Consider the following 55,142-nt stretch of genomic DNA (forward strand, 5'->3'; position numbering starts at 1 on the left):
GGCGGCCTTGCCCTGCTTGAGCAACTGGTCGGCGTACTCGGCGGACTGGATCGAGGCGAAGCTCATCGCCAGGTTCTGGATGAACGCGGCGTCCACTTCGTTGAGGGTGAACTTGACGGTGTGATCGTCGAGCTTCTCGAGCTTGGCGATGTTCTTGTCCATGCCCATGTCGGTGAAGTACGGGAATTCGGTGGGGTACGCCTTGCGGAACGGCATGTCCTTGTCGAGCATGCGGTTGAAGGTGAACAGCACGTCGTCGGCGTTGAATTCGCGAGTCGGCTTGAAGTAGTCGGTGGTATGGAACTTGACCCCTTCACGCAGGTGGAAGGTGTAGGTCTTGCCGTCTTCGGAAACGTCCCATTTGGTGGCCAGGCCGGGGATGACGGCGGTGCCGCCACGCTCGAACTGGGTCAGGCGGTTGAAGATCGTTTCGGCCGAGGCGTCGAAGTCGGTTCCGGTGGTGTATTGGCCCGGGTCGAAACCGGCGGGGCTGCCTTCGGAGCAGAACACCAGGTTGGACGCGGCGAGGGCTGCAGGGGCGCCAGCCAGCAGGCCTGCGCCTACCAGGAACGGAATGACTGCGTGTTTGAGCATGGTGGCCTCATTGTTGTCATTTTTGATTTGAGGTGGCCTCGTGAGCCGACCTGCGGATACTTATGCAGGGGGTGTACCCATTGCAACACTCAACAGGATAGTCGGCGCCAGAAATGTGGCACGGTCGTACATGGATGTCGCATTCATGTAAATTTTGCGCAGGTTGAACGTTTGCGCAAGAAAAAAGCTGGCATTTTGCGACATGTTTCGAAGCGATAAGGGATGTAGGTTGCACTGAAGCAGTGCGTAGGAAGATTCAGATGCAGGGTGGAGATGATCATTGCCCCCGCTGTCATTGCGACAGGTGCGGTGGCCAGGAGAGGGGCCACCTTGCAGGTGGCCCCGGTCGCTCAGTCGAGCGCAGCCGCGATCACGGCATCTGTACTTCGATCAGCCCATCGGCATTCATGCTGACTTCGCTGGTGCCGGCTTCGATGTCCGGCGAGGCGGCTTCATCTGCAGCCATGGCTTTCATCGCCATCGGTGCGCTGCGCATGTAAGGGCGCGGGTAGCCGCTGCTGTTGAGGTTCAGGCTGACCACTTTGTAGCCTTTGCCGCCGAGGGCTTCGGTGGCCAGTTGGGCGCGGGCCTTGAAGGCGTTGACCGCATCCTTGAGCAACTCGTCTTCACTGGCCTTGCGGGTGGCCGGGGCGATGGAGAAGTCCATGCCGCCCATCTTCAGTTCCTGCAGCAGCTCACCGGTGAGTTTGGACAGGGCCGGGAAGTCGGCGCTTTCCAGGCGCAGCTCGGCGCGCTCGCGCCAGCCGGTGATCTTCTGGCCCTTGGTGTCGTAGACCGGATAGCTGTTACGGCTGCCCTGGCTGATCTTCACGTCCTTGACTTCGCGGGCCTGCTGGACCGCCTTGTTCATGGTTTCGGTGATCTGCTTGGCGAGCTTGCCCGGGTCGGTGTTCTGCGCTTCGCTGTACAGGGTGACGACCATCAGGTCGCGGGCCACTTCCTTGCTGACCTCGGCGCGCAGCGATACCTGGTTGTAGCGCGGCTCGTCGGCGGCCAGGGCCGGCAGGCTGGCGAGCATGCCACAAGACAGGACTAACGCGGCGCTGCGACGGGAAATGTGCATGTATGACTCCTTCAAGTAGAAAGCGTGGGGATGACGTCCGTTCCACGCATGGCCCATCAGACCGGAAACAGTGTAGTGGGTTCAACAATGCCATCATGACTTTGTGACAGAGTGTGGCGCTTTGCCGCATTGCTGCAGCGGGGCGCCTGGCTTCGGTATACTCCAGCCGATTGTCCTGGAGCACTCATCAGGAGAGCTCATGCTCGCCCCCGCACACCCAATGTCCGCCACCCGTCAGAACCTCTGGCGCCTGACCATCATTCGCATCCTGGTCCTGGCCGCCCAGGCCGGCTCCGTGGGCGTGGCCTACTGGACCGAGCTGCTGCCGCTGCCGTGGCTGTCGCTGGCGGCAACGCTCGCGCTGTCGTCGCTGCTGTGTGCCTTTACCGCCTTGCGCCTGCGCCTGACCTTGCCGGTCACGGAGATGGAATACGCCCTGCAACTGGCCTGTGACCTGCTGATCCACAGCGCCCTGCTGTACTACTCGGGGGGCTCGACCAACCCGTTCGTGTCCTATTACCTGGTGCCGCTGGCGATTGCCGCCGTGACCCTGCCGTGGATCTATTCACTGGTGTTGTCGGGCATTGCGCTGGTTGCCTACAGCCTGCTGCTGGTGCAGTTCTACCCGCTGGAGACGCTGCCGTTGGCACGTGACACCATGCAGGTGTATGGCATGTGGCTGAGCATCGCCCTGGCCGCTGCTGTCATTACCTTCTTTGCCGCGCGCATGGCCGAGGAACTGCGCCGCCAGGAGCAGATGCGTGCCGAGCGGCGCGAGGATAGCCTGCGCGACGAACAGTTGCTGGCCGTGGCAACGCAGGCCGCCGGGGCCGCCCATGAGCTGGGCACGCCGCTGGCGACCATGAGCGTGCTGATCAACGAGATGCGCCAGGACCATACCGATCCGCAGTTGCAGGAAGACCTTGCGGTGCTGCAGGACCAGGTCAAGCTTTGCAAGGAGACGCTGCAGCAACTGGTGCGTGCCGCCGAAGCCAACCGACGCATGAATGTGCAGGAGCAGGATGTCACGGCATGGCTCGACGAGGCGCTTAATCGCTGGCACCTGATGCGTCCGGAAGCCAGTTACCGTTTCCAGCGCCTGCGCGATGGCGAGGTGCCGCGCCTGACTCCGCCACCAGACCTCACCCAGGCGCTGCTCAACCTGCTGAACAACGCCGCCGATGCCTGCCCGAACGACCTCGAAGTGCGTCTGGACTGGGATGCCCAGGATATCCTGATCAGTATCCGCGACCATGGTGCCGGCGTACCGGTAGCCATCGCCGAGGCGATCGGCAAACCCTTCTTTACCACCAAGGGCAAAGGCTTCGGCCTGGGCCTGTTCCTGAGCAAGGCCAGCGTGACCCGCGCGGGGGGCTCGGTGAAACTCTATAGTCATGAAGAGGGCGGCACCCTGACCGAGCTGCGCCTGCCCCATGGCAAGCGAGGAGATGAACGATGAGCGATGAGAACCAGATCGAAGGCGAAGAGCTGCCGCACCTGCTGCTGGTGGATGATGACGCCACCTTTACCCGGGTGATGGCCCGTGCCATGAGCCGCCGCGGTTTTCGGGTGAGCACCGCCTCGAGTGCCGAGGAGGGGTTGATCCTGGCTCAGCAGGACTTGCCGGACTACGCCACGCTTGACCTGAAGATGGAAGGTGATTCGGGCCTGGTCCTGTTGCCCAAGCTGCTGGAACTGGACCCGGAGATGCGCGTGCTGATCCTGACCGGCTATTCCAGCATCGCCACTGCGGTCGAGGCGATCAAGCGCGGCGCCTGCAACTACCTGTGCAAGCCGGCCGACGCCGACGATGTGCTGGCGGCGCTGCTGTCCGAACATGCCGACCTCGATACCCTGGTGCCGGAAAACCCGATGTCGGTGGACCGCCTGCAGTGGGAGCATATCCAGCGCGTGTTGACCGAGCACGAAGGCAATATCTCGGCGACGGCGCGGGCGCTGGGCATGCACCGGCGCACCTTGCAGCGCAAGCTGCAGAAGCGGCCGGTGCGGCGCTGATCGGACGACAGAGCGCGGCGCCTGCTTCGACTTGGCCGTGAAGCAGGCGCCGCGAAAATCAGCCCCCGATCACCGTCCGATCCATGCGCACCGCCAGCGCACCTGTGCCTGGCTCGACCGCGAACGACACCTCTCCCTCCCGCGCCACCTGCGCTCGCCCGATCACCTGCCCATCGCGCAGCAGCTCCAGCGGCATCCCTTGCAGCGACTGGCCCGAAGCCAGTTCCAGTTTGATCCTGATATTCATCGGTGACCTCCTTGTCACGCGTTACGGTCGATGTAAGTGGTGGCCTGCCCGTCTAGGCGCGCGATCAGCTCCGGTGCGCCATCGCGGAACTGGCGGAACAGGTTGCGCCCACGACGTTGGGCATCGAGCGGTACCTGCACGGTCGGGTGGAACTGCTCGCCCAGCTCGGTATAGGGGTTCCAGGGGCCGATGTAGGATTCGTTGACGCCATCGTCGACACTGAAGGCATAGCGCACGGCATTACCCTGGCGCCAGTTCAGACCATCCGGCTCGCGGCGCTGCCAGCCGCCGGCAACGATGGTCGGTGAAGTTGCCGGGGCATCGATGAAGCCCGTCGGGCGGTTGGGTTTGTAGTCCTTGAGCAGCAGGTAGGTGCTCCAACCCCACCAGTCACTGGTGTACTGGCGGTCGTTGAGGTCGGCCACATTCTTGCGCCGCAGTACCGTCGAGCCTTGCTGGCGGTAGAGCGCAGCGAAATTGCCGGGGACCAGGTCCTGCTCGGCTGCCTGCAGGTCTGGCGTCAGACGCAGGGCGGCGTACTGCTCCGGCGATGCGGCCCGCCCCTTGTCGAAGGCCTGGAACACTTCGTCGGCCGAACGCTGTACCGCGCGCCCGACCTGGCGCCGGTTGGCCACATCAACGCTGTCGAAATAACGCTTGTCACCATAGGCGCGCCATTGCTCGCCTTCGGCATTGCGCACGCGCAGGCCGTACTTGCTGTCCTCGTCGTGCATGAAGCGCGACACCAGCGAGCCGATATCGCTCGGCGTGACCGCGTCGGCCAGGGCCTTGCGCGGTACACGCAGGTGGCCGGCGGAGAACAGGTCGGTAAGGAAGTGGTCGGCGAAGGCGTTCATGGCATAGGCCAGTTGCAGGTCGCGTTCGTCGCCGCTGTCACGGGCGCGCAGCGCCTGTTGCAGTGCTGCGCCGTGACCGGCCTGGTAGGCCAGCAGGGCCGACCGGCCGAAATGGTCCCAGTTGCTGGCGGCCAGTTTCAGGTAGCGACCCAGTGGCAGGAGATCCGAAGCCACGCTACCGCCCCCGGTGATGCGATTCCAGCGCGCCGACAGGCTGTCGCCCAGTGCGTCATAGGCTTCATGGGGTTGACGGCCGTCCTTGATGGCGCGGTTGGCCGCCGAGATCTCTTCCTGCATGACCGCCAGAATTTCCTGGGCTTCGGCACGGGAGGCGGGCAGGCGGGCCAGCGAGTCGAAAGCCTGGACGAAGCGTTCGATGCGCTCGGAGGGTGTTGTTCCATCGGCGATGGGGCGTTCCGGCACGCCGTAGAAGTCACCTCCCAGCGCAACCACCTGACCGTAGGTCAGGCTCAGGCCGTTGGGCAACGGCAGCGGAGACTGGTGCGCCACGATCGGTGGTTGGTTGGCCGTGAAGCGCAGCAGGACGTTGTCGCCGATGGCGGTGTGCTCGCCGCCCTCGAAGCGCAACTCGGGCCCGGTGGGCTTCGGTGCTTCGAGTGGTGGCAGGCGGTGGTACTTGATGGTGTGATGGCCGTCCACCACCAGCACCAGGTGCGTGTGCTCCCCCTCCAAGGGGATGCCTTCGGGGTCGAACAAGCGGTCGAGGTCCGCGACTTGCAGATTGGCTTGGCCGGTTGCGGGCAGTGATTGCATTTCTGACATTGGTTGCTCCATGCGATGTCTGAAAAGTCCTAATTAACTGTATGCATATACAGTTTTTTTGATAATAGGGTGGAAATTTCGTACGTCAAGATCTGTTTGTGGGCAGATCCTTCATCCATGGCGGACGCAATCACCTGGCACTGACGTATGATTAGCTCCCTATCGGCAACCTTCTCAGGATCGCGCGCAATGCTCGCCCTTCTCATCCAGACGTTGAACATCACGGCCCCGGTTTTCGCCATGCTGTTCATGGGCGTGCTACTCAAACGCATCCGCTTGATCGACGACAATTTCATCAAGGTCGCGTCCTCGCTGGTGTTCAACACCTGCATGCCGGCGCTGCTGTTCCTGGGTATCTATCACGCCGACCTGTCGACGGCGGTCAAGCCCGGGGTCATCCTCTACTTCATCCTCGCGACCCTGGTGTGCTTTGCGCTGTCCTGGGGGCTGGCGATCTGGCGCAGCCCGCCAGAGGACCGCGGCATCTACACGCAAGGTGCGTTTCGTGGCAACAACGGGGTGATCGGCCTGGCGCTGGCGGCCAGCCTCTATGGCGACTACGGGATTTCCCTGGGTGCGGTACTCGCCGGGTTGGTGATCCTGCTCTACAACTCGCTGTCGACGGTGGTGCTGGCGGTGTACAGCCCGAGCCTGAAATCCGACCCGTGGAGCCTGTGCAAGAGCATCTTCAGCAACCCGCTGATCATCAGCGTGCTGGCGGCGACGCCCATGGCGTATGGGCAGGTGCCCCTGCCCAACTGGTTGCTGACTTCAGGCGACTACCTGGCGCAGATGACCCTGCCACTGGCGCTGATCTGCATTGGCGGCACCCTGTCGCTGGCGGCCCTGCGCGACAGCGGCAAGCTCGCGGTGGATGCCAGCCTGGTGAAGATGGTCTGGCTGCCGCTGGTGGGTACCCTGGGCGCCTGGCTGTGCGGGTTTCGCGGCGCGGAGCTGGGGATTCTGTTTCTCTACATCGGCAGCCCGACGGCGGCGGCCAGTTATGTCATGGCCCGCGCGGCCAATGGCAATCACGAGCTGGCTGCGTCTATCATCGTGATCACGACGCTAATGGCGGCGATCACCACCAATATCGGCATATTCATCTTGCAATGGGGCGGGTGGATCTAGATGCTGGCCGCACAACACAACAACACTGCCTCCTGAACTAAAGGACACTTCATGCAAGACCAGAGCACGCCCGCGGGGTTGCAACGCGGGCTGAAGAATCGCCATATCCAGTTGATCGCGCTGGGCGGCGCCATCGGCACCGGCCTGTTCCTGGGGATCGCTCAGACCATCCAGTTGGCCGGCCCTTCGGTACTGCTGGGCTATGCGATCGCTGGCCTGATGGCTTTCCTGATCATGCGCCAGCTTGGCGAGATGGTGGTCGAGGAACCGGTCGCAGGCAGCTTCAGCCACTTCGCCCATCAATACTGGAGTGAGTTCGCCGGCTTCGTCTCCGGCTGGAACTACTGGGTCGTCTACGTGCTGGTGGGCATGGCCGAACTGACGGCCGTGGGTATCTACGTGCAGTACTGGTGGCCGGACTTTCCGACCTGGGCCACAGCGGCGATCTTCTTCGTGGTGATCAATGCCATCAACCTGACCCAGGTGAAGGTCTACGGCGAGATGGAGTTCTGGTTCGCCCTGGTCAAGGTGGTGGCGATCGTCAGCATGATCGGCTTCGGCGCCTGGCTGCTGGGCAGCGGTCATGGTGGCCCGGATGCCAGCGTGGCCAACCTGTGGCAGTACGGTGGCTTCTTCCCCAATGGCGTCACCGGGCTGATCATGGCGCTGGCGGTGATCATGTTCTCCTTCGGCGGCCTGGAGCTGGTGGGTATTACCGCTGCCGAGGCGGACAATCCGCGCCAGAGCATCCCCAAGGCTACCAACCAGGTGGTCTACCGCATCCTGATCTTCTACATCGGCGCGCTCGCCGTGTTGCTGGCGTTGTACCCGTGGCAGAAGGTGGTGCAGGGCGGCAGCCCGTTCGTGATGATCTTCCATGAGCTGGACAGCGATGTGGTCGCCACCGTGCTCAACGTCGTGGTGCTGACCGCCGCGCTGTCGGTCTACAACAGCTGCGTCTACGCCAACAGCCGCATGCTGTTCGGCCTGGCCAGCCAGGGCGATGCGCCGCGCCAGTTGCTCAAGGTCAGCCGCAGCGGCGTACCGCTGGTGGCGCTGGGGGTTTCGGCTCTGGCCACCGGTCTTTGCGTGGTGATCAACTACCTGATGCCGGGGGAGGCGTTCGGTTTGCTGATGGCCCTGGCAGTGTCGGCGCTGGTGATCAACTGGGCGAGCATCAGCATCACCCACCTCAAGTTCCGCAAGGCCAAGCTGGCGGCGGGCGTCACGCCGTTCTACCGCAGTTGGGGGCATCCACTGACCAACTACCTGTGCCTGGCGTTCATCGTGCTGATCCTGGTGGTGATGTACCTCACCCCGCCAGTGCGCATCTCGGTGATGCTGATTCCGCTGTGGATCGCTGCGCTGTGGGTAGCGTTCCGGGTGAAGAAAGCGCGTCAGGCCAGGGGATGAATCTGCGCTGATGCGTCGTTCTTTTCGCGGGTAAACCCGCTCCCACAGGGGCCGCATAGTGGCGTGCCTGTGGGAGCGGGTTTAGCCGCGAAGAGTCCGGTGCGATCTCAGGCCTGGTAGCTGTCGATCACTTCCTGCGCCGCGCGGAATGCATCGATCGCTGCCGGCACCCCGGCGTACACTGCGCAATGCAGCAGTGCTTCGCGAATTTCCTCCACCGTGCAGCCGTTGTTCAACGCCCCGCGCACATGGCCCTTGAGTTCCTGTGGGCACTTCAGTGCGGTCAGCGCCGCCAGGGTGATCAGGCTGCGGGTCTTCAATGGCAGCCCCTCGCGGGACCAGACGCTGCCCCAGGCATGTTCGTTGACGAAGTCCTGCAGGGGCTGGGTGAACGCCGTGGCATTGCCCAGGGCACGATCGACGAAAGCGTCCCCCATCACCTGGCGACGAACCTGCTCGCCGGCCTTCTTGTTGTCGGTCATTGCGTAATCCTCAGTGTTGGCGGCGCCAGGCACGAACCGTGGTGTACAGCAACACCACCGCCAGCACCGGCATGACGTAGAACAGCATCAGACGCTCCAGTCGCCCGGCCAGTGGCATGCCGGTGGTGAAGGCCACCACATGCAGGCCGTAGGCCAGGTAGAGCGCCAGGAACACCAGCCCTTCGGCGCGGGTGATCCGGTAGCCGGAATAGAACACGGGCAGGCTCAGGGCGGCGACCCCGAGCATCACCGGCAGGTCGAATGCCAGTGCGTTGGGTGAGATGGTCAGTGGCTCGGGCGTGGTCAAGGCGGTCAGCCCCAGCACTGCCAGGAGGTTGAACAGGTTGCTGCCGATCACCGTGCCCACGGCGATCTCGCGTTCGCCCCGCAGGGCGGCGATCAGCGCGGCGGCCAGTTCCGGCAGCGAAGTGCAGACCGCGACCACGGTCAGGCCGATGATCCGCTCGGACAGGCCCAGATCCGTGGCGACCTCGACCGCCGCCTCCAGCAGCAAGTGCCCACCGAGGCTGAGCAGCACCAGCCCGAACAGGGTCTGCAGCACCACGGTGCTCCAGAAACGGCCCGGGCTGCGGCGTGCGGCGTCGGGCGCCGGATAGGTGCGAGCATAGTGGCGTGACTGGTGCCAGAGCATGCCCAGGTAGCCCAGCAGGCCCAGCAACAACAGCCCGCCCTCGAGCCTCCCCAGTTCGCCGTTGGCCGCCAGCAGGTAGACCACTGCACTGGCGGCGATCATCAAGGGGATGTCCAGGCGTACCAGTTGCCGCGAAACGCGTAGCGGGATGATCAGCGCGGCAAGCCCGAGGATCACCAGCACATTGAAGATGTTGCTGCCGATCACACTGCCCACCGCCACGTCCGGGGCACCCTGGTAGGCCGCCTGCAGGCTGACCGTCAGTTGTGGTGCGGTACTGCCGAAGGCCACCAGGCTCAGGCCGATGATCAGCGGCCGCACATGCAGGCGCGTGGCCAGGCGCAGGGCGGCGCGCACCAGCAGTTCGGCACCGATGACCAACAGCACCAGGCCCAGGCCCAGTTGCAGGAGGCTGAAGGTGGGGAGGGTAGCGAGGTCGAAAATGGCAGGGCTCCAGTCAGGTCAGTCGCTCAGACCTTGTACCCGGACTCGCGCCGTTCCGCTACGGAGCATGCCGATTTTTTCTGCGGCAGCGCGTGACAGGTCGATCAGTCGGCCACGGGTATGGGGGCCGCGGTCGTTGATGCGTACCACCACGCTGCGCTGGTTGGACAGGTTGGTCACCAGTACCTGGCTGCCGAACGGCAGGGTGCGATGGGCGGCGGTCAGGCCGTGCTGGTTGAAGGCTTCGCCGCTGGCGGTGCGTTTGCCGTGGTGGCGGGAGCCGTAATAGGAGGCGGTGCCGGTTTCGTCGTAGCCGCGCGGGTCGATGTCATGGCTGGCACAGCCGGCCAAGACAGAGAAAAGAGCCAGGGCGGTGAGGTTTTTTTTTAGCAAGGCAGGTGCTCTCCGGTGCTTCCATTCGCGGGCAAGTCGGCGCCCCGACTTGCCCGCGAACGAGGGCGTTCAGGTCACCCTTCGAGCTTGGCCTTGAGCAATTGGTTCACCTGCCCCGGGTTGGCCTTGCCTTTGGAGGCCTTCATCGCCTGGCCGACGAAGAAACCGAACATCTTGCCGCGCTTGGCCTCATCGGCGGCGCGGTACTGTTCGACCTGCTCGGCGTTGGCCGCCAGCACTTCATCGAGCATCTTGTCGATCGCGCCGGTGTCGGTCACCTGCTTGAGGCCCTTGCTCTCGATGATGCTGTCGGCATCGCCTTCACCGGCAGCCATGGCCTCGAACACGGTCTTGGCGATCTTGCCGCTGATGGTGTTGTCGCGGATGCGCTGTAGCATGCCACCGAGCAGCTCGGCACTGACTGGCGACTGGTCGATTTCGACACCCAGCTTGTTCAGCAGGCTGCCCAGCTCGACCATGACCCAGTTGGCCGCCAGCTTGGCGTCGCCGCCGATACTGGCCACCTGCTCGAAGTAGTCGGCCTGTTCGCGGCTGCTGGCCAGCACGTTGGCGTCGTAGGCCGACAGGCCGTACTGGCTCTGGAAGCGCTCGACCTTCTGTGTCGGCAGCTCGGGCAGCGAGGCGCGGACGGTCTCGAGGAAGCTTGGCTCGATGACCACCGGCAGCAGGTCCGGATCGGGGAAGTAACGGTAGTCGTTGGCTTCCTCCTTGCTGCGCATGGAGCGGGTCTCGTCCTTGTTCGGGTCGTACAGACGGGTTTCCTGGACTACCTTGCCGCCGTCCTCGATCAGGTCGATCTGGCGCTGGATCTCGCTGTTGATCGCCCGCTCGATGAAGCGGAACGAGTTGACGTTCTTGATCTCGCAGCGGGTGCCGAACTCGACCTGGCCTTTGGGGCGAACCGAGACGTTGCAGTCGCAACGCAGCGAGCCTTCGGCCATGTTGCCATCGCAGATACCCAGGTAGCGCACCAGGGCGTGGATGGCCTTGACGTAGGCCACGGCCTCTTTTGCGCTGCGCATGTCCGGCTCGGAAACGATTTCCAGCAGCGGTGTGCCGGCGCGGTTCAGGTCGATCCCGGTGGCGCCGTTGAAATCTTCGTGCAGGCTCTTGCCGGCATCTTCCTCAAGGTGTGCGCGGGTGACGCCGATGCGCTTGAGGGTGCCGTCTTCCAGGGCGATGTCCAGGTGGCCCTTGCCAACGATCGGCAGGTCCATCTGGCTGATCTGATAGCCCTTGGGCAGGTCGGGGTAGAAGTAGTTCTTGCGCGCGAACACGTTGCGCGGCCCGATCTCGGCATCGATGGCCAGGCCGAACATGCAGGCCATGCGTACGGCCTCCTGGTTCAGCACCGGCAGTACGCCGGGCATGCCCAGGTCGACCAGGCTGGCCTGGGTGTTCGGCTCGGAGCCGAAGGTGGTGGCGCTGCCGGAGAAGATCTTCGACTGGGTGGCGAGCTGGGTATGAATCTCCAGCCCGATCACAACTTCCCATTGCATGTGTGAATTCCTCAGAAGCCGTTGGGGGCGCGGGTGTGCCAGTCGGTGACTTGCTGGTAACGGTGCGCGACGTTGAGCAGGCGGCCTTCCTGGAAGTACGGGGCCAGCAGTTGCACGCCCACCGGCAGGCCATCGACGAAGCCGGCCGGCATCGACAGGCCGGGCAGGCCCGCGAGGTTGGCGGTGATGGTGTAGACGTCCTCGAGGTAGGCGGCGACCGGGTCGGCGTTCTTCGAGCCGAGTTTCCAGGCCGGGTTCGGCGTGGTCGGGCCGAGGATGACGTCGACCTGTTCGAAGGCGGCCATGAAGTCGTTCTTGATCAGGCGGCGGATCTGCTGGGCCTTGACGTAGTAGGCGTCGTAGTAGCCGGCCGACAGGGCATAGGTGCCGACCATGATCCGGCGCTGCACTTCAGCGCCGAAGCCTTCGCCACGCGAGCGCTTGTACAGGTCGGTGAGGTCTTTCGGGGCTTCGCAGCGGTAGCCGAAGCGCACGCCGTCGAAGCGCGAGAGGTTGGAGGAGGCTTCGGCCGGGGCGATCACGTAGTACGCCGGGATGGCGTGCTGCATGTTCGGCAGGCTGATTTCCTTGACCACCGCGCCGAGCTTCTCCAGTTCCTTGACGCTGGCCTGGACCAGTTCGGCGATGCGCGGATCGAGGCCGGCGCCGAAGTACTCCTTCGGCAGGCCGATGCGCAGGCCCTGCAGCGAGGCATTGAGGTTGGCGCTGTAGTCGGGTACCGATTCGTCGACGCTGGTCGAGTCCTTGGCGTCGAAACCGGCCATGCCTTGCAGCAGCAGGGCGCAGTCTTCGGCGGTGCGGGCCATCGGGCCGCCCTGGTCGAGGCTCGAGGCGTAGGCGATCATGCCCCAGCGCGAGACACGGCCGTAGGTAGGCTTGAGACCGGTGAGGTTGGTCAGCGCGGCTGGCTGGCGGATCGAGCCGCCGGTGTCGGTGCCGGTGGCGACCGGCAGCAGGCGCGCGGCCACGGCTGCGGCGGAGCCACCCGACGAGCCGCCTGGCACGTGTTCGAGGTTCCAGGGGTTCTTCACCGCGCCGTAGTGGCTGGATTCGTTGGCCGAACCCATGGCGAACTCGTCCATGTTGGTCTTGCCCAGGGTGACCATGCCGGCCTCGGCGAGCTTGGCGACCACCGTGGCGTCATAGGGGGCGGTGAAGCTGTCGAGCATCTTCGAGCCGCAGCTGGTGCGCACGCCCTGGGTGCAGAACAGGTCCTTGTGGGCAATCGGTGCGCCCAGCAGTGCGCCGGTTTCGCCATTGGCGCGACGGGCGTCGGCAGCGCGGGCCTGCTGCAGCGCCTGCGCTTCGGTGATGCTGATGAAGCTGTTGATCTGTGGGTCGAGCTGCTTGATGCGCGACAGCAGCGCGCCGGTCAGCTCTTCGGAAGAAAACGACTTGTCGGCGAGTCCGCGGGCGATCTCGGCCAGAGTGAGTTGATGCATGGCAGGCTCTATCCCTTACTCGATGACTTTCGGAACCAGGTACAGACCGTTTTCGGTCGAGGGTGCCACCGCTTGGTAGCGATCGCGCTGGTTGCTTTCGGTCACCTGGTCGGGACGCAGGCGCTGGGTGGCTTCGAGCGGGTGGGCGAGAGGCTCGATGCCAGTGGTGTCGACGGCTTGCATCTGGTCGACCAGCCCGAGAATACTGTTCAAGGCATCGGTAATGCGTGGCAGTTCGCCTTCATTAAGGCCCAGGCGGGCCAGATGGGCGATCTTTTCCACGTCACAGCGTTGAAGCGCCATGGGGATCTCCAGGAAAAACAGAAACAGAATGCTTCCGTAATGAGGAACATGCCGGGATTCTGGCGGTCATACGGCCGCGATCATCGGCTGGCGTGCTCGGAAAAACTGCCAATTTAACATATTGGCTCCTTGCCCAAAATCCCTGCCATTGTTAGAGTTTGCCGCACTTTTTTACCCACGCTTTCCCCAGGGTCACTTTCCCATGTTCAAGAAACTGCGTGGCATGTTTTCCAGCGATCTGTCCATCGACCTGGGTACTGCCAACACCCTTATTTACGTGCGTGAGCGCGGTATCGTCCTGAATGAGCCCTCGGTTGTTGCCATCCGTACCCACGGCAACCAGAAAAGCGTCGTGGCCGTCGGTACCGAAGCCAAGCGCATGCTCGGCCGCACTCCCGGCAACATCGCTGCCATTCGTCCGATGAAGGACGGCGTGATCGCCGACTTCAGCGTCTGCGAGAAGATGCTGCAGTACTTCATCAACAAAGTGCACGAAAACAGCTTCCTGCAGCCCAGCCCTCGCGTGCTGATCTGCGTGCCGTGCAAGTCCACTCAGGTCGAGCGCCGTGCCATCCGTGAATCGGCGCTGGGCGCCGGTGCCCGCGAAGTGTTCCTGATCGAAGAGCCCATGGCCGCCGCCATCGGTGCCGGCCTGCCGGTCGAGGAAGCCCGCGGTTCGATGGTCGTCGACATCGGTGGTGGTACCACCGAAATCGCCCTGATCTCGCTCAACGGTGTGGTGTACGCCGAATCCGTGCGTGTCGGCGGCGACCGTTTCGACGAAGCCATCGTCACCTACGTGCGCCGTAACTACGGCAGCCTGATCGGCGAATCCACCGCCGAGCGCATCAAGCAGGAAATCGGCACCGCCTACCCGGGCGGCGAAGTCCGCGAAGTCGACGTGCGTGGCCGCAACCTGGCCGAAGGTGTACCACGTGCCTTCACCCTGAACTCCAACGAAGTGCTCGAAGCGCTGCAGGAATCGCTGGCGACCATCGTCCAGGCGGTCAAGAGCGCCCTGGAGCAGTCGCCGCCGGAGCTGGCCTCCGACATCGCCGAGCGCGGCCTGGTGCTGACCGGTGGTGGCGCGCTGCTGCGTGACCTCGACAAGCTGCTGGCCCAGGAAACCGGCCTGCCGGTGATCGTTGCCGAAGACCCGCTGACCTGTGTCGCCCGTGGCGGTGGTCGTGCGCTGGAAATGATGGACAAGCACGCCATGGACCTGCTCTCCAGCGAGTGAGTCCTGGCGCTGTCCAGCCGTCGCTGAAGATCGTCTGGTTTACAGGTGGCACGCACAGTGCTACCTGTATGCGCTGTTGACGTCCGTCGGGCGTCGTTTCCGTCAATCCGCAGGCTGGTGGTTGCATTGACCTCGTGCAATGACCGCCTGAATCGTCGTCCACGAGGAACGGCCCATTAAACCGCTTTTCTCCAAGGGCCCTTCGCTGGGCGTTCGTCTGCTCGTGCTGGTGGTGATGTCGGTCGCGCTGATGGTGGTCGACTCGCGCTTTGACGTGCTCAAGCCGGTACGCAGCCAGATGGGGCTGGTGCTGATGGAATCCTATTGGGTCACCGATTTGCCGCAGCGTCTGTGGCAGGGCGTGGCCGGGCAGTTCGGCAGCCGCACCGAGCTGATCGCCGAAAACGAGAAACTCAAGACCGAAGCCCTGCTGTTGCAGGGGCGCCTGCAGAAGCTGGCGGCGCTCACCGAGCAGAACGTGCGTCTGCGCGAGCTGCTCAATTCTTCGGCACTGGTCAACGAAAAGGTCGAAGTCGCCGAGCTGATCGGGGTCGATCCCAATCCCTTCACTCATCGCATCCTGATCAACAAGGGCGAGCGCGACGGGGTGTTCCTCGGCCAGCCGGTGCTCGATGCCCGTGGCCTGATGGGCCAGGTGGTCGAGCTGATGCCCTACACCTCGCGCGTGCTGCTGCTGACCGACACCACCCACAGCATTCCCGTACAGGTCAACCGCAACGGCCTGCGCGCCATTGCCAGCGGCACCGGCAACCCGGAACGCTTGGAACTGCGTCACGTGGCCGATACCGCCGACATCAAGGAAGGCGATCTGCTGGTGAGTTCGGGCATGGGGCAGCGTTTCCCGGCCGGTTATCCGGTGGCCACGGTCAACGAGGTGATCCACGATTCCGGTCAGCCGTTCGCCATCGTGCGCGCCATTCCTACCGCCGCCCTCAATCGCAGCCGCTACATGCTGCTGGTGTTCAGCGATCGTCGTACACCTGAGCAGCGTGCCACGGATGCAGCGATCGCCCAGGAAGAGGCCGACCGTCAGGACGGTGCGAGTGCCAAGCCGACAGCTGCGCCAGCACCGGCAATTGCGCCAGCGAGCGGCGCGCCGGCCCACGCACCCGCACCTGCCGCACCGGCTGCCACTGCGCCGGCCCACGGTACGTCCACCTCACACCCGCCAGCCGCACCCGCGTCGCCTGCACAGCCCCGGAGAGAATGATGGCCAGTACCCGTAGCAGAAACGGCTGGGCCATCGGGCTGACCTTCGTCATCGGCCTGCTGCTCAGCGTCACGCCGATGCCGCAGTTCATGGAGGTGTTCCGCCCCATGTGGCTGGCCTTGTTGCTGGCGTTCTGGACCCTGGCCGTACCCAGCAAGGTCGGGATGACCACCGCCTTTGTGCTGGGCCTTGCCGAGGACGTGCTCTACGGCACCCTGCTGGGGCAGAACGCGCTGATCCTCACCTTGATCACCTTCCTGGTGCTGTCCCTGCAGCAACGCCTGCGTATGTTCCCCATGTGGCAGCAGAGCCTGGTGATCCTGGTGGTGTTCGGCATCGCCCAGTTGATCCAGCTGTGGCTCAGCGCCCTGACCGGCAATCGCCTGCCGACGCTTGCGCTGGTGTGGTCGGCGGTGATCAGCGCGTTGCTCTGGCCCTGGATCAGCTTCGCCCTGCGCGGCATGCGCCGACGCCTGCATATCCACTGACGCGTCGCCACTGACAGGGAGATGTCCACATGACTCGACTGCACCTGGCCTCCGGCTCCCCGCGCCGGCGTGAGCTGCTGACCCAGATTGGCGTGCCATTCACCGTGGTCAGCGCCCCTATCGACGAAACCCCGTTGCCCGACGAAGCCGCCCAGGCCTACGTCGAACGCCTGGCGCAAGCCAAGGCGGTGGCCGGTTTCAATCTGCTCGATGCCCCGGGTGTGGTGCTCGGCGCGGATACCGCCGTGGTGCTCGACGGCCAGATCCTCGGCAAGCCTGAAAACCGCGAGCACGCCCTGGCGATGCTCGGCGACCTGTCCAAACGCGAGCATCAGGTGCTTACGGCCGTAGCTGTGACCGACGGCCAGCGCTCGCTGAGCCTGTGCGTGGCCACCAAAGTGCGGTTCCGTACCATTTCCTTCGATGAAGCATGTCGCTACTGGGACAGCGGTGAACCGCTGGACAAGGCCGGCGGTTATGCGATCCAGGGGCTGGGGGCGGTGTTCGTCAGCGCCATCGAGGGCAGCTATTCGGCCGTGGTCGGCCTGCCCCTGAGCGAAACCGCCGAGCTGCTCGAACAGTTCGCCATTCCCTGCTGGCAGCAAGAGGATAACGCCCAGCGCTAGCCAGCCGCCCGACAGCGATCCATCATTACCGAAGACCTTTGACGAGAGCCTGCCATGAGTGAAGAGATCCTGATCAACATCACGCCAATGGAGTCACGTGTGGCAGTGGTGGAGAACGGAGTGCTGCAGGAGGTGCATGTCGAGCGCACCCAGCGCCGTGGCATCGTCGGCAATATCTACAAGGGCAAGGTGGTGCGTGTGCTGCCTGGCATGCAGGCCGCCTTCATCGATATCGGCCTGGAGCGTGCGGCGTTCATCCACGCCTCGGAGATCTCCCAGCGTGAAGGCTCGGCGGTCGAGACCATCACCGCGCTGGTCCACGAAGGCCAGGCTCTTGTGGTGCAGGTGACCAAGGACCCTATTGGCACCAAGGGCGCGCGCCTGACTACCCAGCTGTCGATTCCGTCGCGCTACCTGGTGTACATGCCGCGCAGCAGCCATGTCGGCATTTCGCTGAAGATCGAAGACGAAGCCGAGCGTGACCGTCTCAAACAGGTGGTCAGCGATTCGATGACGCAAGAGAACATCAAGGATGCCGGTGGCTTCATCCTGCGTACCGCCGCCGAAGGCGCGCGCGCCGAAGACATCCTCCAGGACATCCGCTACCTGCGTCGCCTTTGGGAGCAGATCGGCAGCCAGATCCAGACCTGTGGTGCGCCGACCGTGATCTACGAAGACCTCGGCCTGGCGCTGCGCACCTTGCGCGACCTGGTCAATCCAAAGATCGAGAAGATCCGCATCGACTCGCGGGAGACCTTCCAGAAGACCACGCAGTTCGTCGGCGAGCTGATGCCCGAGATCGCCGACCGCCTGGAGCACTATCCCGGCGAGCGGCCGATCTTCGACCTCTATGGGGTCGAGGACGAGATCCAGCGCGCCCTGGAACGCAAGGTGCCGCTCAAGTCCGGGGGCTACCTGGTGGTCGACCCCGCCGAGGCGATGACGACCATCGACGTCAACACTGGCGCTTTCGTCGGCCATCGCAACCTCGAAGAGACCATTTTCAAGACCAACCTCGAAGCAGCCACGGCTATCGCGCGGCAACTGCGCCTGCGCAACATCGGCGGCATCATCATCATCGACTTCATCGACATGGAAGACGAAGAGCACCGCCGCCAGGTTCTGCGCACGCTGGAAAAACAGCTTGAGCGCGACCATGCCAAGACCAACATCATCGGCATCACCGAGTTGGGCCTGGTACAGATGACCCGCAAGCGCACCCGTGAAAGCCTCGAGCAGGTGCTGTGCGAGCCCTGCCTGGCCTGCCAGGGGCGTGGCAAGCTGAAGACGCCAGAGACTATTTGTTACGAAATCTTCCGCGAAATCCTCCGCGAGGCGCGGGCCTATCAGGCAGAAGGCTACCGGGTGCTGGCCAATCAGAAGGTCGTCGATCGTCTGCTCGATGAAGAGTCGGGTAACGTCGCCGAGCTGGAGGCCTTCATCGGGCGAACCATTCGCTTCCAGGTCGAGTCCATGTATTCCCAGGAACAATATGATGTGGTGCTGCTCTGACGCGTTCTGAAATCGTTCGCCCAGTGGCGAAAATGCCGCTTGCGGCCATAGTTAATGGACGACTCGGAGGGCAATGGCCATGGAACGTCTGACCCGCGTTCTTGGCGCGTTGACCCGCTGGGGGCTGGGGCTGTGTGCCCTGCTGGCAGTGCTGGTGGCGCTGTATGTCAGCCTCGGTCGGCAACTGGTGCCGCTGGTGGCCGAATACCGGACCGACCTTGAAGACAAGGCCCAGCAAGCCTTGGGCCTGCCCGTGCATGTGGGGGCGCTCGAGGGGCGATGGAGTGGCCTGGCCCCGGTGCTCAGGCTGCGCGACCTGCAATTGGGCGAGGGCTCGGCGGCCTTGCGCCTGGATGACGTCAAGCTGGTGCCCGACCTGTGGGCCAGCCTGAAGGCCCGAGAAGTGCGGTTGGCGCATGTCCAGCTAGGCGGCCTGCAGCTGATCCTGCATGAGGACCAGCAAGGCGCCTGGACCCTTGAAGGCCTGCCGAAGAAAGACGATGCGCCCATCGACCCGGCCCAATTGCTGCAACGCCTCCAGCAACTGGGCAGGGTCGATGTGTTCGACAGCCAGGTCACGTTCCAGCCGTGGCGCCGTGATTCAGTCACGCTCACTTATGTCAGCCTTGGCCTGCAGGCCGGTCCGTCGCGCCAGCGCCTTGAGCTGCGCGCGACCTTGCCCGACGGCCAACCCCTGGCGTTGAACCTGCGCAGCCGCGCCACCCCTGACGCCTGGCGTGACGGGCGGCTGGAGGCCTACGCCAGCCTGCCGCAGAGCGATTGGGCGCGCTGGGTGCCGCCAAGCCTGCTCGGCCAATGGCGAGCCAAGACGCTGCGTGCGGGGGGCGAATTCTGGATCGACTGGAACAAAGGCCAGTTGCAGCGCGCCGTCGCCCGCCTGAACGCGCCGCAACTGCGCGGCGCCTATGTCGGGCGCAAGACCGTGACCCTCGACAACCTGGCGCTGTCCAGTTGGGTGCGCCGGGGTAAGGAAGGCTACGAGATCGTGGTCGATTCGTTGGCGGCGAGTATCGGTGAAACCCGCTGGGAAACCCACCTGCAAGCGCGCCAGCGCCGTGGGCAGGAGGCCGCTGGGGAGACGTGGCAGGTCCAGGCCGATCGCCTCGACCTGACGCCGTTGACCCCACTGATCGATGGCCTGGCACCGCTGCCGGACAACCTGATGACCGTGGTCGATGCCCTGAACGTGACCGGTACACTGCGCAATGTTCAGCTCGACATCCGTCCCCATGCCGAAGGTGACCAGCGCCTGCAGTTCGCCGCCAATCTCGACAAGATCGGCTTCGATGCGTATCACGGCGCGCCCGCAGCGGGCAATGTCAGCGGCAGCATCAGCGGCGATCTCGGGCACGGCGAACTGCGCCTTGATACCGATGCCTTCATGCTGCACCTGTACCCCATCTTCGGCAAACCCTGGCACTACCAGAAAGCCAATGCCCGCCTGACCTGGGCGCTGGACAAGGACGGCTTTACCCTCATCGCGCCCTACATCAAGGTGCTGGGCGATGAAGGCAAGATCGCCGCCGATTTTCTCATTCGCTTCAGGTTCCACGAGGAGCAGGCCGACTATATGGACCTGCGCGTCGGCCTCACCGAGGGCGATGGCCGCTACACGGCCAAGTACCTGCCGGAAGTGCTCAGCCCGGCGCTGGACGAGTGGCTTCGCAGTGCCATCGTCAAGGGGGCGGTCGACGAGGGCTACTTCCAGTACCAGGGATCTCTGAACCACAACGCGCCGGCGCATTCGCGCAGCATCAGCCTGTTCTTCAAGGTGCATGATGCGGCCCTCGATTTCCAGCCGGGCTGGCCGCAGGTGCAGCAGGTGGACGGCAATGTGTACATCGAGGATACCGGTGTGCGCATCCAGGCCAGCAAGGGCCTGCTGCTGGACACCCGAGTCAGTGATGTCAGCGTCAACATCCCCCATGTCGAGGGCGACCAGCATAGCCGCCTGTACCTGGACGGCGAGTTCGACGGCAGCCTGGGTGACGGCCTGAAGATTCTGAAAGAGGCGCCGATCGGCACTGGCGAGATCTTTGCCGGCTGGGAAGGCGAGGGCCCGCTGCAGGGCAAGGTCAAACTGGACATCCCGTTGGAACACGGTCTGCGTCCCAAGGTGCTGGTGGATTTCTCGACTTCCGATGCCCGGCTCAAGGTGGAGCCGCCGGAGCTCGACCTGAGCCGCCTGAAGGGCGACTTCACCTTCGATCTCGACAAGGGCCTGAGCGGCAAGGGCATCAGTCTCCAGGCCTTCGACAGGCCGGTGACCGCGCAGATTCTCGCCGAAGGGCAGGGTGGCCAGATCCAGACCCGGATCAACGCCACCGGCCAGGTGCCGCTCAAGTCGTTGACCGACTGGCTGCAGTTCAAGCAGGCACTGCCGGCCTCGGGCGACATTCCCTACCAACTGCAGGTCAGCCTGGGTAGCCGCGACAATCGCCTGAGCGTCAACTCGTCGCTCAAGGGCCTGACCATCGACCTGCCAGCGCCCTTCGGCAAGACGGCGGCCGAGTCACGCGGCAGCAGCTTCAGCATGAACCTGCAGGGTGGTGAGCGGCGCTTTGATGCGAGCTACGCCGATGTGGCGCGGTTGGCCTATGCGGCCTCGCTCGACAAGCTGGCCCAGGGACGCGGCGAGCTGGTGCTGGGCGGTGGCGATGCGCTGGTGCCGGGCGGCCAGGGTCTGCGGGTGCGCGGGCGGCTCGAATCGCTGGACCTCGAGCCCTGGCAGCAGCAGTTGGACAAGTATGCTGGCCAGGATCCAGGTGGCAGCGCTCGTCAGAGCCTGCAGGGTGTGGATGTGAGCATTGGCCAGTTGAAGGCATTCGGCACCGACCTCAACCAGGCGGTGGTGCGCCTGGCGCGTGTTGCCAGCGCCTGGGATCTGCGCCTGGACAGCAAGGAAGTGATCGGCAATGCGCGGATCCCGGATGCCAAGGCCGCGCCCATGGTGGTGAAGCTGCAGACCTTGCGCCTGCCGCCTGCCGATCCGCAGGAGGCCCAGGCCGAAGATGCGCCTGATCCGCTGGCCACCTTCGACCCGCGCAAGGCGCCGGCCCTGGACCTGAGCATCGACAAGTTGTATCGCGGCGACGACCTGTTCGGCAGCGCCTCGGTCAAGCTGCGGCCGAATGCCCGTGGTGTGTCCCTGGGCGACATCGACCTCAATCTCAAGGGCCTGCACATCGACGGCAGCGGCGGCTGGGAAGGTGTTCCCGGCAGCACCAGCAGTTGGTACAAGGGGCGCCTGGACGGCAAGGACCTGGGCGATGTGCTCAAGGCCTGGGGCTTCGCGCCCACGGTCACCAGCCGCGACTTCCGCATGGACGTCGATGGCCGTTGGCCGGGTTCGCCGGCCTGGGTCAGTCTCAAGCGATTCTCCGGTAGCCTCGATGCCTCGCTGCGCACCGGCCAGTTCGTCGAGGTCGAGGGTGGCGCCCAGGCGTTGCGGGTGTTCGGCCTGCTCAACTTCAACTCGATTGGTCGCCGTCTGCGCCTGGACTTCTCCGACCTGTTCGGCGAGGGGCTTGCCTATGATCGGGTCAAGGGCCTGCTGGTGGCCAGCGAGGGCGTCTATGTGACCCGTGAACCGATCGCTGTCACCGGCCCCTCCAGCAATTTCGAGCTCGATGGCACACTCGACTTTGTGCGCGACCGTATCGATGCCAACCTGCAGGTGACCCTGCCGGTCACCAACAACCTGCCGTTGGCGGCGCTGATCGTCGGGGCGCCTGCGGTCGGTGGCGCATTGTTCCTGGTCGATCGACTGATCGGTGATCGGGTCGCGCGCTTCGCCAGCGTGCACTATCGGGTCGAAGGTCCGGTCAAAGAGCCTAAAATCACCTTTGTGAAACCTTTCGATAAATCGCGTTAGGAGTGGTCATGAAGTCAGCAGTGATCCAGATGGTCAGCCAGGACGGCGTACTGGCCAACCTGCAGCGGGCTCACGTGCTGCTGGAACAGGCGGCTGACAGCGGCGCACGGCTGGCGGTGCTGCCGGAGAATTTCGCGGCCATGGGCCGGCGCGATGCCGCGGCGATCGGTCGCGCTGAAGCGCTTGGCGAAGGCCCGATCCTGCCCTGGTTGAAACGCGCCGCACGCGACCTCAAGTTATGGATTGTTGCCGGCACCTTGCCGTTGCCCCCGGTCGGTCAGCCCGAGGCCAAGTCACATGCCTGCTCGCTGCTGGTCGACGACCACGGCGAGATCGCCGCGCGTTACGACAAGCTGCACCTGTTCGATGTGGACGTGGCCGACAACCGTGGGCGCTACCGCGAATCGGACGATTACGCCCATGGCGCGCAGGTGGTGGTGGCCGATACACCGGTTGGGCGCCTGGGCTTGTCGGTGTGCTACGACCTGCGCTTTCCCGAGCTCTACAGCGCCCTGCGCGCTGCCGGGGCCGAGCTGATCAGCGCTCCGTCGGCGTTCACTGCGGTGACCGGCGCGGCACATTGGGAAGTGTTGATCCGTGCCCGCGCCATCGAAACCCAGTGCTATATGCTGGCCGCCGCGCAGGGCGGCAGCCATCCAGGCCCACGGGAAACCCATGGCCATGCGGCGATCGTCGACCCTTGGGGGAGGATCGTCGCCGAACATGCGCATGGCGAAGCGATATTGCTCGCCGAGCGCGACGCTGAAGAACAAGCGTCCATACGGGCGCGTATGCCGGTCGTTTCGCACCGGCGCTTTTTCTCGCAGGACGCCTTGCGGCCTGCGCACACCTCGGAGTGACTATGAGCCAGATGTTATCCACCGTCAGCGAGCAGCTCCTGGCCCCGGGCGGACTGACCCTGGACAGCCTGCAGGCTGTGCTGGGTGAGTTGGCAGGGCCCGGCATCGACGCTGCCGACCTGTATTTCCAGGGGCAGATCTCGGAAACCTGGGCACTGGAAGACGGTATCGTCAAGGAAGGCAGTTTCAACCTCGACCAAGGTGTCGGCGTGCGTGCGTTGTCCGGCGAGAAGACCGGCTTCGCCTACAGCAACGCGATCAATCTTGAAGCCTTGACGTCAGCGGCGCGCGCCGCCCGCTCGATTTCCCGCGCTGGCCAGAACGGTAAGGTGCAGGCCTTCCGCAGTCAGGACGTGACCGCCCTGTATGCACCGAACAACCCGCTCGATGTCCTGAGTCGGGCCGAGAAAGTCGAACTGCTCAAGCGCGTCGATGCCGCCACCCGTGCCCTCGATCCACGCATTCAGCAGGTCAGCGTGAGCATGGCGGGTGTGTGGGAGCGCATCCTGGTGGCGGCGGCCGATGGCAGCCTGGCCGCTGATGTGCGGCCGCTGGTGCGTTTCAACGTCAGCGTCATCGTCGAACACAACGGTCGCCGCGAGCGGGGCGGCCAAGGCGGGGGCGGGCGTACCGACTACCGCTACTTCACCGAAGAGCGGGTGATGGGCTACGCCCGCGAGGCGCTGCGCCAGGCGCTGGTCAACCTTGAGGCGCAGCCTGCGCCGGCCGGCACGCTGCCGGTGGTGCTCGGTCCCGGTTGGTCGGGCGTACTGCTGCATGAAGCGGTCGGCCACGGCCTGGAAGGCGACTTCAACCGCAAGGGCAGCTCCGCCTACAGCGGCCGGATCGGTGAGGCGGTGGCGTCGAAGCTGTGCACCATCGTCGATGACGGCACGCTGGAAGGCCGTCGCGGTTCGCTGAGCGTCGATGACGAAGGCACCCCGACCGAATGCACCACCCTGATCGAGAACGGCATCCTCAAAGGCTACATGCAGGACAAGCTCAATGCCCGCCTGATGGGCATGGCGGTTACCGGCAATGGTCGGCGCGAATCCTACGCGCACCTGCCGATGCCGCGCATGACCAACACCTACATGCGTGCCGGCGAGAGCGACCCGCAGGAGATCATCGCCTCGGTGAAGAAGGGCATCTACTGCGCCAACCTCGGCGGTGGTCAGGTGGACATCACCAGTGGCAAGTTCGTGTTCTCCACCAGCGAGGCGTACCTGATCGAAGACGGCAAGATCACCGCGCCGGTCAAGGGCGCGACCCTGATCGGCAATGGTCCTGAGGCGATGAGTCGGGTGTCGATGGTCGGTAACGACCTGGCCCTGGACAGCGGCGTCGGGACTTGTGGCAAGGATGGGCAGTCGGTGCCGGTTGGCGTTGGCCAGCCGACCCTGAAGCTGGACGCGATCACCGTGGGCGGTACCGGGGCCTGATGGCACGCGCTGCCTGCAGGAGCGGCCTCGTGTCGCGACGCGAGGCCGCTCCTGCAGGCGGTCAGTGGCAGGGCTCAGCGCAGGCCGCGCTGGAGCTCGTCGAGGTCGCGGATGTACTTGAACACCTTGCGCGCAGCGGCTGGCGGTTTGTTCCGCGCCTTTTCGTGCTGGGCATGGCGGATCAGCGAGCGCAGTTGCTGGCGATCGGTATCGGGGAACTCCTGGACGAAGCGCTCGAGGTCTTCGTCGTTGCCGTCGATCAACCGGTCGCGCCAGCGCTCGAGGCCGTGGAAACGTTCGTTGTACTGGCGCGTGGAGCTGTCTATCTGCTCGAGCAGCGCATGGATGGCATCCAGGTCCTGTACGCGCATCAGCTTGCCGACGAACGACATGTGGCGTTTGCGGGCACCGTGGGCAGTGTGTTTGGACGCTTCCTCCAGTGCTTTGCGCAACTCGTCGGTGAGTGGCAGGCGCGCGAGGATATCGGGCTTGAGCGTGGTGAGGCGCTCGCCGAGTTCGACCAGCGCATGCAGCTCGCGCTTGATCTGGGTCTTGCTTTTTTCGCCGTCGAAGGCGTCGTCGTATGAATCAACCATGGTGGCAGTCCGCAGGAAATCGCCGCCATGATAACCAGTCGGGGGCCGCTTTGTCCGGCCCGGTCGAAGAATGACCCTCGCCGAACGCAGAATTTGAGTGGAGAAAACCATGAGTGCAGTCCAGAGCATAGGTCCGAAGGACCTGCCAGCGTTGCAGGAGCAGGTCGAGGCGATCGTTGCCGAAGCACGCCGCCAGGGCGCCAGTGCCTGCGAGGTGGCGGTTTCGCTGGAGCAGGGCCTGTCCACCAGCGTGCGCCAGCGCGAGGTCGAGACGGTCGAGTTCAACCGTGACCAGGGCTTTGGCATCACCCTCTACGTGGGCCAGCGCAAGGGGTCTGCCAGTACGTCGGCGAGCGGTCCCGAGGCCATTCGCGAAACGGTGGCTGCTGCACTGGCAATCGCCAAGCACACTTCCGAGGATGAGTGTTCGGGCCTGGCTGACGCGGCGCTGATGGCGCGCGAAATGCCTGACCTCGACCTCTACCACGACTGGGACATCGAGCCCGAGCGTGCCATCGAGATGGCCCTGGAGTGCGAAGCGGCCGCCTTCGATGCCGACAAGCGCATCCTCAATGCCGACGGCACCACCCTCAACACGCACCAAGGGGTACGGGTGTATGGCAACAGCCATGGCTTCATCGGCGGCTACGCCTCGACCCGCCACAGCCTGAGCTGTGTGATGATCGCCGAAGGCGAAGGGCAGATGCAGCGCGACTACTGGTATGACGTCAATCGCCAGGGCCAATTGTTGGCCGACCCGCGCAGTATCGGCCAGCGTGCTGCCCAGCGTGCCGCCAGCCGTCTGGGCGCACGACCTGTGCCGACCTGCGAGGTGCCGGTGCTGTTCGCGGCGGAACTGGCCGGCGGCTTGTTCGGCAGCTTCCTGTCGGCAATCTCCGGCGGCAACCTGTACCGCAAGTCGTCGTTCCTCGAAGGCACCCTGGGCCAGCGTCTGTTCCCGACTTGGCTGACCCTCGACGAGCGTCCGCACATTCCGCGCGCGCTGGGCAGTGCCGCGTTCGACGGCGATGGCCTGGCCACCTATGCCAAGCCGTTCATCGACAAGGGCGAACTGGTGTCCTACATCCTCGGCACCTATGCCGGTCGCAAGCTCAAGCTGCCAAGCACCGCCAACGCTGGCGGCGTGCATAACCTGTTCGTCACCCATGGCGTCGAAGACCAGGCCGCACTGATCCGTCGCATGGGGCGCGGCCTGCTGGTGACCGAGCTGATGGGGCATGGCCTGAACATGGTCACGGGTGACTACTCCCGTGGCGCTGCGGGTTTCTGGGTGGAGAACGGTGAAATCCAGTTCCCTGTTCAGGAAGTGACCATCGCCGGCAATATGAAGGACATGTTCCAGCAGATTGTCGCGATTGGCAGCGATATTGAAACGCGCAGCAATATTCACAGCGGTTCGGTGCTGATCGAACGGATGACCGTCGCCGGTAGCTGACGGTGCACGTCTGACCTACGCTTTACGACAAACCCGGCCATCGCGCCGGGTTTTTTGTTTGTGGTCTCGCCCTTGAAGTGATTCTATTTATCAATTAATAATGAATATCATTATCCATTAACCCTCGGCGATGATGTTCATGAAAACCGTCCTCCACGAATTGCCCTACCTGGAAAACTGGCGCTGGCTGAGTCGGCGCATCCGCTGCGCCCTCGAGCCGGACGAGCCACGGCTGATCGAACATTACCTGGCCGAGGGGCGCTATCTGGTCTGTTGCACCGAGACCTCGCCCTGGACCGTGGCGCTGACCTCCTTCCGCCTGCTGCTGGATACCGCCTGCGACCGCATGTTGCCTTGGCATTGGCGCTGCCAGTGCCTGGATCAGGCCTGGCGCCCGCTGCTTGACCTGCGCAACCTCGACCGCCGCGAGCAGAACGAGCGCTGGCAGCCTTATGCGCTGCAACTGGCCAACTGCGTGTTGCTGCCTTCGATTTCCCCCGATGAACTGATGCAAGGATCCGATGATGAGTAATACCCGTATCGAGCGTGACAGCATGGGCGAACTGCAGGTGCCGGCCCAGGCCCTGTATGGTGCCCAGACGCAGCGCGCGGTCGACAACTTCCCGGTCAGCGGCCAGCGCATGCCGCTGCAGTTCATCCGGGCACTGCTGTTGGCCAAGGCCGCAGCAGCCAAGGCCAACATCGCGCTGGGGCAACTGAGCGCGGAGCAGGGCGGTGCCATCGTCAAGGCGGTCGAGCAACTGCTGGCCGAGGACTTCATCCAGCATTTCCCGGTGGACGTGTTCCAGACCGGTTCCGGCACCAGTTCCAACATGAACGCCAACGAGGTGATTGCTACCTTGGCCAGCCGGGTGCTGGGTGACAAGGTCAACGCCAACGACCATGTCAATTGCGGTCAGAGCAGCAACGACATCATTCCGACCACCATTCACGTCAGCGCAGCGCTGGCCTTGCACGAGCAACTGCTGCCGGCTCTGGGGCATCTGGTCCAGGTGATCGAGGCCAAGGCTGTCGAGGTTCACCGTTATATCAAGACCGGCCGCACCCACCTGATGGATGCCATGCCAGTGCGCATGAGCCAGGTGCTGGGGGGCTGGGCGGCACAGATCAAGGGCGCCCAAGCGCATCTGGAAGCCACCTTGCCCGCCCTGCAGGCGCTGGCCCAGGGCGGTACAGCGGTCGGCACTGGCATCAATGCCCACCCGCAGTTCGCCGTGGGCTTTGCCCGTGAACTGAGCGACTTGACCCGCATTCCGTTCACCCCTGGCGAAAACCTGTTCGCCTTGATCGGCTCCCAGGACACGGCCGTGGCGTTGTCCGGCCAGCTCAAGACCACCGCTGTCGCGCTGATGAAGATCGCCAACGACCTGCGCTGGATGAACTCCGGCCCTCTGGCCGGGCTTGGCGAAATCGAGCTCGAGGGGCTGCAGCCGGGCTCTTCGATCATGCCGGGCAAGGTCAACCCGGTGATCCCCGAAGCCACCGCGATGGTTGCCGCGCAGGTCATCGGCAACGACGCGACCATCGCCGTTGCCGGCCAGTCGGGCAACTTCGAACTCAATGTCATGCTGCCGGTGATCGCTCGCAACCTGCTGGAGAGCATCGAGCTGATGGCCAACGCCAGCCGCCTGCTGGCAGACAAGGCTATTGCCAGCTTCAAGGTCAATGAGCCGAAGCTCAAGGAGGCGCTGTCGCGCAACCCGATCCTGGTCACGGCACTGAACCCGATCATCGGCTACCTCAAGGCCGCCGAGATTGCCAAGACCGCCTACAAGCAAGGTCGCCCTATCGTGGAAGTGGCGCTGGAGCATACCGACCTGTCGCGTGACCAGCTCGAGGCCCTGCTGGACCCGGAAAAACTCACCGCTGGCGGTATCTGATCCACGGTCCTCGCCCAGGAGACACGTCATGCAGCATTGGAAACGCACCACGGAAACCGCCAATCGCCTGTTCGAACAAGGTGAGCTGGTAGACGCCCGGGAACACTACCTGCAAGCCCTGGCCCTGGCCCAGGTGCTGTTCGAGCGCTGGCATGACGTCGACGAGGCGGTGGCGGCCTTCGTCATTGCCCATCACAACCTGGCTGACCTGCACCTGCGCCTGAACCAGCCCCACGAGAGCGCCGATTACCTGTGTGCGGCCCACCAGAGGCTGCTCCAGGCCAGTCAGGAGCCGCGCCTGCCCCAGGCGCTGCGTGATGCCGCGTTGCGCCACAGCGGGCGCACCTACACCGAGCTGTTGAGCTTTATCGCCGAATACGGCCAGTACCCACGCACCGAGCGCCTGCTCAATCGCCATGTGCCTGAAGCGAGCGAACTGGCTGCCCGGCCGGATGCCACTCACCGTTCACCTGCATACGGAATTCACTGACATGCCCCACACCTTGCCTGCTCTGCCTTACGCCTACGATGCGCTGGAGCCGCACATCGATACCCAGACCATGCAGATTCACCACAGCAAGCACCACCAGACCTATGTGAACAACCTCAACGCCGCCATCGAAGGGACCGAGTGGGCCGAATGGCCGGTCGAAAAATTGGTCGGCGCGGTCAAGCAGCTGCCCGAAAAGCTGCAGGGAGCGGTAATCAACCAGGGCGGCGGCCATGCCAACCATGCGTTGTTCTGGACCGTGATGTCGCCCAAGGGCGGTGGCCACCCCCAGGGTCAGGTGGCCCAGGCCATCGATACGCAGCTCGGTGGCTTCGAGGCGTTCAAGGACGCATTCACCAAGGCTGCGCTGACCCGTTTCGGCAGCGGTTGGGCCTGGCTCAGCGTCACCCCGGCCAAGACGCTGGTGGTGGAGAGCAGCGGCAACCAGGACAGTCCGCTGATGCACGGCAACACACCGATCCTGGGGTTGGACGTGTGGGAGCACGCCTACTACCTGAAGTACCAGAACCGTCGTCCCGAATATATCGGTGCCTTCTACAACGTCGTCGACTGGACGGAAGTGGAACGTCGCTACCTTGAAGCCCTGAAGTGAGTCGATCTGCCATGCGCTCCGAGGTGATGTCTGTCAGCAGTGTGCGCCTGTTCCGACTGGCGCTTGGGACTTTGCTGTTGCTGGTCGGCACGGCGCTGTTGGTGGCGCGGGGCATCGCCTGGCTGGACCTGGAACCGCGCATGTTACGTGCGCTCGAAGGCGGCGCACTGTGCGCGCTGGGCACGGCGTTGGGCGCGGTACCGGTGCTGGTGATCCGCAACATGCCGGTAGCGGTGGCTGACACCTTGCTTGGCTTCGGCGCCGGGGTGATGCTGGCGGCCACCGCGTTCTCCCTGATCATCCCGGGTCTTGATGCGGCGCAGTCCATCGGCTTCAGCCCTTGGGGCGCCGGTGGTCTGGTCAGTGTCGGGTTGTTGCTCGGGGCGCTGTGCCTGTTCCTGGTCGACTTGCGAATCTCCGGGGTTTCGCCGGAATCCATGGTCGGGCAGGGCAATCAGCCGGTGATCGCTGCGCGTATCTGGCTGTTCGTGGCCGCGATCATTGCGCACAACATCCCGGAAGGTATGGCCATTGGTGTTTCAGCGGGTGGCGGCATGCCGGACGCTGACAGCCTGGCCATGGGCATTGCCCTGCAGGATGTGCCTGAAGGGCTGGTGATTGCGTTGGTGTTGGCGGGGGCAGGGATGTCGCGGTTCAAGGCCTTCCTGATCGGTGCAGCATCCGGGCTGGTGGAGCCGGTGGCGGCGGTGATCTGTGCCTGGCTGGTGAATGTCGCCGAACTGCTGCTACCGCTGGGGCTTGCGTGTGCGGCGGGAGCGATGTTGCTGGTGGTGACCCAGGAAATCATTCCCGAGTCGCGCAGCAATGGCAATCACCGCCTGGCAAGCCTGGGGCTATGCATCGGTTTCTGCCTGATGATGGTGATGGACACCGCGATGTCCTGAGGCTGCCGGGCGAGAGGCGGGGCGAGGGCTTACTCGCCTTCGTCGAAATAATTGTTGATCAACGCCACCAGTGCATCCAGTGCGTCGTTGTCCTGCTCACCCTCGGTATGCAGGTGCACCTGGGTGCCTTTACCTGCGGCCAGCATCATCACTGCCATGATGCTCTTGCCGTCCACCAGCTTGTCGGGGGCGCGCCCGACTCGAACCTGGCAGGGAAACTTCCCGGCCACGCCGACGAACTTGGCTGCCGCCCGGGCGTGCAGGCCCAGCTTGTTGATGATGGTGATTTCGCGGGCGGGCATCGTGGGGTGGATCCTGTGGGTTAGAGGTCGCGGTGACGGACCTGGACGTTTTTCAGGGTTTGCTGCAGCAGTTGTCCGAGGCGCTCGGTGATATAGACAGAGCGGTGGTGTCCGCCGGTGCAGCCGATGGCGATGGTGACATAGGCGCGGTTGCTGGCGGCAAAGCGCGGTAGCCATTTAAGCAGATAGCTGGAGATGTCCTGGAACATTTCCTCGACGTCCGGTTGTGCTGCCAGGTACTCGATCACCGGAGCTTCAAGGCCCGAGTGCTCGCGCAGCTCGGGTTTCCAGTAAGGGTTTGGCAGGCAGCGCACGTCGAACACCAAGTCGGCGTCCACCGGCATGCCGCGCTTGAAACCGAAGGATTCGACGAGAAAAGCGGTGCCGGGCTCAGGCTGGTTAAGCAGGCGCAGCTTGATCGAGTCACGCAGTTGGTAAAGATTGAGGCTGGTGGTATCGATCTTGAGGTCGGCAAGGTCGGCGATGGGGCCGAGCAGCTCACTTTCGACGCGGATGGCTTCGGCGAGCGAACGGTCCGCGTTGGTCAGGGGGTGGCGACGGCGGGTTTCGGAGAACCGCTTGAGCAGCGTGTCTTCGTCGGCGTCCAGGTACAGCACGTCACACTGGATGTGACGGGCGCGCGCTTCCTCGAGCAATTCGGGGAAGCGCGACAGATGGCTGGGTAGATTGCGCGCATCGATGGACACGGCGACCTTGGGTTGCATCAGTTCGGTGTTGATCAGCGCGTTTTCCGCCAGCTGCGGCAGCAACCCGGCGGGCAGGTTGTCGATGCAGTAGTAGCCGTTGTCTTCCAGCACATCGAGCGCGGTGCTCTTGCCGGAGCCGGACCGGCCGCTGACGATGATCAGGCGCATGTTCAGTGCTCGTTCTGTGCGTCCAGGACTACCTGGTAGAGGGCTTCGCTGCTGTCGGCGGCACGCAGGCGATCACGGACTTCCTTGCGATCGAGCATGCTGGCGATCTGGCGCAGCAGTTCGAGGTGGGCATCGGTGGCCGCTTCCGGGACCAGCAGCACGAACAGCAGGTCCACGGGGGCGCCGTCGATGGCGTCGTAGTCGATGGGTGCGTCCAGGTGCAGCAGGGCGCTGACGGGGGCGGTACAACCTTCCAGACGGCAGTGGGGAATGGCGATGCCATTACCGAAGCCGGTGGAGCCCAGTTTTTCGCGAGCGATGAGCTTTTCGAAGACGTCTTGCATCGCAAGCTCAGGTACTTGCTCGGCAATCAGGGTGGCGACCTTTTCCAGGGCGCGCTTCTTGCTGCCGCCCGGCACGTTCACGAGGGAACGGCCGGGGGTCAGGATGGTTTCAAGTCGGATCATGGATGAGGGGGATCAGCGGGCAGCTGCACCTTGCAGCAGGCTTTGCTGTTTTTCCTTGTGTTTTTTCAGTTGGCGGTCGAGCTTGTCAGCCAATGCGTCGATCGCGGCATACATGTCTTGGTGTTCAGCGTTGGCGACCACTTCGCCGCCGGGAATCTGGAGTGTTGCTTCAACCTTCTGCTGCAGCTTCTCGACCTTCATGATCACCGTTGCATTGGTGATCTTGTCGAAATGCCCTTCCACGCGGGCGAGCTTCTCGAGCACGTATTCGCGCAGTGGTTGGGTGACTTCTACATGCTGGCCACTGATGTTGACTTGCATACAGCTTCTCCTTTGTTGCCCGTGCATAAAGAGGCAGGTATTGCACCTGCCACTGAAACGCTGTGGCACATCCCGGGGCTACATCAATCGCTTGCGCTCGCTCGATGGGGCAATCCCCAGCGATTCGCGGTACTTGGCGACGGTGCGGCGGGCTACCTGGATGCCTTGTGCCTCCAGTAAACCAGCGATCTTGCTGTCACTCAATGGCTTTTTCTGATTTTCCGCGGCCACCAGTTTCTTGATGATCGCGCGGATCGCCGTAGACGAGCATTCGCCGCCTTCGGCGGTGCTCACATGGCTCGAGAAAAAGTATTTCAATTCGTAGATGCCACGGGGAGTGTGCATGTACTTCTGCGTGGTGACCCGCGAAATGGTCGACTCGTGCATGCCCACCGCCTCGGCGATGTCATGCAGCACCAGGGGCTTCATGGCTTCATCGCCGTGGTCGAGGAAACCACGCTGGTGTTCGACGATCTGGGTCGCCACTTTCATCAGTGTCTCGTTGCGGCTTTGCAGGCTCTTGATGAACCAGCGCGCTTCCTGCAACTGGTTGCGCATGAAGGTGTTGTCCGCGCTGGTGTCGGCACGGCGGACGAAGCCTGCATACTGCGGATTGACCCGCAGGCGCGGCACCGCTTCCTGGTTCAGTTCGACCAGCCAGCGGTCGCTGTCCTTGCGCACGATGACGTCTGGAATCACGTACTCCGGCTCGCTCGATTCGATCTGCGAGCCCGGGCGCGGATTGAGGCTTTGCACCAGCTCGATGACCTGGCGCAGCTCGTCTTCCTTGAGCTTCATGCGACGCATGAGCTGGCTGTAGTCGCGGCTGCCGAGCAGGTCGATGTAGTCGGTGACCAGGCGCTGGGCCTCGGCCATCCACGGCACGCTCGCCGGCAGTTGGCGCAGTTGCAGCAGCAGGCATTCGCCCAGGTTGCGGGCGCCGACGCCGGCCGGCTCGAACTGCTGGATGCGGTGCAGCACGGCTTCGACTTCATCCAGCTCGATGTCCAGCTCCGGGTCGAATCCGGCGCAGATTTCCTCGAGGCTGTCTTCCAGATAGCCCTGATCGTTGATGCTGTCGATGAGAGTGACAGCGATCAGGCGGTCGGTGTCGGACATCGGTGCCAGGTTGAGCTGCCACAGCAGATGGCTCTGCAAGCTTTCGCCGGCCGAGGTGCGCGTGGTGAAGTCCCACTCGTCGTCATCGTTGCTGGGCAGGCTGCTGGCGCTGGTCTGGTAGATGTCTTCCCAGGCCGTGTCGACCGGCAATTCGTTGGGGATGCGCTCGTTCCACTCGCCCTCTTCGAGGTTTTCCGTGCTGACGGTGGTTTCCTGGAAGCTGTTGTCCTGGGCTTCGGTGGCAGGTTTGCTTTCGCCGTTTTCCGCCATCGGATCGCTGTTGTCGAAGTCGTCGCCGTCTTCCTGACGTTCGAGCATCGGATTGGACTCCAGCGCTTCCTGGATTTCCTGTTGGAGGTCCAGGGTGGAGAGCTGGAGCAGACGGATGGCCTGTTGCAACTGCGGGGTCATCGTCAGTTGCTGGCCCATTTTTAGGACGAGCGATGGTTTCATGGCTGGGGCTTAATACCTTGTTCGCCGGCGCGCATGCGCCATCCACTACAGGGCGCCGGAGCGCCAAATCTTAAGCAAGTTATATGCCTGAAATTGTAGCGTTTGCCTAGAGCACTGTAACACTTAAGCCCGTTTCACCAGGCTTTTCCAATGCTCCAGGCAGGTCCCGGGGATCAGAGTCGGAACTCGTGGCCCAGGTAGACTTCCTTGACCAGCTGGTTGGCCAGGATGGTCTCGGCGTCGCCTTCGGCGATCAGTTGACCATCGTTGACGATGTAGGCGGTCTCGCAGATGTCGAGTGTTTCGCGCACGTTGTGGTCGGTGATCAGCACGCCGATGCCCTTGGTCTTCAGATGGTGGATGATCTGTTTGATATCACCCACGGAAATCGGGTCGACGCCAGCGAAGGGTTCGTCCAGCAGGATGAACTTCGGTGCAGTCGCCAGGGCGCGAGCAATTTCGACGCGGCGGCGTTCGCCACCGGACAGGCTCATGCCGAGGTTGTCACGGATGTGGCTGATGTGGAACTCCTGCAGCAGGCTTTCCAACTCCTTGCGCCGTCCATCGCGGTCCAGGTCCTTGCGCGTTTCGAGGATGGCCATGATGTTGTCGGCGACCGACAGCTTGCGGAAGATCGACGCTTCCTGCGGCAGATAGCCGATGCCTGCCTGGGCCCGGCCGTGCATGGGCTGGTGGCTGACATCGTGGCTGTCGATGAGCACGCGCCCTTGGTCGGCCTGGACCAGCCCCACGATCATGTAGAAGCAGGTGGTCTTGCCGGCGCCGTTGGGGCCGAGCAGGCCGACGATCTGGCCGCTGTCGATCGACAGGCTGACGTCGCGGACGACCTGGCGGCCCTTGTAGCTCTTGGCCAGGTGCTGGGCTTTGAGGGTTGCCATTTACTCGGCCTTTTTCTTCGGTTGGATCACCATGTCGATACGCTGACGAGGTGCGGTCACGTTGCCACCACGACCGGCGGTCGCCACCTGAGTCTTGGTGTTGTAGACGATTTTCTCGCCTTCGGTGGTGTTGCCTTCGTTCTCGACCTTGGCGCGGTCGGTGAGGATGACGATATCCTTTTGCGCCTGGTACTGGATGGTGACGGCCCAGCCCTTCATCTTGTCGGGCTTGGCGGCGCTCTGCTGCTGCTCGAAGTAGGCCAGGTTGCCCACCGAGGTCACGACGTCGATGTCGCCCGAGGCGGCGCGAGTCATGGTCACGGTATTGCCTTTGATCATCATCGAGCCCTGAGTGATGATCACATCGCCCGTGTAGGTGGCAACGCCCTGTTTGTCGTCCAGGTGCGCGTTGTCCGCCTGGATGCGGATCGGCTGGTCACGGTCGTTCGGCAGGGCGAAGGCGCTCGCGCTTCCCAGTGCTGCGCTCAGGCTGAGCAAAAGGGGGAGGGTTTTAACGAGCCTCATACTGTCCTCTTACGTTGGACAGCAGGTCCATCCTGCCGTCTTCCAAATATGCTTTCATTCCTACGCCCGTAGTCGTGCCACCGGCGCCGTCGATTCTAACGGCTTGATCGGTCTGCGCATATTGCTTCTGCGGGAACACGGTCATCCGGCTACTGGTGATCAGGGTGTCGCGTTGTTTTTCGTCGGTGCGGGCGATCCGCACGTTGTCGATCAGTTCGACCTCGGTGCCGTCCGGATTGACCTCGGCGCGCACGCTCTGCACGTGCCATGGGAATGCTGTCCCACGGTAGATGTGCATGTCTGGCGTGGTCACCAGGGTGACTTCGCTGGCTTTCAAGTGTTCGACCTTGTCCGCGGTCATTTCGTATTGCAGCCTGCCGTCGGGCAGGAACTGTACGCTGTGGGCGTTGATCGCATAGTAGTCGATGGCGCTTTCGTCGACCTGTGCCGTGGGCTTGTCGAGGAAGCTCTCAGGGCTGATGTTCCAGTAGCCGATCGCAACCAGCAGCGCAGCGATGGCTGCCAGCAGCACGGCGTTTCGAAGTTTCTTGCTGAGCATGGCGTGGCCTACAGGTAATGGGCGTTGGCAGCGTCCAGGGTGCCCTGGGCCTGCATGATCAGTTCACAGAACTCGCGGGCTGCGCCTTCGCCGCCGCGCGCCTGGGTGACGCTGTGGGCGTGCTCGCGGACGAAGGGCGCCGCGTTGGCCACGGCCATCCCCAGGCCCACCCGGCGGATTACCGGGAGATCGGGGAGGTCGTCGCCCAGGTAGGCGACCTGCTCGTAGCTCAGGCCCAGTTCGGCGAGCAGGCCGTCGAGCACCACCAGCTTGTCCTCGCGCCCCTGGAACAGGTGTGGAATGCCCAGGTTCTTTGCCCGACGCTCGACCACGGGGGTCTTGCGCCCACTGATGATCGCGGTGGTCACGCCCGAGGCCATGAGCATCTTGATGCCGTGGCCATCGAGGGTGTTGAAGGTCTTGAATTCGCTGCCGTCCTCGAGGAAGTACAGGCGGCCGTCGGTCAGCACGCCGTCCACGTCGAAGACGGCCAGCTTGATGGCCTTGGCGCGTTGCATCAGGTCCTGGGTCATTTACATCACTCCGGCGCGCAGCAGGTCGTGCATGTTCAGGGCGCCGGTCGGGCGATCCTGATTATCGACCACCACCAGTGCGCTGATCTTGTGGTCTTCCATGATCTTCAGGGCTTCGGCCGCGAGCATTTCGGCGCGGGCGGTCTTGCCGTGAACAGTCATGACTTCGTCGATGAGCGTCCTGTGCACGTCGATGTTGCGATCCAGGCTGCGGCGCAGGTCGCCGTCGGTGAAGACGCCGGCCAGGCGGCCGTCGTGCTCCATGACCACGGTCATGCCCAGGCCCTTGCGCGACATCTCCAGCAAGGCGTCCTTGAGCAGTGTGCCGCGCTGTACCTGGGGCAGTTCGTCACCCGCGTGCATGACGTTCTCGACTTTCAACAGCAGGCGACGGCCCAGGGCGCCACCCGGATGGGAAAACGCGAAATCCTCGGCGGTGAAGCCGCGTGCCTCGAGCAGGGCGATGGCCAGGGCATCACCCAGGACCAATGCAGCGGTGGTGGACGAGGTGGGCGCCAGGTTCAGCGGGCAGGCTTCCTGGGCGACACTGGCGTCGAGGTTGACTTCGGCGGCCTGTGCCAGCGGTGAGTCCGGCTTGCCGGTCAGGCTGATCATCTGGATGCCCAGGCGCTTGATCAGCGGCAGCAGCGTGACGATCTCGGCGGTGCTGCCGGAGTTGGACAGGGCGAGGATGACGTCGTCGCGGGTGATCATGCCCATGTCGCCGTGGCTGGCCTCTGCCGGGTGCACGAAGAACGACGGGGTGCCGGTACTGGCGAGGGTGGCGGCGATCTTGTTGCCGATATGGCCGGACTTGCCCATGCCCACCACGACGACCCGACCCTTGCTGGCCAGGATCAGCTCGCAGGCCTTGACGAAATTGTCGTCGATACGGGCCCGCAGGCCTTCTACGGCCTCGAGTTCCAGGCGCAGGGTGCGCTGGGCGGATTGGATCAGCTCGCTGGATTGGCTCATGTCGAAAAAGCAATGCCTGATGAAAAGGCGCCGATTATAGCGGCAATGTGTGAAACGCTCACCTTCGAGTTGTCGTAGGAAGTTGCAAAATAGCTGTACGGTGCCTGAACGACTCGGGGAAATGGCCTTGGGGACAACTTTGCGCGGTGCTATAGTTCGCCGCTATTCGGCCCGCCAGGGATGCGTGTGCCTTCACGATGAAGGCAGGCGTCCATGTAGACGAGGCTGCATTGCAAGGAGTCTAGATGAGTTCGGATAGCGCCTACGCGGTCGAGTTGAAGGGGGTCACCTTCAAACGCGGTTCGCGCAGCATTTTCAGCAATGTCGACATCCGTATCCCCCGCGGCAAGGTCACCGGCATCATGGGGCCTTCCGGGTGCGGCAAGACAACCCTGCTGCGCCTGATGGGCGCGCAGCTGCGTCCCTCCAGCGGCGAAGTCTGGGTAGGCGGGCAGAACCTGCCGGCCCTGTCGCGCAGCGACCTGTTCGATGCGCGCAAGCAGATGGGGGTGCTGTTCCAGAGCGGTGCGCTGTTCACCGACCTGGATGTCTTCGAGAACGTGGCCTTCCCGCTGCGGGTGCACACCCAGTTGTCCGACGAGATGATTCGCGACATCGTCCTGATGAAGCTGCAGGCCGTGGGCCTGCGCGGTGCCATCGACCTGATGCCGGACGAGCTGTCAGGCGGCATGAAGCGCCGTGTGGCGCTGGCCCGGGCGATCGCGCTGGATCCGCAGATCCTCATGTACGACGAGCCTTTCGTCGGCCAGGACCCGATCGCGATGGGCGTTCTGGTGCGCCTGATCCGTCTGCTCAACGATGCCCTGGGCATCACCAGCATCGTTGTCTCCCACGACCTCGCCGAAACCGCGAGTATCGCCGACTACCTCTATGTGGTGGGTGATGGGCAGGTATTGGGGCAGGGCACGCCTGACGAACTGATGGGGTCGGACAATCCGCGCATCCGCCAGTTCATGAAGGGCGACCCGGATGGTCCGGTGCCATTTCATTTTCCTGCGCCAGACTACCGCGCCGATCTGCTGGGAGCGCGTTGATGCGCAGAAAATCCTTACTCGAACGCATTCGCCTGTTCGGGCGTGCCGCCATCGACGTGCTGGCCGTGCTCGGGCGCTCGTGCCTGTTCCTTTTTCATGCCCTGGCCGGGCGTGGCGGCATTGGTGGCGGCTTCCAGCTGCTGACCAAGCAGCTCTATTCGGTGGGCGTGCTGTCGCTGGCGATCATCGTGGTGTCCGGCGTGTTCATCGGCATGGTGCTGGCCCTGCAAGGCTATAGCATCCTCACCAAGTACGGTTCCGAGCAGGCTGTCGGGCAGATGGTCGCGCTGACGCTGCTTCGCGAGCTGGGCCCTGTCGTCACGGCGCTGCTGTTCGCCGGGCGTGCGGGTTCGGCACTGACCGCCGAGATCGGCAACATGAAGTCCACCGAGCAGCTCTCCAGCCTGGAGATGATCGGTGTCGACCCGCTCAAGTACATCGTTGCCCCACGCCTGTGGGCTGGCTTCATCTCGCTGCCGCTGCTGGCGCTGATCTTCAGCGTGGTCGGCATCTGGGGTGGATCCTGGGTGGCCGTGGACTGGCTGGGGGTCTACGAAGGCTCTTTCTGGGCCAACATGCAGAACAGCGTTTCTTTCAGCGATGACGTGATCAACGGGCTGATCAAGAGCCTGGTGTTTGCCTTCGTCGTCACCTGGATCGCCGTATTCCAGGGGTATGACTGCGAACCCACTTCAGAGGGGATCAGCCGTGCCACCACCAAGACCGTGGTCTATGCCTCGTTGGCAGTCCTGGGTCTGGACTTTATTCTGACCGCCTTGATGTTTGGAGATTTCTGATGCAAAACCGCACCCTGGAAATCGGTGTCGGCCTGTTCCTCCTGGCCGGGATCCTGGCGCTGCTGCTGCTGGCCCTGCGTGTCAGTGGATTGTCGGCCAGCCCGAGCAGCGATACCTATAAAGTTTATGCGTACTTCGACAATATCGCCGGTTTGACTGTCAGAGCTAAAGTGACCATGGCCGGTGTGACTATCGGCAAGGTCACGGCCATCGATCTGGATCGCGACTCCTACACCGGTCGGGTCACCTTGCAGTTGGACAAGTCGGTCGACAATCTGCCGACCGATTCCACTGCCTCGATCCTGACCGCCGGGTTGCTCGGCGAGAAGTACATCGGCATCAGCGTGGGCGGTGAAGAGCAGGTGCTCAAGGATGGCAGCACCATCCACGACACCCAGTCGGCGCTGGTGCTGGAAGATCTGATTGGCAAGTTCCTGCTCAACTCCGTTGGCAAGGAACCGAAAGAAGCCCAACCAGCTAATTGAGGAGTTTCCATGATTTCGATCCTGCGACGTGGCCTGCTGGTCCTGCTGGCGGCCTTCCCCCTGATGGCCCTGGCGGCGCCGGGCCAGTCCCCGCGCGACGTGGTTCAGGGCACCACCACTGAGCTGCTGTCCGACCTCAAGGCGAACAAGGAACAGTACAAGTCCAACCCCGCAGCCTTCTATGATGCGCTCAACCGCATCCTTGGCCCGGTAGTAGACGCTGACGGCATTTCCAGAAGCATCATGACCGTCAAGTACTCGCGCAAGGCCACGCCCGAGCAGATGCAGCGCTTCCAGGAGAATTTCCGCCGCAGTCTGTTCCAGTTCTACGGCAATGCATTGCTGGAATACGACAACCAGGGCATTACCGTCGATCCAGCCAAGCCGGATGATGGCCAGCGTGCGTCGGTGGGCATGAAGGTGTCCGGCAATAATGGTGCCGTGTATCCGGTCCAGTACACCCTGGAAAACATCGGGGGCGAATGGAAGGTGCGCAATGTCATCGTCAACGGCATCAACATCGGCAAGCTGTTCCGCGATCAGTTCGCCGACGCGATGAACCGTAACGGCAACAACCTCGACAAGACCATCGACGGCTGGGCTGGCGAAGTGGCAAAGGCCAAGGAAGCTGCCGACAGCTCTCCCGAGAAGACTGTCAAATGAGTGAAGCCGACATGACTATGGCCGAGCCGGGTGTCCTGCGCCTGGCCGGTGTGCTGGACTACCGCAGCGGGCCGGCACTGCGCAAGCAGGGCAAGGCGCTGATCGCCGCCAGCCGCGAGCAGCGGCTGGTGCTCGACTGCTCGGCCGTGAGCAAGTCCAGCAGCGTGGGGCTGTCGTTGCTGCTGGCGTTCATGCGTGATGCCCAGGCCGCTGGCAAGGCCTGGGAAGTGCGCGGCATGCCTGCAGACATGCGTGAAATCGCCGAGGTCTACGACCTCGATGAAGTACTGGCGGGCTGATGACCCGTCAACAAGGGAAGGCCCCTCGGTCAGCGCGTCCTCGTATGGGCTTCGCAGGCGAGGGGCTTTTTTGTATCATGGCCGACCCGCGCGCACTGGGCGCCGATTGAGGTTGAGCATGCAGGCCGTAGAAGTTAAGAGCTTCCTTGAAGAAAAACTGCCGGGAACCCGGGTCGAAGTTGAAGGCGAAGGCTGCAACTTCCAGTTGAACGTGATCAGCGACGAGCTGGCTGGCCAGAGCCCGGTCAAGCGTCAGCAGGCGATCTATGCTCACCTGAATCCGTGGATCGCCAACGGCAGCATCCATGCGGTAACCATGAAATTTTTCAGCAGCGCAGCCTGGGCTGAGCGCACCTGAGCCAACGTTGGCGGCGAGATTGAAATGGACAAACTGATTATTACTGGCGGCGCGCGCCTCGACGGCGAGATCCGCATTTCCGGCGCGAAGAACGCTGCCCTGCCGATTCTGTCGGCTACGCTTCTGGCCGATGGCCCGGTCACCGTCGGCAACCTGCCGCACCTGCACGATATCACCACCATGATCGAGCTGTTCGGGCGCATGGGCATCGAGCCTGTGATCGACGAGAAGCTGGCGGTGGAGATCGACCCGCGCACCATCAAGACGCTGGTCGCGCCCTACGAGCTGGTCAAGACCATGCGCGCCTCTATCCTGGTGCTCGGCCCGATGGTCGCTCGCTTCGGTGAGGCCGAAGTCGCCCTGCCAGGTGGCTGCGCCATCGGTTCGCGCCCTGTTGACCTGCACATCCGTGGCCTTGAAGCCATGGGCGCGAAGATCGAAGTCGAAGGCGGCTACATCAAGGCCAAGGCCCCTGAAGGTGGCCTGCGTGGCGCGCACTTCTTCTTCGACACGGTCAGCGTGACCGGTACCGAGAACATCATGATGGCCGCTGCGCTCGCCAAGGGCCGCAGCGTGCTGCAGAACGCCGCGCGCGAACCTGAAGTGGTCGACCTGGCCAACTTCCTGATCGCCATGGGTGCGAAGATCCAGGGCGCCGGCACCGACACCATCACCATCGATGGCGTCGAGCGCCTGCACTCGGCCAGCTACCGTGTGATGCCCGACCGTATCGAGACCGGTACCTACCTCGTGGCTGCTGCTGTCACCGGCGGCCGTGTCAAGGTCAAGGACACCGATCCGACCATCCTCGAAGCCGTCCTCGAGAAACTCAAGGAAGCGGGTGCCGACATCACCACCGGTGAAGACTGGATCGAGCTGGACATGCACGGCAAGCGGCCCAAAGCCGTGAACCTGCGTACCGCGCCGTATCCGGCATTCCCGACCGACATGCAGGCACAGTTCATCTCCCTCAATGCCATTGCCGAAGGCACTGGCGCTGTGATCGAGACCATCTTCGAAAACCGCTTCATGCACGTGTACGAGATGCACCGCATGGGCGCGCAGATCCAGGTCGAGGGCAACACCGCCATCGTCACTGGGGTCAACATGCTCAAGGGCGCGCCCGTGATGGCGACTGACCTGCGCGCTTCGGCGAGCCTGGTGCTGTCTGCGCTGGTGGCCGAGGGCGATACCCTGATCGATCGCATCTACCACATCGACCGTGGTTACGAGTGCATCGAGGAAAAACTGCAGATGCTGGGCGCGAAGATCCGTCGCGTGCCGGGCTAGTCGCGCTATCTGCCTGTGATCGGCACACGGACGTGCCAGCCGAATCGAACACGGCCAGGTCGATGACCTGGTCGGCTGTAGCCGCTTAAGGACCGACGTTGCAATGTTGACCATCGCGCTTTCAAAAGGCCGTATTCTCGACGATACCCTGCCGCTGCTGGCCGAGGCCGGTATCGTGCCGACCGAGAATCCGGACAAGAGCCGCAAGCTGATCATCCCCACCACGCAGGACGATGTGCGCCTGCTCATCGTGCGTGCCACCGACGTGCCGACCTATGTCGAGCATGGTGCCGCCGACCTGGGTGTAGCCGGCAAGGACGTGTTGATGGAATACGGCGGCCAGGGCCTGTACGAGCCGCTCGACCTGCAGATCGCCAAGTGCAAGTTGATGACCGCTGGTGTCGTCGGCGCACCCGAGCCCAAGGGGCGTCTGCGTGTGGCCACCAAGTTCGTCAACGTAGCCAAGCGCTATTACGCTGAACAAGGCCGCCAGGTCGACATCATCAAGCTCTATGGCTCAATGGAACTGGCCCCGCTGATCAACCTCGCCGACAAGATCATCGACGTGGTGGATACCGGCAACACCCTGCGCGCCAATGGCCTGGAGCCACAGGAGCTGATCGCCACGATCAGTTCGCGCCTGGTGGTGAACAAGGCCTCCATGAAGATGCAGCACGCCCGTATCCAGAGTCTCATCGACACCCTGCGCAAGGCTGTCGAATCGCGACACCGCGGCTGACTTCTGCGCGCGACCTTCGCTGTCGCGCCCGTCTATCCGCGTCATAGCCACTTTTCTCGGGTGCCCGCGCGGATGGACTGGTAGCCTAGGGCGCCTGAGCATTCGCCAATAAAACGAGGCCCTCGTCATGACCGTGTCCACTGCAATTGCCCGTCTCAACGCCGCTGATCCGGATTTCGCGCGACATCTGGATCATCTGCTGAGCTGGGAAAGCGTGTCCGATGACGCGGTCAACCAGCGGGTTCTCGACATCATCAAGGCCGTTCGCGAGCGTGGCGATGCGGCGCTGGTGGAGCTCACCCAGCGTTTCGATGGCGTTGATGCCAAGTTCATCGATGACCTGATCCTTGGTCGCGAGCGCCTGGAACTGGCCCTGACCCGCATTTCCGCAGCCCAGCGCGAGGCGCTGGAAACCGCCGCCAACCGCGTGCGCAGCTACCACGAGCGGCAGAAACAGGACTCCTGGCAGTACACCGAAGCCGATGGCACCGTGCTCGGCCAGAAAGTCACCCCGCTCGATCGCGCAGGGCTGTATGTGCCTGGCGGCAAGGCGTCGTACCCGTCGTCGGTACTGATGAATGCCATCCCCGCCAAGGTCGCCGGTGTCGGCGAGGTGGTCATGGTGGTGCCGACCCCGCGTGGAGAAATCAACGAACTGGTGCTGGCTGCAGCCTGCATCGCCGGTGTCGACCGCGTGTTCACCGTTGGTGGCGCCCAGGCAGTCGCGGCGTTGGCCTATGGCACCGAGAGCGTGCCGCAGGTCGACAAGATCGTCGGTCCCGGCAATATCTACGTAGCCACCGCCAAGCGTCACGTGTTCGGCCAGGTTGGCATCGACATGATCGCCGGGCCGTCGGAAATTCTCGTGGTATGTGATGGCCAGACCGACCCGGACTGGATCGCCATGGACCTGTTCTCCCAGGCTGAGCACGATGAAGACGCCCAGGCAATCCTGGTCAGCCCCGATGCGGCTTTCCTCGACCGCGTGGCGGCCAGCATCGGCAAGCTGCTGCCAACCATGGAGCGCGCCGAGATCATCGAGAAGTCGATCAACGGCCGAGGCGCCCTGATCCAGGTGCGTGACATGCAGCAGGCCATCGAGGTCGCCAACCGCATCGCCCCCGAGCACCTCGAACTGTCGGTCGCCGACCCGCAGGCCTGGTTGCCGCAGATCCGTCATGCCGGCGCGATCTTCATGGGCCGCCACACCAGCGAGGCCCTGGGTGACTACTGCGCAGGTCCCAACCACGTGTTGCCGACCTCCGGCACCGCGCGGTTCTCCTCGCCTCTGGGGGTGTATGACTTCCAGAAGCGTTCGTCGATCATCTTCTGCTCCGAGCAGGGCGCGTCCGAGCTCGGTCACACTGCATCCGTACTGGCCCGCGGCGAGTCGCTGACCGCCCACGCCCGTAGCGCCGAATACCGCATCCTCAACGAGAAGGGGAACTGAACATGAGTCGATTCTGGAGCCCCTTCGTCAAGGACCTGGTGCCTTACGTGCCGGGCGAGCAACCCAAGCTGGCACGCCTGGTCAAGCTCAATACCAACGAAAACCCCTATGGGCCTTCGCCCAAGGCGCTGGAGGCCATGCGTGGCGAGTTGAACGACAACTTGCGCCTGTATCCGGACCCGAACAGCGACCGGCTCAAGCAGGCCGTGGCTGACTACTACAAGGTCACCCCGCAGCAGGTCTTCGTCGGCAACGGTTCGGACGAGGTGCTGGCGCACATCTTCCACGGCTTGTTCCAGCACGGCGCGCCGCTGCTGTTCCCGGATATCAGCTACAGCTTCTATCCGGTGTATTGCGGCTTGTATGGTATCGACTTCGAGCAGGTAGCGCTGGACGAGCAGTTCCAGATCCGCATCGAGGACTATGAAAAACCAAACGCCGGGATCATCTTCCCCAACCCCAACGCACCGACCGGCTGCCTGTTGCCGCTCGAGGCGATCGAGCAGTTGCTAAAGGCCAATCGCGACTCGGTGGTGGTAGTGGACGAAGCCTACATCGACTTTGGCGGCGAAACCGCCATCGCCCTGGTGGACCGCTACGACAACCTGCTGGTGACCCAGACCCTGTCCAAGTCGCGCTCGCTGGCTGGCCTGCGGGTGGGGCTGGCAGTGGGGCACCCGGACCTGATCGAGGCGCTGGAGCGGATCAAGAACAGCTTCAACTCCTATCCGCTGGATCGCATGGCGATCGTCGGCGCGGCGGTGGCGTTCGAAGATCGCGCTTATTTCGACGAGACCTGCCGCAAGGTCATCGACAGCCGCGAGGCACTGGTCGAGCAGTTGACGGCGCGGGGCTTCGAGGTGTTGCCATCGGCGGCCAACTTCATCTTCGCCCGTCACCCGCAACAGGACGCGGCTGAACTGGCGGTGCGTCTGCGTGAGCAAGGTGTGATCGTGCGGCACTTCAAGCAGGCGCGGATTGCGCAGTTCCTGCGGATCACCGTAGGGACGCCGGAGATGAACCAGGCCTTGATCGATGCGTTGAACGGATAGTTCGCGGCGTCTCTATCGCGGGGCAGGTCGGATCGCTGCATTGCCACTCCGACTTGCCCCGCGATGCTTTTCAGCGCTACTGTCACAACTTGTAAATTCATCCGATGACTGGACGTTAATATGTCCCTGTTGATCAAGCGCTCCCTGGTGGAGCAAGCCGTGGACCAATTGCGCGAGCGCATCGCCCAGGGCGCATGGGCTGTGGGGCAGCGTCTGCCTACCGAGCCGGAGCTGGCCCTGGAGCTGGGCATCAGCCGCAATACCGTGCGTGAGGCCATGCGCGTGCTGGCCTTCAGTGGTCTGGTCGAAGTGCGCCAGGGCGATGGCAGTTACCTGCGCGCCGCCCAAGACCCCTTGCAGGCGGTGCAGGCCATCTCGCGCTGCACGGTCGAGCAGGCTCGCGAGACCCGCTGCATCCTCGAAGCCGAGGCTATCGGCCTCGCCGCCTTGCGGCGTACCGACGATGATCTGCGCGGCTTGCGCGAGGCCCTGGAGCACAGTTGCGGGCACTTCCACGGCGACCTGGACACCTATGTGGCCTGTGACCTGGTGTTCCACCAGCGCCTGGTGGACGCTGCGCACAACCCCGCACTGAGCGAGTTGTACCGCTACTTTTCCAGCGTCGTCGCTGCAGCGGTACAGCACAACATGAGTGCGCTTCCCCGCAGTCAACGGGTGTTCGATCTGCACGTGCAGATCCTCGACGCCATCGAACAACGCGACCCGGACACGGCCAAGCGCCTGAGCCGGGCCCTCATCGAATCCTGAGCCCGAGTGCCCCATGCCTGAACAACTGACGCCCAACCGCTCCAAGCACGACCCCGAACTCGATGAACTGCTGATCGATGCCGAGGCCGACGACGAACAGGTCCAGCAGCAACCGGTGGTGCTGCGTCGACCTTGGTTGCTGCTGCTGGGGCTGGTGCTGGTCGCGCTGAACCTGCGCCCGGCGCTGTCGAGCATGGCGCCAGTGCTGGGCCAGGTGTCCGAGGGCCTGGGGCTCAATGCGTCCGCTGCAGGTCTGCTGACGACCTTGCCGGTCCTGTGCCTGGGCCTGTTCGCACCGCTGGCGCCGATCCTGGCGCGTCGTTTCGGCAGCGAGCGGGTGATTCTGGGCATCCTCCTGACCCTGGCGCTGGGGATCCTGCTGCGCAGTGCGCTCGGTGCGACCGGTGTGTTCGTCGGCAGCCTGATCGCCGGTGCCAGCATCGGCATCATCGGCGTGCTGCTGCCGGGTATCGTCAAGCGTGACTTCCCGGCTCACGCCGGCACCCTGACGGGCGTCTACACCATGGCCCTGTGCTTCGGTGCAGCGATGGCCGCAGGCAGCACCGTGCCCTTGAGTCGGTACTTCGGCGACAGTTGGGCCATGGGGCTGGGCTTCTGGCTGCTACCGGCGCTGCTGGCGATGCTGGTGTGGTCGCCCCAGGCGCGCCATGGACATGGTGCGCACCAGGTGGCCTATCGGGTACGCGGGCTGTGGCGTGATCGGCTGGCCTGGCAGGTGACCCTGTACATGGGGTTGCAGTCCTCGCTGGCCTACATCGTGTTCGGCTGGCTGCCGTCGATTCTCATCGGTCGTGGGCTGAGCCCCACGGAAGCTGGGCTGGTGCTCTCGGGGTCGGTGCTGGTGCAGTTGATCAGTTCGCTCAGTGCGCCTTGGCTGGCGACCCGCGGCAAGGACCAGCGCCTGGCGATCGTGGTGGTGATGCTGGTCACCCTCGGTGGCCTGTTCGGATGCCTGTATGCGCCGATCTCGGGGCTGTGGGGTTGGGCGATACTGCTGGGGCTGGGGCAAGGCGGTACCTTCGCTCTGGCCCTGACCCTGATCGTGTTGCGCTCGAAGGATTCGCACGTGGCGGCGAACCTTTCGAGCATGGCCCAGGGGGTCGGCTACACGCTGGCTTCGATGGGCCCGTTCGCTGTCGGCCTGGTACATGACCTCACCGGCGGCTGGGCAGCGGTCGGCTGGATTTTCGCGGTACTGGGGTTGGGGGCGATCGTCTTTGGCCTGGGCGCTGGGCGGGCACTGCATGTGCAGGTCGTTAGCGAACGTGTGTGAAGCCGGTACGACGCTGGATGCATTCATGGTGCAAATGACCATGGCGCGAAGGCGTGGCGCGGATTATCGTGCAGCTCTCGATTCCCAGGACGGACCTGCCCCATGAGCGACGCCAACAGCGCCCTGATCACCCGTTTCTACCAGGCGTTCCAGCGCCTGGACGCCGAGGCCATGGTGGCCTGCTACAGCGATGACATCGTCTTCAGCGATCCGGCCTTCGGTACTTTGCGCGGCCAGGATGTGGGCGATATGTGGCGGATGCTGACCACTCGCGCCAAAGACTTCTCCCTGACCTTCGACAGCGTGCACGCGGACGCACGGGGTGGCAGTGCCCATTGGGTCGCCACTTACCTGTTCAGCCAGACCGGACGCACCGTAGTCAATGATATCCAGGCTCGTTTCGTGTTTCGCGACGGCTTGATCTGCCAGCATGACGACAGCTTCGACCTGTGGCGTTGGTCGCGCCAAGCCCTTGGTACGCCCGGCCTGTTGCTGGGATGGAGTCCCCTGGTCAGAAACAAGGTCCGCCAGCAGGCCAACAAGGGCCTGCGGGCATTTCAGGCGCGCTGAGCGTCTTTTCAGGACGTGGGAACCGCCTGCTCTTTGCTGTGATAGCTGAATGTGGCCTTGTCGTGGGCCTGCAGGGGCATGCGGATGCGAATGATCGGGATGTAGGTGCCGTAGGTCCTGTGCCAGTCCTTCTGGTCGGCCTGTGCCTGCTCGAGCGCCCCCCACATCCCTTCGATATGGAAGAACGACTGGATCGGCAGTCTGTGGGACTGGTCTTCCTCCCAAGCCTGAACGATGACTTCGTTCCAAGGGAATGGCAGTTCGGAGGCGAACATTCGCTGTGCCATCAGACTCTGGTAAAAGGCTTCGGCGCGCTCGCTCTTGCGGGTGTCACGGACATCGAATGCGCATTGGCGTCTGTAGTCCCCGGTGCGGCGGAACTGGTCGATCCAGGCCTGCGCGGTCATGATGCCTTGCTCGTGGCACAGGCGTTCGTTGAAGGTAGTTTCGCTGTTGTTGCCACACCCTTGTTGTTCACGGGTCCAGGTATCGCCATCGGTTGGCCAGGCGCACAGCACTTGATAGCTGATCGACCCTGCCGGGCGCTGCATGCGCGGGTACAGGGTAAAGCCGCTGCGGGCGTCGGCAGCCAGACGCGTGATTGGCAGATCGGCGCGCAGATAGGAGAACGAGACGCCGCCTTTTTCCTTGTTGTTCGGGCTATGATGCCAGGTGTGGTATTTGGGGGAGGGTTTGGTCGCGCGAATCAGTACGCCCGAACAGCCGTGGGCCGGAATGGCCGAGCCCCCGCAGTCAATCAGTGCGGCATCATAGTTTTCCTGCATCTGTGCAGCGGTTCGCTGCCCCAGGGACGCCTGGGCCAAATGTGAGGTCAGCAGCGCAGCTGCGGCCAGGAGCAGCCGGGAAGATTCTTTCAACATGGTAGAGCCCTCGAGATGGATGGGCTCTCCAAACTAATGACACTCAGGATCCCTGTGGTGAGTGAAGAGATTCCCGAACGGGAGGCCAAACCCTGGTACGTCTACCTCGTGCGGGCGGCCAATGGCTCGTTGTATTGCGGCATCAGTGACGATCCGCAGCGACGCTTCCAGAAGCATCGGAAAGGGCAGGGCGCACGTTATTTCAAGACCAGTCCGGCGCAGGCGCTGGTCTATGTCGAGCAGTGGCCGGACAAGGGCGAGGCCTTGCGCCAGGAACGGCTGGTGAAAAAACTGCGCAAGTCGGCAAAGGAGGCGCTGGTCGCCTCCTTTACTGTTGGCGAGGTGTAGCGGGGCGTGATCAGTCCTTGCGGCGTTTGAGCTGGTCGACCAGTTGGGTCGGCAATCCTTTGATCACCAGGGTTCCGGCTTCTTCGTCATATTCGATCTTCGAGCCCAGCAGGTGGGCCTCGAAGCTGATCGACAGGCCCTCGGCGCGGCCGGTGAAACGGCGGAACTGGTTGAGGGTGCGTTTGTCCGCGGGGATTTCCGGCGACAGGCCGTAGTCCTTGTTGCGAATATGGTCGAAGAACGCTTTGGGGCGGTCCTCGTCGATCAGGCTCGACAGTTCCTCCAGGGTGATCGGCTCGCCCTGCTTGGTCTGGCTGGTGGCGTAGTCCACCAGGGTCTGGGTCTTCTCGCGTGCAGCCTCTTCGGGGAGGTCTTCGCTTTCGACGAAGTCGCTGAAGGCCTTGAGTAACGTGCGGGTTTCGCCCGGGCCGTCGACACCCTCCTGGCAGCCGATGAAGTCGCGGAAGTAATCCGACACCTTCTTGCCATTCTTGCCCTTGATAAAGGAAATGTACTGCTTCGAGTGCTGATTGTTCTTCCACTCGGACAGGTTGATTCGCGCGGCCAGATGCAGTTGGCCCAGGTCCAGGTGCCGCGACGGGGTGACGTCCAGTTCGGCGTTCACTGCCACGCCTTCGCTGTGGTGCAGCAGGGCGATGACCAGGTATTCGGTCATGCCTTGCTGGTAATGGGCGAACAGCACGTGACCGCCGGTGGACAGGTTCGACTCTTCCATCAGCTTCTGCAGGTGCTCGACCGCGATGCGGCTGAAAGTGGTGAAGTCTTTTTCCTCTTCCTGATACTGCTTGAGCCAGCCGCTGAGCGGATAGGCGCCGGACTCTCCGTGGAAGAAGCCCCAGGCTTTGCCTTGTTTGGCGTTATAGCTGTCGTTGAGGTCGGCCAGGAGGTTCTCGATGGCGTCCGACGCCGCCAGCTCGGTGTCTCGCGCATGGAGCACGGCGGGGCTGCCATCGGGCTTCTTGTCGATCAGGTGAACGATGCAATGACGGATTGGCATGGAATTCTCTGAAAGGGTGGGCGGAGCGAAACCGCGCTGCAAAGTGGCTCAGTTTACCGCAGGGCAGGGGTGATGCAGTGGCCAGATGTTGGCGGAAATGTCAGTTGTTCGTTTTTTGTTCAAAAATCTGCGTTTTTCGGGCAACCCCCCGAAAAACCTGAATAAAATCACGGTCGACAGCGGATATTTCCTGATTCCTGTGTTAGCTTTGCGCCGTCTTGCGCCCCTTGGGGTGGCGCATTGCTGGCAGCTCGCTTGCGTCGTGTCGAACCAAACGCTGATTTTCGTATCTACATACGCGATTGGCGAGGCTCGCCGGACCTTCCGCGCAGCCCGATAACGATGAAGCACGCTGCATACCTCTGATTTGATAGGGAAGGAACACCACCATGGCATTGACCAAAGACCAACTGATTGCCGACATCGCCGAAGCCATCGACGCGCCGAAAACCACCGCGCGCAACGCTCTGGAGCAACTGGGCCAGATCGTCGCCGACCAACTGGAAAACGGCGCTGAAATCACCCTGCCAGGCATCGGCAAGCTGAAAGTCTCCGAGCGTCCTGCCCGTACTGGCCGCAACCCTTCGACTGGCGCTGCCATCGAAATCGCTGCCAAGAAAGTCGTCAAGTTCGTACCGGCCAAGGTCCTGAACGACGCCATCAACAAGTAATTGTCGATGCTTCATTGAAACCGCGCCCGGCTTGTCCGGGCGCGGTTTTTTCATGCCTGGGCCTTGCCCCGCGCGGCATGCCAGGCGCCGCGCATGGCGTCGTCCTGGAAGCTCCAGGCCACCATGCGGCTCTGTTTCTGGCCCTGGCCCATCTCGACGATGCGCTGGGCTTTCACGCCTGCTTTCTTGAGCACCGCTTCGATACCCGGCAGGTTGCCGGCCTTGGACACCAGGCTGGTGAACCACAGCACCTGCCCGCCGTACTGCACGCTTTCGTTCACCAGTTGGGTGACGAAGCGGATCTCACCGCCTTCGCACCACAGCTCGTTGTTCTGCCCACCGAAGTTCAGCACCGGTAGCTTGCGGCTGGGGTCCTGCTTGCCCAGGTTCTTCCATTTGCGCTGGCTGCCACGGGTGGCCTCCTCGCGCGAACTGTGGAAGGGTGGGTTGCACAGGGTCAGGTCGAAGCGCTCGTCGTCCTGCAGCAGGCCGCTGAGGATGTGCTTGCGGTTGGCCTGCTGGCGCAGGGTGATGGCCTTGGTCAGGCCATTGGCCTGGACGATCGCCTTGGCCGAAGCCAGCGCCGTGGCGTCGATATCCGAGCCGAGGAAGCGCCAGCGGTAGTCGCTATGGCCGAGCAGCGGGTAGATGCAGTTGGCGCCGACGCCGACGTCCAGCGCGCGCACCTGGGCGCCGCGTGGCACCTGCCCGCCGTTGTCTTCGGCCAGCAAGTCGGCCAGCACATGGATGTAGTCGGCCCGCCCAGGGATCGGCGGGCACAGGTAGTCAGCGGGGATATCCCAGTGCTGGATGCCGTACTGGGCCTTGAGCAAGGCACGGTTGAACACCCGCACGGCCTCGGGGTTGGCGAAATCGATGCTGGGTTTGCCGTGGGGGTTGGTCAGGGTGAAGCGGCCAAGGTCCGGGTGCGCCTTGATCAGCGCGGGGAAGTCGTAGCGGCCCTGGTGGCGGTTGCGCGGGTGCAGGGTGGGTTTGTTCTGGGTCATGCTCGTGTCCGGTGTTGCGTGCACTGGCCAGAGGCCGCAGGGCGACCCATTCGCGGCCAAGGCCGCTCCCACAGGATAGTGGGGCTCCTTGAGGACAGCCCATTCCTGCGGGAGCGGCCTTGGCCGCGAACGAGGGCGGGGCCCTCGCCGGTCAGTTCAGCAATGTCAGGTTACAGCGCTGCAATCCGCGCATGCTGCTCGGTGAAGTTGGCCAGGGCCTGTTCGGACTCGGCCAACTTCGCGCGTTCCTTCTCGATCACCGCAGGTGGTGCCTTGTCGACGAAGGCGGCGTTGGACAGCTTGCCGCCGACACGCTGGACCTCGCCCTGCAAACGCTGGATTTCCTTGTTCAGGCGTGCAAGCTCGGCATCCTTGTCGATCAGGCCGGCCATCGGCACCAGCACCTGCAGATCGCCCACCAGTGCGGTGGCCGACAGCGGTGCTTCGTCCTGTTCGCCGAGTACGGTGAAGGTCTCGACCTTGGCCAGTTTCTTGAGCAGCGCTTCGTTTTCTTGCAGGCGACGCTGGTCGTCGGCATTGGCGTTCTTCAGGAACAGCGGCAGCGGCTTGCCCGGGCCGATGTTCATCTCGGCGCGGATGTTGCGCAGGCCGACCATCAGCTCCTTGAGCCATTCGATGTCGCCTTCGGCGCCAGAATCGATGCGGCTCTCATTGGCCACCGGCCAAGGCTGCAGCATGATGGTCTTGCCCTGGACGCCCGCCAGCGGCGCGATGCGCTGCCAGATCTCTTCGGTGATGAACGGCATGAACGGATGCGCCAGGCGCAGTATCACTTCCAGCACGCGGACCAGGGTGCGGCGGGTGCCGCGGGCGCGTTCGACGGGAGCGTTCTCGTCCCACAGTACCGGCTTGGACAGCTCCAGGTACCAGTCGCAGTACTGGTTCCAGACGAACTCGTACAGTGCCTGGCTGGCGAGGTCGAAGCGGAACTGCTCGAGCTGGCGGGTCACTTCGGCTTCGGTGCGTTGCAGTTGCGAGATGATCCAGCGATCGGCCAGCGACAGCTCGTAGGCCTCGCCGTTCTGGCCGCAGTCCTCGCCCTTGTCCAGCACGTAGCGGGCGGCGTTCCAGATCTTGTTGCAGAAGTTGCGGTAGCCTTCGACGCGGCCCATGTCGAACTTGATGTCACGGCCGGTAGAGGCCAGCGAGCAGAAGGTGAAGCGCAGGGCGTCGGTGCCGTAGCTGGCGATACCTTCGGGGAACTCCGCCTTGGTCTGCTTGGCGATCTTCTCGGCAAGCTTGGGCTGCATCATGCCGCTGGTGCGTTTTTCCAGCAGCGCTTCAAGCGTGATGCCGTCGACGATGTCCAGCGGGTCGAGCACGTTGCCCTTGGACTTGGACATCTTCTGGCCTTGGCCATCGCGCACCAGACCATGCACGTAGACGGTCTTGAACGGAACCTGCGGGGTGCCATCCTCGTTCTTGATCAGGTGCATGGTCAGCATGATCATCCGGGCGACCCAGAAGAAGATGATGTCGAAGCCTGTGACCAGTACGTCGGTGGAGTGGAATTTCTTCAGGAACTCGGTCTGCTCCGGCCAGCCGAGGGTGGAGAAGGTCCACAGGCCCGAACTGAACCAGGTGTCGAGCACGTCGTCGTCCTGGCGCAGGACCACATCGTTGCCCAGGCCATGCTTGGTCCGGACTTCTTCCTCGTTGCGGCCGACATAGACCTGGCCGGCCTCGTCGTACCACGCCGGGATGCGGTGGCCCCACCACAGCTGGCGGCTGATGCACCAGTCCTGGATGTCGCGCATCCAGGAGAAGTACATGTTCTCGTACTGTTTCGGCACGAACTGGATGCGACCGTCTTCCACCGCGGCGATTGCAGGCTCGGCCAGTGGCTTGGTGGAGACGTACCATTGGTCGGTCAGCCACGGCTCGATGACGGTACCCGAGCGGTCGCCCTTCGGCACTTTCAGGGCGTGGTCATCGACGCTGACCAGCAGGCCCTGGGCGTCCAGGTCGGCAACCATTTGCTTGCGCGCCACGAAGCGGTCGAGGCCGGCGTACTGGGCAGGCAGCGAGGTGTCGAGGTTTTCGTTGACGCTGCCGTCGAGGTTGAAGGCCTGGACCGCGGCGAGCACGGTGGCGTTCTTGTCGAAGATGTTCAGCAGCGGCAGGTTGTGGCGCTTGCCGACTTCATAGTCGTTGAAGTCGTGGGCCGGGGTGATCTTCACGCAGCCGGTGCCGAATTCTGGATCGCAGTAGTCGTCGGCGATGATCGGGATGCGGCGTCCGACCAGCGGCAGTTCGACGAACTTGCCGATCAGCGCCTGGTAGCGCTCGTCGGTCGGGTTGACGGCAACGGCGACGTCACCGAGCAGGGTTTCCGGACGGGTGGTGGCGACGACCAGGTGGTCCTTGCCTTCGGCCGTGGTGGCGCCATCGGCCAGCGGGTAGCGCAGGTTCCACAGGTGGCCTTTCTCGTCGTGGTTTTCCACTTCGAGGTCGGAAATCGCGGTGTGCAGCTTGGTGTCCCAGTTGACCAGGCGCTTGCCGCGGTAGATCAGGCCGTCCTCGTGCAGGCGCACGAAGGCTTCCTTGACTGCCTCGGACAGGCCGTCATCCATGGTGAAGCGTTCGCGGCTCCAGTCGACCGACGAACCCAGGCGACGGATCTGGCGGCTGATGTTGCCACCGGATTGATCCTTCCACTCCCAGACCTTCTCCAGGAACTTTTCGCGGCCCAGGTCGTGACGGTTCTGGCC

At 63.5% G+C, this 55,142-nt stretch carries 58 protein-coding genes (2 of these 58 cut by a window edge); 33 read left to right on the plus strand and 25 right to left on the minus strand.

All coding sequences use genetic code 11. From position 1 onward, the window contains the following. Positions 1–594: the start of an ABC transporter substrate-binding protein gene (locus tag ACPZMI_RS16560; RefSeq protein WP_186667800.1), read on the minus strand. 1,032 nt of this gene lie to the left of the window's left edge; the window shows 594 of its 1,626 coding nt (coding positions 1–594); it begins with the start codon at positions 592–594; the stop codon falls past the left edge of the window. Between the two features lie 370 nt (positions 595–964). Beyond that, complete coding sequence (locus ACPZMI_RS16565; protein WP_186667802.1) at positions 965–1,678, minus strand: SIMPL domain-containing protein; 714 nt, start codon at positions 1,676–1,678, stop codon at positions 965–967. A 199-nt stretch (positions 1,679–1,877) separates the two neighbouring features. On the opposite strand from ACPZMI_RS16565, the gene ACPZMI_RS16570 reads away from it, so the two are divergent. Together ACPZMI_RS16570 and ACPZMI_RS16575 are read left to right on the plus strand one after the other, a co-directional pair. Continuing rightward, positions 1,878–3,137: an ATP-binding protein gene (locus ACPZMI_RS16570; protein ID WP_186667804.1), complete on the plus strand. Its 1,260-nt coding sequence runs from the start codon at positions 1,878–1,880 to the stop codon at positions 3,135–3,137. Beyond that, complete coding sequence (locus tag ACPZMI_RS16575; protein WP_186667806.1) at positions 3,134–3,694, plus strand: response regulator transcription factor; 561 nt, start codon at positions 3,134–3,136, stop codon at positions 3,692–3,694. Before ACPZMI_RS16570 ends, ACPZMI_RS16575 begins: the two co-directional genes overlap by 4 nt. Before the next feature lie 58 nt (positions 3,695–3,752). Here the strand turns inward: ACPZMI_RS16575 and ACPZMI_RS16580 are convergent, their stop codons facing one another. Together ACPZMI_RS16580 and ACPZMI_RS16585 are read right to left on the minus strand one after the other, a co-directional pair. Then, positions 3,753–3,941: a hypothetical protein gene (locus tag ACPZMI_RS16580; protein WP_186667808.1), complete on the minus strand. Its 189-nt coding sequence runs from the start codon at positions 3,939–3,941 to the stop codon at positions 3,753–3,755. Positions 3,942–3,955: 14 nt separating this feature from the next. Continuing rightward, a complete protein-coding gene (locus ACPZMI_RS16585) occupies positions 3,956–5,572 on the minus strand; it encodes a phospholipase (protein WP_426352689.1) in 1,617 nt (538 codons plus the stop codon). 198 nt (positions 5,573–5,770) lie between these two features. On the opposite strand from ACPZMI_RS16585, the gene ACPZMI_RS16590 reads away from it, so the two are divergent. After that, complete coding sequence (locus ACPZMI_RS16590; RefSeq protein ID WP_186667812.1) at positions 5,771–6,712, plus strand: AEC family transporter; 942 nt, start codon at positions 5,771–5,773, stop codon at positions 6,710–6,712. Between the two features lie 51 nt (positions 6,713–6,763). Next, positions 6,764–8,125, plus strand: coding sequence for an amino acid permease (locus ACPZMI_RS16595; RefSeq protein ID WP_426352679.1), 1,362 nt, complete (start codon positions 6,764–6,766; stop codon positions 8,123–8,125). A gap of 107 nt (positions 8,126–8,232) precedes the next feature. Here the strand turns inward: ACPZMI_RS16595 and ACPZMI_RS16600 are convergent, their stop codons facing one another. From ACPZMI_RS16600 to gatC, 6 genes are all read right to left on the minus strand, one after another. After that, on the minus strand, positions 8,233–8,607 hold the full coding sequence (locus ACPZMI_RS16600) for a carboxymuconolactone decarboxylase family protein (RefSeq protein ID WP_186667816.1): 375 nt from the start codon (positions 8,605–8,607) through the stop codon (positions 8,233–8,235). A gap of 10 nt (positions 8,608–8,617) precedes the next feature. Then, a complete protein-coding gene (locus tag ACPZMI_RS16605; protein WP_186668001.1) occupies positions 8,618–9,661 on the minus strand; it encodes a calcium/sodium antiporter in 1,044 nt (347 codons plus the stop codon). 60 nt (positions 9,662–9,721) lie between these two features. Then, on the minus strand, positions 9,722–10,096 hold the full coding sequence (locus ACPZMI_RS16610) for a septal ring lytic transglycosylase RlpA family protein (protein WP_186711242.1): 375 nt from the start codon (positions 10,094–10,096) through the stop codon (positions 9,722–9,724). Between the two features lie 74 nt (positions 10,097–10,170). Further along, entirely contained in the window at positions 10,171–11,616 is a 1,446-nt protein-coding gene (gene gatB / locus ACPZMI_RS16615; RefSeq protein WP_054894400.1) for an Asp-tRNA(Asn)/Glu-tRNA(Gln) amidotransferase subunit GatB, read from the minus strand. A gap of 11 nt (positions 11,617–11,627) precedes the next feature. Continuing rightward, positions 11,628–13,079 carry an Asp-tRNA(Asn)/Glu-tRNA(Gln) amidotransferase subunit GatA gene (gene gatA / locus ACPZMI_RS16620; RefSeq protein WP_411383845.1) on the minus strand — a complete coding sequence of 484 codons (1,452 nt, stop codon included), beginning with the start codon at positions 13,077–13,079 and terminating at the stop codon, positions 11,628–11,630. A 15-nt stretch (positions 13,080–13,094) separates the two neighbouring features. Beyond that, positions 13,095–13,382, minus strand: a complete 288-nt coding sequence (gatC, locus tag ACPZMI_RS16625) for an Asp-tRNA(Asn)/Glu-tRNA(Gln) amidotransferase subunit GatC (RefSeq protein WP_054894398.1) — start codon at positions 13,380–13,382, stop codon at positions 13,095–13,097. Between the two features lie 202 nt (positions 13,383–13,584). Between gatC and mreB the strand changes: the two genes are divergently transcribed. From mreB to tldD, 8 genes are all read left to right on the plus strand, one after another. Beyond that, entirely contained in the window at positions 13,585–14,622 is a 1,038-nt protein-coding gene (gene mreB / locus ACPZMI_RS16630) for a rod shape-determining protein MreB (RefSeq protein WP_003255163.1), read from the plus strand. 223 nt (positions 14,623–14,845) lie between these two features. Then, positions 14,846–15,853 (plus strand): rod shape-determining protein MreC, encoded by a 1,008-nt coding sequence (mreC, locus tag ACPZMI_RS16635; RefSeq protein WP_426352680.1) that lies wholly within the window; start codon positions 14,846–14,848, stop codon positions 15,851–15,853. Further along, positions 15,853–16,341 carry a rod shape-determining protein MreD gene (gene mreD, locus ACPZMI_RS16640; RefSeq protein ID WP_426352681.1) on the plus strand — a complete coding sequence of 163 codons (489 nt, stop codon included), beginning with the start codon at positions 15,853–15,855 and terminating at the stop codon, positions 16,339–16,341. Before mreC ends, mreD begins: the two co-directional genes overlap by 1 nt. 29 nt (positions 16,342–16,370) lie before the next feature. Then, entirely contained in the window at positions 16,371–16,967 is a 597-nt protein-coding gene (locus ACPZMI_RS16645) for a Maf family protein (protein ID WP_186711499.1), read from the plus strand. 54 nt (positions 16,968–17,021) lie between these two features. Next, positions 17,022–18,479 carry a ribonuclease G gene (rng, locus tag ACPZMI_RS16650; protein WP_186667824.1) on the plus strand — a complete coding sequence of 486 codons (1,458 nt, stop codon included), beginning with the start codon at positions 17,022–17,024 and terminating at the stop codon, positions 18,477–18,479. Between the two features lie 73 nt (positions 18,480–18,552). Next, the gene (locus ACPZMI_RS16655) at positions 18,553–22,374 is read left to right on the plus strand and encodes a YhdP family protein (RefSeq protein WP_426352682.1); all 3,822 of its coding nucleotides are present in this window, start codon (positions 18,553–18,555) and stop codon (positions 22,372–22,374) included. Between the two features lie 8 nt (positions 22,375–22,382). Then, complete coding sequence (locus tag ACPZMI_RS16660) at positions 22,383–23,234, plus strand: carbon-nitrogen hydrolase family protein (RefSeq protein WP_426352683.1); 852 nt, start codon at positions 22,383–22,385, stop codon at positions 23,232–23,234. Positions 23,235–23,236: 2 nt separating this feature from the next. Further along, positions 23,237–24,676, plus strand: coding sequence for a metalloprotease TldD (gene tldD, locus ACPZMI_RS16665; protein ID WP_186667830.1), 1,440 nt, complete (start codon positions 23,237–23,239; stop codon positions 24,674–24,676). Positions 24,677–24,750: 74 nt separating this feature from the next. Here the strand turns inward: tldD and yjgA are convergent, their stop codons facing one another. Then, the gene (gene yjgA, locus ACPZMI_RS16670) at positions 24,751–25,272 is read right to left on the minus strand and encodes a ribosome biogenesis factor YjgA (RefSeq protein ID WP_054894391.1); all 522 of its coding nucleotides are present in this window, start codon (positions 25,270–25,272) and stop codon (positions 24,751–24,753) included. Positions 25,273–25,381: 109 nt separating this feature from the next. On the opposite strand from yjgA, the gene pmbA reads away from it, so the two are divergent. The 6 genes from pmbA to ACPZMI_RS16700 all read left to right on the plus strand — a co-directional run bounded on the left by pmbA (position 25,382) and on the right by ACPZMI_RS16700 (position 30,637). Beyond that, positions 25,382–26,728, plus strand: a complete 1,347-nt coding sequence (gene pmbA / locus ACPZMI_RS16675; protein ID WP_125930677.1) for a metalloprotease PmbA — start codon at positions 25,382–25,384, stop codon at positions 26,726–26,728. A gap of 130 nt (positions 26,729–26,858) precedes the next feature. Next, on the plus strand, positions 26,859–27,260 hold the full coding sequence (locus ACPZMI_RS16680; RefSeq protein ID WP_426352684.1) for a FagA protein: 402 nt from the start codon (positions 26,859–26,861) through the stop codon (positions 27,258–27,260). Next, a complete protein-coding gene (locus ACPZMI_RS16685) occupies positions 27,253–28,629 on the plus strand; it encodes a class II fumarate hydratase (RefSeq protein WP_426352685.1) in 1,377 nt (458 codons plus the stop codon). Before ACPZMI_RS16680 ends, ACPZMI_RS16685 begins: the two co-directional genes overlap by 8 nt. Positions 28,630–28,657: 28 nt before the next feature. Continuing rightward, entirely contained in the window at positions 28,658–29,119 is a 462-nt protein-coding gene (locus ACPZMI_RS16690; RefSeq protein WP_186667833.1) for a hypothetical protein, read from the plus strand. A 1-nt stretch (position 29,120) separates the two neighbouring features. Further along, positions 29,121–29,732 carry a superoxide dismutase gene (locus tag ACPZMI_RS16695; RefSeq protein ID WP_186721679.1) on the plus strand — a complete coding sequence of 204 codons (612 nt, stop codon included), beginning with the start codon at positions 29,121–29,123 and terminating at the stop codon, positions 29,730–29,732. A gap of 11 nt (positions 29,733–29,743) precedes the next feature. Beyond that, positions 29,744–30,637: a ZIP family metal transporter gene (locus tag ACPZMI_RS16700; RefSeq protein ID WP_288374561.1), complete on the plus strand. Its 894-nt coding sequence runs from the start codon at positions 29,744–29,746 to the stop codon at positions 30,635–30,637. A gap of 29 nt (positions 30,638–30,666) precedes the next feature. On the opposite strand, the gene ACPZMI_RS16705 is transcribed toward ACPZMI_RS16700, so the two are convergent. From ACPZMI_RS16705 to ACPZMI_RS16750, 10 genes are all read right to left on the minus strand, one after another. Further along, the gene (locus ACPZMI_RS16705) at positions 30,667–30,939 is read right to left on the minus strand and encodes an HPr family phosphocarrier protein (RefSeq protein ID WP_054894385.1); all 273 of its coding nucleotides are present in this window, start codon (positions 30,937–30,939) and stop codon (positions 30,667–30,669) included. Between the two features lie 20 nt (positions 30,940–30,959). Next, on the minus strand, positions 30,960–31,814 hold the full coding sequence (gene rapZ / locus ACPZMI_RS16710; RefSeq protein WP_186667835.1) for an RNase adapter RapZ: 855 nt from the start codon (positions 31,812–31,814) through the stop codon (positions 30,960–30,962). Positions 31,815–31,816: 2 nt separating this feature from the next. After that, positions 31,817–32,281 carry a PTS IIA-like nitrogen regulatory protein PtsN gene (gene ptsN, locus ACPZMI_RS16715; protein WP_186667836.1) on the minus strand — a complete coding sequence of 155 codons (465 nt, stop codon included), beginning with the start codon at positions 32,279–32,281 and terminating at the stop codon, positions 31,817–31,819. A 12-nt stretch (positions 32,282–32,293) separates the two neighbouring features. Next, positions 32,294–32,602, minus strand: coding sequence for a ribosome hibernation-promoting factor, HPF/YfiA family (gene hpf / locus ACPZMI_RS16720; protein ID WP_054894382.1), 309 nt, complete (start codon positions 32,600–32,602; stop codon positions 32,294–32,296). 78 nt (positions 32,603–32,680) lie between these two features. After that, positions 32,681–34,174, minus strand: a complete 1,494-nt coding sequence (locus ACPZMI_RS16725) for an RNA polymerase factor sigma-54 (protein ID WP_186667837.1) — start codon at positions 34,172–34,174, stop codon at positions 32,681–32,683. Positions 34,175–34,347: 173 nt separating this feature from the next. After that, positions 34,348–35,073 (minus strand): LPS export ABC transporter ATP-binding protein, encoded by a 726-nt coding sequence (lptB, locus tag ACPZMI_RS16730; RefSeq protein ID WP_426352686.1) that lies wholly within the window; start codon positions 35,071–35,073, stop codon positions 34,348–34,350. Then, the gene (gene lptA, locus ACPZMI_RS16735; protein ID WP_065863249.1) at positions 35,074–35,598 is read right to left on the minus strand and encodes a lipopolysaccharide transport periplasmic protein LptA; all 525 of its coding nucleotides are present in this window, start codon (positions 35,596–35,598) and stop codon (positions 35,074–35,076) included. Then, positions 35,585–36,157, minus strand: a complete 573-nt coding sequence (gene lptC, locus ACPZMI_RS16740; protein ID WP_186667840.1) for an LPS export ABC transporter periplasmic protein LptC — start codon at positions 36,155–36,157, stop codon at positions 35,585–35,587. Before lptC ends, lptA begins: the two co-directional genes overlap by 14 nt. An 8-nt stretch (positions 36,158–36,165) precedes the next feature. Then, positions 36,166–36,690, minus strand: coding sequence for a 3-deoxy-manno-octulosonate-8-phosphatase KdsC (gene kdsC / locus ACPZMI_RS16745; RefSeq protein ID WP_186711068.1), 525 nt, complete (start codon positions 36,688–36,690; stop codon positions 36,166–36,168). Next, positions 36,691–37,665, minus strand: coding sequence for a KpsF/GutQ family sugar-phosphate isomerase (locus tag ACPZMI_RS16750; RefSeq protein WP_186667844.1), 975 nt, complete (start codon positions 37,663–37,665; stop codon positions 36,691–36,693). A gap of 245 nt (positions 37,666–37,910) precedes the next feature. Here ACPZMI_RS16750 and ACPZMI_RS16755 point away from each other — a divergent pair, with 245 nt between their 5' ends. The 13 genes from ACPZMI_RS16755 (at position 37,911) to ACPZMI_RS16815 (ending at position 48,485) form a co-directional block, all read left to right on the plus strand. Further along, entirely contained in the window at positions 37,911–38,720 is an 810-nt protein-coding gene (locus ACPZMI_RS16755) for an ATP-binding cassette domain-containing protein (protein WP_186667853.1), read from the plus strand. Then, positions 38,720–39,517, plus strand: coding sequence for a lipid asymmetry maintenance ABC transporter permease subunit MlaE (gene mlaE / locus ACPZMI_RS16760; protein WP_186667856.1), 798 nt, complete (start codon positions 38,720–38,722; stop codon positions 39,515–39,517). Before ACPZMI_RS16755 ends, mlaE begins: the two co-directional genes overlap by 1 nt. Next, positions 39,517–40,002, plus strand: a complete 486-nt coding sequence (gene mlaD / locus ACPZMI_RS16765; RefSeq protein ID WP_186667858.1) for an outer membrane lipid asymmetry maintenance protein MlaD — start codon at positions 39,517–39,519, stop codon at positions 40,000–40,002. Before mlaE ends, mlaD begins: the two co-directional genes overlap by 1 nt. Positions 40,003–40,011: 9 nt before the next feature. Continuing rightward, complete coding sequence (locus ACPZMI_RS16770; protein WP_186667860.1) at positions 40,012–40,665, plus strand: MlaC/ttg2D family ABC transporter substrate-binding protein; 654 nt, start codon at positions 40,012–40,014, stop codon at positions 40,663–40,665. Then, complete coding sequence (locus ACPZMI_RS16775) at positions 40,662–40,964, plus strand: STAS domain-containing protein (protein ID WP_186667862.1); 303 nt, start codon at positions 40,662–40,664, stop codon at positions 40,962–40,964. Before ACPZMI_RS16770 ends, ACPZMI_RS16775 begins: the two co-directional genes overlap by 4 nt. A gap of 118 nt (positions 40,965–41,082) precedes the next feature. Beyond that, a complete protein-coding gene (locus tag ACPZMI_RS16780) occupies positions 41,083–41,322 on the plus strand; it encodes a BolA family protein (RefSeq protein WP_028689666.1) in 240 nt (79 codons plus the stop codon). 24 nt (positions 41,323–41,346) lie between these two features. Further along, positions 41,347–42,612 carry a UDP-N-acetylglucosamine 1-carboxyvinyltransferase gene (gene murA / locus ACPZMI_RS16785; protein ID WP_186721687.1) on the plus strand — a complete coding sequence of 422 codons (1,266 nt, stop codon included), beginning with the start codon at positions 41,347–41,349 and terminating at the stop codon, positions 42,610–42,612. A 103-nt stretch (positions 42,613–42,715) separates the two neighbouring features. Next, the gene (hisG, locus tag ACPZMI_RS16790; protein WP_186667866.1) at positions 42,716–43,351 is read left to right on the plus strand and encodes an ATP phosphoribosyltransferase; all 636 of its coding nucleotides are present in this window, start codon (positions 42,716–42,718) and stop codon (positions 43,349–43,351) included. A 127-nt stretch (positions 43,352–43,478) separates the two neighbouring features. Then, complete coding sequence (gene hisD / locus ACPZMI_RS16795; protein ID WP_426352687.1) at positions 43,479–44,801, plus strand: histidinol dehydrogenase; 1,323 nt, start codon at positions 43,479–43,481, stop codon at positions 44,799–44,801. A gap of 2 nt (positions 44,802–44,803) precedes the next feature. Further along, entirely contained in the window at positions 44,804–45,853 is a 1,050-nt protein-coding gene (gene hisC, locus ACPZMI_RS16800; protein ID WP_426352688.1) for a histidinol-phosphate transaminase, read from the plus strand. Positions 45,854–45,973: 120 nt separating this feature from the next. Continuing rightward, entirely contained in the window at positions 45,974–46,621 is a 648-nt protein-coding gene (locus tag ACPZMI_RS16805) for a FadR/GntR family transcriptional regulator (protein WP_186667872.1), read from the plus strand. A 13-nt stretch (positions 46,622–46,634) separates the two neighbouring features. After that, positions 46,635–47,915: a CynX/NimT family MFS transporter gene (locus tag ACPZMI_RS16810; protein WP_186667874.1), complete on the plus strand. Its 1,281-nt coding sequence runs from the start codon at positions 46,635–46,637 to the stop codon at positions 47,913–47,915. Between the two features lie 102 nt (positions 47,916–48,017). After that, a complete protein-coding gene (locus ACPZMI_RS16815) occupies positions 48,018–48,485 on the plus strand; it encodes a nuclear transport factor 2 family protein (RefSeq protein ID WP_186721693.1) in 468 nt (155 codons plus the stop codon). Positions 48,486–48,493: 8 nt separating this feature from the next. Here the strand turns inward: ACPZMI_RS16815 and ACPZMI_RS16820 are convergent, their stop codons facing one another. After that, on the minus strand, positions 48,494–49,366 hold the full coding sequence (locus tag ACPZMI_RS16820; protein ID WP_186667879.1) for a hypothetical protein: 873 nt from the start codon (positions 49,364–49,366) through the stop codon (positions 48,494–48,496). A gap of 57 nt (positions 49,367–49,423) precedes the next feature. Between ACPZMI_RS16820 and ACPZMI_RS16825 the strand changes: the two genes are divergently transcribed. After that, the gene (locus ACPZMI_RS16825; RefSeq protein ID WP_288374342.1) at positions 49,424–49,714 is read left to right on the plus strand and encodes a GIY-YIG nuclease family protein; all 291 of its coding nucleotides are present in this window, start codon (positions 49,424–49,426) and stop codon (positions 49,712–49,714) included. Between the two features lie 10 nt (positions 49,715–49,724). Here the strand turns inward: ACPZMI_RS16825 and yejK are convergent, their stop codons facing one another. Further along, complete coding sequence (gene yejK, locus ACPZMI_RS16830; RefSeq protein WP_186667880.1) at positions 49,725–50,732, minus strand: nucleoid-associated protein YejK; 1,008 nt, start codon at positions 50,730–50,732, stop codon at positions 49,725–49,727. A 389-nt stretch (positions 50,733–51,121) separates the two neighbouring features. On the opposite strand from yejK, the gene ACPZMI_RS16835 reads away from it, so the two are divergent. Continuing rightward, a complete protein-coding gene (locus tag ACPZMI_RS16835; protein WP_054894359.1) occupies positions 51,122–51,403 on the plus strand; it encodes an HU family DNA-binding protein in 282 nt (93 codons plus the stop codon). 50 nt (positions 51,404–51,453) lie between these two features. Here ACPZMI_RS16835 and rlmF read toward each other — a convergent pair whose 3' ends face one another. Both rlmF and ACPZMI_RS16845 read right to left on the minus strand, forming a co-directional pair. Further along, the gene (gene rlmF / locus ACPZMI_RS16840; RefSeq protein ID WP_186667882.1) at positions 51,454–52,410 is read right to left on the minus strand and encodes a 23S rRNA (adenine(1618)-N(6))-methyltransferase RlmF; all 957 of its coding nucleotides are present in this window, start codon (positions 52,408–52,410) and stop codon (positions 51,454–51,456) included. A 170-nt stretch (positions 52,411–52,580) separates the two neighbouring features. Continuing rightward, positions 52,581–55,142, minus strand: partial view of a valine--tRNA ligase gene (locus tag ACPZMI_RS16845; RefSeq protein WP_186721697.1) — the 3' portion only. The gene runs 285 nt beyond the window's last position; 2,562 of the gene's 2,847 nt are visible here — the last part of the coding sequence; its start codon lies off the right edge, out of view; the stop codon is at positions 52,581–52,583.

The sequence above is a fragment of the Pseudomonas wayambapalatensis genome (assembly GCF_049942315.1).
Taxonomy (GTDB): Bacteria; Pseudomonadota; Gammaproteobacteria; order Pseudomonadales; family Pseudomonadaceae; genus Aquipseudomonas; species Aquipseudomonas wayambapalatensis.

Bases quoted from the DNA above. Each gene is read 5' to 3' on its own strand.
- rng (WP_186667824.1), top strand. From the start codon at position 17,022: ATGAGTGAAGAGATCCTGATCAACATCACGCCAATGGAGTCACGTGTG.
- ACPZMI_RS16815 (WP_186721693.1), top strand. From the start codon at position 48,018: ATGAGCGACGCCAACAGCGCCCTGATCACCCGTTTCTACCAGGCGTTC.
- mreD (WP_426352681.1), top strand. From the start codon at position 15,853: ATGGCCAGTACCCGTAGCAGAAACGGCTGGGCCATCGGGCTGACCTTC.
- yjgA (WP_054894391.1), bottom strand. From the start codon at position 25,272: ATGGTTGATTCATACGACGACGCCTTCGACGGCGAAAAAAGCAAGACC.
- ACPZMI_RS16805 (WP_186667872.1), top strand. From the start codon at position 45,974: ATGTCCCTGTTGATCAAGCGCTCCCTGGTGGAGCAAGCCGTGGACCAA.
- rapZ (WP_186667835.1), bottom strand. From the start codon at position 31,814: ATGCGCCTGATCATCGTCAGCGGCCGGTCCGGCTCCGGCAAGAGCACC.
- hisD (WP_426352687.1), top strand. From the start codon at position 43,479: ATGACCGTGTCCACTGCAATTGCCCGTCTCAACGCCGCTGATCCGGAT.
- ACPZMI_RS16575 (WP_186667806.1), top strand. From the start codon at position 3,134: ATGAGCGATGAGAACCAGATCGAAGGCGAAGAGCTGCCGCACCTGCTG.
- ACPZMI_RS16660 (WP_426352683.1), top strand. From the start codon at position 22,383: ATGAAGTCAGCAGTGATCCAGATGGTCAGCCAGGACGGCGTACTGGCC.
- ACPZMI_RS16570 (WP_186667804.1), top strand. From the start codon at position 1,878: ATGCTCGCCCCCGCACACCCAATGTCCGCCACCCGTCAGAACCTCTGG.
- pmbA (WP_125930677.1), top strand. From the start codon at position 25,382: ATGAGTGCAGTCCAGAGCATAGGTCCGAAGGACCTGCCAGCGTTGCAG.
- mreB (WP_003255163.1), top strand. From the start codon at position 13,585: ATGTTCAAGAAACTGCGTGGCATGTTTTCCAGCGATCTGTCCATCGAC.
- ACPZMI_RS16725 (WP_186667837.1), bottom strand. From the start codon at position 34,174: ATGAAACCATCGCTCGTCCTAAAAATGGGCCAGCAACTGACGATGACC.
- murA (WP_186721687.1), top strand. From the start codon at position 41,347: ATGGACAAACTGATTATTACTGGCGGCGCGCGCCTCGACGGCGAGATC.
- ACPZMI_RS16645 (WP_186711499.1), top strand. From the start codon at position 16,371: ATGACTCGACTGCACCTGGCCTCCGGCTCCCCGCGCCGGCGTGAGCTG.
- ACPZMI_RS16680 (WP_426352684.1), top strand. From the start codon at position 26,859: ATGATGTTCATGAAAACCGTCCTCCACGAATTGCCCTACCTGGAAAAC.
- ACPZMI_RS16600 (WP_186667816.1), bottom strand. From the start codon at position 8,607: ATGACCGACAACAAGAAGGCCGGCGAGCAGGTTCGTCGCCAGGTGATG.
- ACPZMI_RS16685 (WP_426352685.1), top strand. From the start codon at position 27,253: ATGAGTAATACCCGTATCGAGCGTGACAGCATGGGCGAACTGCAGGTG.
- ptsN (WP_186667836.1), bottom strand. From the start codon at position 32,281: ATGATCCGACTTGAAACCATCCTGACCCCCGGCCGTTCCCTCGTGAAC.
- kdsC (WP_186711068.1), bottom strand. From the start codon at position 36,690: ATGACCCAGGACCTGATGCAACGCGCCAAGGCCATCAAGCTGGCCGTC.
- hisG (WP_186667866.1), top strand. From the start codon at position 42,716: ATGTTGACCATCGCGCTTTCAAAAGGCCGTATTCTCGACGATACCCTG.
- gatC (WP_054894398.1), bottom strand. From the start codon at position 13,382: ATGGCGCTTCAACGCTGTGACGTGGAAAAGATCGCCCATCTGGCCCGC.
- ACPZMI_RS16590 (WP_186667812.1), top strand. From the start codon at position 5,771: ATGCTCGCCCTTCTCATCCAGACGTTGAACATCACGGCCCCGGTTTTC.
- ACPZMI_RS16580 (WP_186667808.1), bottom strand. From the start codon at position 3,941: ATGAATATCAGGATCAAACTGGAACTGGCTTCGGGCCAGTCGCTGCAA.
- ACPZMI_RS16695 (WP_186721679.1), top strand. From the start codon at position 29,121: ATGCCCCACACCTTGCCTGCTCTGCCTTACGCCTACGATGCGCTGGAG.
- ACPZMI_RS16705 (WP_054894385.1), bottom strand. From the start codon at position 30,939: ATGCCCGCCCGCGAAATCACCATCATCAACAAGCTGGGCCTGCACGCC.
- ACPZMI_RS16770 (WP_186667860.1), top strand. From the start codon at position 40,012: ATGATTTCGATCCTGCGACGTGGCCTGCTGGTCCTGCTGGCGGCCTTC.
- ACPZMI_RS16585 (WP_426352689.1), bottom strand. From the start codon at position 5,572: ATGCAATCACTGCCCGCAACCGGCCAAGCCAATCTGCAAGTCGCGGAC.
- ACPZMI_RS16820 (WP_186667879.1), bottom strand. From the start codon at position 49,366: ATGTTGAAAGAATCTTCCCGGCTGCTCCTGGCCGCAGCTGCGCTGCTG.
- ACPZMI_RS16655 (WP_426352682.1), top strand. From the start codon at position 18,553: ATGGCCATGGAACGTCTGACCCGCGTTCTTGGCGCGTTGACCCGCTGG.
- tldD (WP_186667830.1), top strand. From the start codon at position 23,237: ATGAGCCAGATGTTATCCACCGTCAGCGAGCAGCTCCTGGCCCCGGGC.
- yejK (WP_186667880.1), bottom strand. From the start codon at position 50,732: ATGCCAATCCGTCATTGCATCGTTCACCTGATCGACAAGAAGCCCGAT.
- lptC (WP_186667840.1), bottom strand. From the start codon at position 36,157: ATGCTCAGCAAGAAACTTCGAAACGCCGTGCTGCTGGCAGCCATCGCT.
- ACPZMI_RS16700 (WP_288374561.1), top strand. From the start codon at position 29,744: ATGCGCTCCGAGGTGATGTCTGTCAGCAGTGTGCGCCTGTTCCGACTG.
- ACPZMI_RS16755 (WP_186667853.1), top strand. From the start codon at position 37,911: ATGAGTTCGGATAGCGCCTACGCGGTCGAGTTGAAGGGGGTCACCTTC.
- hpf (WP_054894382.1), bottom strand. From the start codon at position 32,602: ATGCAAGTCAACATCAGTGGCCAGCATGTAGAAGTCACCCAACCACTG.
- gatB (WP_054894400.1), bottom strand. From the start codon at position 11,616: ATGCAATGGGAAGTTGTGATCGGGCTGGAGATTCATACCCAGCTCGCC.
- ACPZMI_RS16810 (WP_186667874.1), top strand. From the start codon at position 46,635: ATGCCTGAACAACTGACGCCCAACCGCTCCAAGCACGACCCCGAACTC.
- ACPZMI_RS16780 (WP_028689666.1), top strand. From the start codon at position 41,083: ATGCAGGCCGTAGAAGTTAAGAGCTTCCTTGAAGAAAAACTGCCGGGA.
- ACPZMI_RS16565 (WP_186667802.1), bottom strand. From the start codon at position 1,678: ATGCACATTTCCCGTCGCAGCGCCGCGTTAGTCCTGTCTTGTGGCATG.
- hisC (WP_426352688.1), top strand. From the start codon at position 44,804: ATGAGTCGATTCTGGAGCCCCTTCGTCAAGGACCTGGTGCCTTACGTG.
- ACPZMI_RS16775 (WP_186667862.1), top strand. From the start codon at position 40,662: ATGAGTGAAGCCGACATGACTATGGCCGAGCCGGGTGTCCTGCGCCTG.
- ACPZMI_RS16750 (WP_186667844.1), bottom strand. From the start codon at position 37,665: ATGAGCCAATCCAGCGAGCTGATCCAATCCGCCCAGCGCACCCTGCGC.
- lptA (WP_065863249.1), bottom strand. From the start codon at position 35,598: ATGAGGCTCGTTAAAACCCTCCCCCTTTTGCTCAGCCTGAGCGCAGCA.
- ACPZMI_RS16595 (WP_426352679.1), top strand. From the start codon at position 6,764: ATGCAAGACCAGAGCACGCCCGCGGGGTTGCAACGCGGGCTGAAGAAT.
- ACPZMI_RS16690 (WP_186667833.1), top strand. From the start codon at position 28,658: ATGCAGCATTGGAAACGCACCACGGAAACCGCCAATCGCCTGTTCGAA.
- mlaE (WP_186667856.1), top strand. From the start codon at position 38,720: ATGCGCAGAAAATCCTTACTCGAACGCATTCGCCTGTTCGGGCGTGCC.
- mlaD (WP_186667858.1), top strand. From the start codon at position 39,517: ATGCAAAACCGCACCCTGGAAATCGGTGTCGGCCTGTTCCTCCTGGCC.
- lptB (WP_426352686.1), bottom strand. From the start codon at position 35,073: ATGGCAACCCTCAAAGCCCAGCACCTGGCCAAGAGCTACAAGGGCCGC.
- ACPZMI_RS16835 (WP_054894359.1), top strand. From the start codon at position 51,122: ATGGCATTGACCAAAGACCAACTGATTGCCGACATCGCCGAAGCCATC.
- rlmF (WP_186667882.1), bottom strand. From the start codon at position 52,410: ATGACCCAGAACAAACCCACCCTGCACCCGCGCAACCGCCACCAGGGC.
- gatA (WP_411383845.1), bottom strand. From the start codon at position 13,079: ATGCATCAACTCACTCTGGCCGAGATCGCCCGCGGACTCGCCGACAAG.